The sequence below is a fragment of the Saccharothrix coeruleofusca genome, from assembly GCF_014648515.1.
Classification (GTDB): Bacteria; Actinomycetota; Actinomycetes; order Mycobacteriales; family Pseudonocardiaceae; genus Actinosynnema; species Actinosynnema coeruleofuscum.
The window spans coordinates 145,840-196,943 of record NZ_BMRG01000011.1 but is presented as its reverse complement, the minus strand read 5'-3'; the positions used below and the strand labels follow the sequence as shown (position 1 = coordinate 196,943).

The window sequence follows — 51,104 nt, the reverse complement described above, 5'->3', positions numbered from 1 at the left end:
GGGGGCGGTGGTGGTCCGGCGAAGGACTCCACCGCCATGGCCATGCTGTCGCCCAGCGCCTTGGCCACCTCGTTGTAGCTGGTCCGCACGGCCGCGTCGGTGGCGAGCGCGCCGGTCTCCACGACCATCCGGCCCACCGCGTCCGGGCCGTGCCCCAGCGCGGCGGGCAGCAGCCGCACCGCCCGCAGCTCACCGGTGGCGGTGGCGGTGACCTCCACCAGGCCGCTGGGGTGCCGGGCGGTGCCGGTGACCCGCGCCAGCACCTCGGTCAGCCGGTCCGCGGCGAACCGCCGCGCCTCCAGCGTCATCGGGAACCCCCGAAGGGGTGACCGCCGAAGTCGTCGTCCTCCGGCGCGCCGGGCGGGAAGCCGATCTCGGCCAGCGCCCGCGCGGTCGCCGGGTCCACCACCCGCGCCAGCGAGGCGTGCAGCCGGGCCGCCGCGTCGCGGGACGCCCGGCCCGCCACGCGCACGATCTCCGCGCCCAGCGCGTCCGGGCCCAGGCGCAGCGCGGCCGGGCTGATCCGGATCTCGTGCGGCGGCGCCGCGGGCGCGGTGACCACGGTGACCGCGCGGTCCGGTGAGCTGGCCCGGCCCAGCACCGGACCGGTGCGCGCCAGGTGGTCGGCCACCCGGTGGCCGGTGTCGGCGACCCGCTGGGCCGCCCGCGTCGTCTCGTCCACGTCCTCAGCCCGTCGGTCGGTAGAAGCCCATGAAGCCCATGCCGCTGTTGGTCGTGCGGATCGGGTTGACCTGCACCGGGTCGCCCGCCTCGACCATCTGCCCGTTGCCGATCACCATGGCCACGTGCCCGTCCCACACCACCAGGTCGCCGGGCAGCAGCTGGTCCGGCGGCACGGAGGCGCCCATCGCCTGGGACGACGCGGGTCGGGGGATGTCGAAGCCCGCGCCCGCGTAGGCCCACTGGGTCAGGCCGCTGCAGTCGGTGCCCTGCGGCGGGTTCGCCCCGCCCCACACGTACGGGGTGCCCAGCGCGGACAGCGCCCTGCGCACCGCCTGCGCGGCGATCTCGTTGGGGGCTTCGGCGGAGCTGCCGTCCGGCAGGTTCACGCCCACGCCGGTGCCCGGCTGCGGCGGGATGGCCACGGGCAGCCGGGGACCGGTCGGGCCGCCACCACCGCCGCCTCCGCCTCCTCCTGAGCCGCCGCCTGTGCCGCCGCCACCGCCTCCGCTTCCGTCACCGCCGCCACCACCGATCGACGGCGGGGCGGACGGCGTGGACGTGGTGCCCGTCGCGCTGGAGGTCGACGTGGTGCCGCCGCCCTCCACGCCCAGCGGGTCGCCGACGCCCGCGAAGTCCGGCTTCTCCAGCGCGCGCAGCCGCGCCGCCACGGCGGTCAGCTCGTCGCGGACCCGCTGCAGCTCCTGGGCGGACCGGCCCTCGTACTCGCGCGCCTTCGCGGTCACGTCCGCGGCGACCGCCAGCACCGCGCCCGGCCCGCCGACCAGCGACGCCGCGACCGCCGCCGCCAGTCGGGGCGTGGCCCAGCCGGTGAACTCGTCGATCAACCCCTGCACGGCGGTCCGGCCCGCGCTCACCGCGGCCACCGCGGTCGTCGCCGCGGACTGCGCGGCGGTGGCGTTGCGGCTCAGCGCGGCCACCCCGCCGGAGAACCGCGCCACCCGGTCCTGGAACGCGCCCGCCTTCTCCCCGTACCAGGTGCCCAGCGCGGCGTTGGCCGCGCCGGTGTGCCTGCCGCCGACCTCGGCCAGCGCCGAGGAGGCCCGCCCGAGGGCGTCGGCCGCGCGGGTCGCGCCGCCGGTGTCGCCCTCCAGCCGGGCCAGGTCCTCCTTCATCGGCCGGACCAGCGCCGCGACGAACCCCGAGACGTCCACGCTCACCCCTGGTAGGCGCGGGTGAAGTCGGCGCTGTGCCGCGCCTCCTGCTCGACGTAGGCCGCGCCGGTGCGGGAGACCTCGCCCGCCAGCGCGGACAGCCCGGCCGCCGCGGCGGCCACACCGTCCACTTGGGCCCGCGCCGCCTCCCGGAAGGCCGCGCCGAGGCCGACCTCCTCGCCGATGCGGCCGAAGCTGTCGGCGGGCAGCGCGTCCACCCCGGAGAGGGTGGCCGTGCCGATCGCCGCGACCTCGTCGGCCAGCCCGGAAGCCGTTGTGCCGTAAGCCGACAGCGCCGCCGGGTCGACGCCGAATCCCCGTTCCACCGCTTCCCCCTCAGTAGGACGAACAGGGGAGATCCTGCCCGAATCCACCCGGCTGCGCGGCGTTTTGACGCGGATCCTGCCCCGATGAGCGGTACCCTGCGCGGCGTTCTGAGGTGATCATGTCGTTGTGGGTGTTCTGCGCCATTGGAGAAGAATCGTGGCGTGGCTCGACGACCACGCCCCCCTGACCGCGGCCGTGTTCGGCCCCGCCGAGGAGCACTCGGCCGTCGCGGAACTGGCGGCGGTGACCGGCCTGGAGCCACCGGCGGACCTGCGCGCGTGGTGGTCGGTCTGCGGCGGGACCGAGGACCTGGCCTTCGCCGAGGTGCTGCCGCCCTTCTACACGCCGCTGGGGCCGACCAACGCGCTGCGCTCGTGGCGGCTCAAGCAGGGGTTCTGGCCCGCCGACCCGGTTTCGGAGGCGGGCTCGCCCACGGCGGGCTTCCACCCGAGCTGGCTGCCCATCGCCTTCGACGGCTGCGGTGACGCGCTGGCCGTGGACCTGCGGCCCGGCGCGCTGACCGGGTGCGTGGTCGAGTGGGACCGGGAGAGCCGCAAGATGCTCAAGCCGGAGTGGGCCAGCCTGGTGGAGATGCTCGACCAGGTCGCCACGGCGCTGGAGCACCGCAGCAGGCTCGGCCACTGCGAGCCGCTGATCACCACCGACGGCCGCCTGGGCTGGCGCACCACCTGAAGCGCTTAGCCGGGACCCGGCGGGGTACTCCAGCGGTCCCGGCAGCCAGGAGGCGGATGTGGCCAGCTACGAGTACCACGCGCCGGTCGACGTGCCCGCGCGGCAGCTGTTCGACCTGCTCGCGCAGCCCGAGGCGCTGCCCCAGCACCTGCCCGGCCTGGTCGCCGACGACGCCAGCCTGCGGGTCGACCACGACCGCCGGGTGCTCACCTGGAGCGAGGGCTCGCTCGCGGTCGTCGACGAGGAGGAGGCGGGGCGCAGCCTGATCACCCTGACGGTGAACTCCGATCGGGGCCCGGACACCCAGCGCGAGCTGGAGGAGGCGGTCGCCGCGCTGTCCCACCGGGCCGCCTCGCAGGCCGACGCGACCGAGACCGAGAGCGGCAACGCCTGGTACTGAGCGTGACCCGGATCACTCCGGGCTGAGAACCGTTCCGCCGACGCGCGCGTCTTGCCGGGTGTGAACGAGGAGCGGTTGGTGCGCGCGGTGGCCAAGGGCGACCGCGCCGCCTTCGAGGAGCTCTACCGGCGCACGTCGCCGTGGCTGGCGGTGCGCCTGCGCCGCCGCTGCGCCGACGAGCAGGTCGTCGCCGAGGTCATGCAGGAGACCTACCTGGCCGTCTGGCGCGCGGCGGGCACCTTCGCCGGCGTGGCCGCGAACGGCACCGCCGTCGGCTGGCTGTGGACGATCGCCGCCCGGCGGCTGGTCGACGCCTTCCGCAGACGCGCCCACCACGCCCAGCCGCTGCCGGTGGCCGAAGCCGTCGCGCCCGCCGCCGAGGACGAGGCCCTGGCCCGCTCGCTGGGCGACGACGTGGGCGACGCGCTGCGCGCCCTCGCGCCCGAACTGCGGCAGGTCCTGCAGGCCATGGTGCTGGACGGGCTGACCGTCCGGGAGACCGCGGTGCTGCTCGGCGTGCCCGAGGGAACGGTGAAGACCCGCGCCCGGCGGGCCCGGATCGCGCTGAGGGAGGCACTGACGTGAACCGCGACGAGCACGCGTCCGCCGAGCTGGTCGCCCGCTACGCGGCGGGCGACCCGGACATCCCGCCGGACCGGCTGTGGGCGGTCGAGTCGCACCTGGAGGGCTGCGAGGTGTGCCGGGTGCGGCTGGCCGACGTGGCCCCGCCGCCGGTCGCGGCGCTGAGCGCGGCGGTCTGGGCCGCCCTGGAGCCCGAGCTGACCGCCCCGCCCGCGCGGGTGCGGCACTGGACCCGGCTGGCCACCTGGGCCACGCCGTCGCTGGTGCCGTGGCTGATCATGACGCTGCTGGTGCTGTTCGCGGTGGTGGTGCTGGAACTGGTGCTGCCCAGCGACGCGATGCCGTCGGCGGTCCTGCTGCTCGCGCCGATCGGGCCGGTGCTGGGCGTGGCCGTGGCCTGGTCGCGCGGCCTGGACCCGGCCCACGAGCTGATCGCCTGCACGCCCAGGGCCGGGCTGGAGCTGGTGCTGCGCCGCACCACCGCGGTGCTCGTGGTGGTGCTGCCGGTGCTGCTGCTCACCGGCTGGCTCACCGGTGACTCCGCCGCGTGGTGGCTGCTGCCGTGCCTGGGGCTCACCTCGGCGGCGCTGGCACTGGGCGGCCTGGTCGGCGTGCGCCGCGCGGCGGTGGCCACCTCGGTGCTGTGGGCGCTGCTGGTGGTCGGCCCGGCCGTGGTGCGCAACGCGGTCCCGGTGGTGCTGGTGCCCGCCGCCGGTCCGTGGTGGGCGGCGGTGCTGGTGGCGGGCGCGGTGGTGGTGCTCATGAGGTCGCGGGCGTACGTGCGCGTGGACAACTGGTGATGGAGGGAAGGACTGTGATGGCGCGTGCGACGAGCGCGGCAGAGGTCGCGCCGACGGGGTACGCCTGGCACGTCCGCGCGGAGGGGCTGCGGGTCAAGGCGGGCCGCCGGATGGCGGTCGACGGCCTGGACCTGGGGCTGGGCGTGGGGGTGCACGGCCTGCTCGGGCCCAACGGCGCGGGCAAGACCACGCTGATCAGGTCGCTGGCGACGGTGCTGCGGCCCGCCGGGGGCGTGCTGGAGCTGTTCGGCGAGCGGGTGGCCGGGCGGGCCGACCTGCGCGCGCTGCGCCGCAGGCTGGGCTACCTGCCGCAGGAGTTCGGCTACTACAAGCGGTTCACCGTGCGCGAGTTCGTCGAGTACATGGCCTGGCTCAAGGAGGTGCCCAAGGCCGAGGTGCCCGGCGCGGTGCAGCGCGCGGTCGAGCGGGTCGGGCTGGCCGACCGCGCCGACGACAAGCTCAGGACCCTCTCCGGCGGCATGGTGCGCCGGGCGGGCATCGCCCAGGCCATCGTCAACGACCCCGACCTGCTGCTGCTGGACGAGCCGACCGCCGGGCTGGACCCCGGCCAGCGCGTCCGGTTCCGCGAGCTGCTGCACGAGCTGGGCGCGGACACCTGCGTGCTGGTGTCCACCCACCTGGTCGAGGACGTGGCCGCGGCGTGCGCCGACGTGGTGCTGTTCGAGTCGGGGAAGCTGCTCTTCCAGGGCACCCCCGCCGAGCTGGCCGCCGAGGGCGGCCCCGACGACGTGGGCGACAGCCCCATCGAGCGCGGCTACTCGGCGCTGCTGGCCAGTCGCGGGAAGACCGACGGCGGGAAGGCCGGTGCGTGGTGAGGGCGCTGGGGGTGGAGCTGCGCCGGTCGGCGGCGCCGCTGCTGGGCGTGGTGGTGCTGGTGATCGCCCTGGTGGTGCTGCGCATGGGGCCGCCGAACAGCGGCAGCGTCACCTGGACGCGGCAGTGGGGGATGCTGGCCGAGTGGGTCCGGTTCCCGCTGATGTTCAGCTGGCCGGTGGTGGTGGGGCTGGGCGCGCTGCAGGGCCTGCGGGACCGGCGCTCCGGCGTGGAGGAGCTGTTCGCCTCCACCCCGCGCCCCCGCGCGCACCGGGCGCTGGCGCTGCTGGGCGCGCTCGGCATCGGGGTGGTGACCGCTCAGCTGGTGGTGACCGCGATCGGCGCGGTGCGGGTGGACGGCTACTGGCAGTGGTCGTGGCTGCTGGTGCTGCTGGTCGGGCTGGTGGCGCTGGTGGCCGCCGCGTGGCTGGGCGCCGGGCTGGCCCGGCTGGTGCCGTCCCCGCTGACCCCGCCGGTGCTGGCGGTGGGCGCGCTGGTGCTCGTGGCGACCGCGTTGCGGGTCGGCGATCTCGACGACGACGCGCCCAGCGGGCTGGTGCTGCGGCTGACGCTGCTGCGGCCCAGCACGCCGTCGCCCCGCGACGTCTTCCACGAGCCGGCGGGCTCGTTCACCCTGGCCCAGGGCCTGTTCTACGCCGGGCTGGCGCTGACCGCGTTCCTGCTGCTGGCGGCCCGCAAGTGGTGGCAGGCACTGCTGCCGGTGGTGCTGGCCGCCGCCGTGGCGGTGCCGCTGATGCCCGGCACCCCGGAGGAGGTCCGGGTGGCGTCGGCGGTCGCGATGAGCGAGGTGTGCACCGACAGCGGGCCGCGGGTGTGCCTGACCAGGGCGCACGGGCACGAGCTGGCCGAAGTGGCCGGACCCGCGCAGGAGGCGCTGCGCCAGTTGGCGAAGCTGCCCGATCCGCCGCGGTCGGTGCGGGAGAAACCCGGACCGGTGTGGTCGGCCTCCCGCGAGGCCGAGCCGACCGACGTGGTGTGGATCAACCTCGACGAGCTGAACTACTTCCTGATCAACGAGCCCGCGCGCGGCGAGGAGCTGACCAAGCGGATGGTCGCGGGGGCGGGCACGCGCCCGTGCCACGGCATGGTCAGCCCGGAGGACCCGACGCGCGAGATCGCCGCGCGGACGGTGGCCGGGTCGTGGGTGGCGGGCAGGCTGGTGCCGCTGCTGTCCCCGCAGAGCTGGTACGCGAAGGACGTGGACGCGCTGGTCGGGCCCGCCTGGGAGGCGCTGCGCGCACTGCCCGAGCAGGAGCAGGTGGCGCGGGTGCAGGCGATGCGGGCCGTGCAGGGGGCGTGCAGCGGCGACCCGCTCACCGCCTTGACGAGCGGTGCCCTGTGAAGCGGGCGATCCTGGGAGCGCCGGGTGGCGGCGTCGCACGTCGGGGGACGCCGCCGCCCGGTCCGGTCGGGGGTGCGCGGTGAGGTGGCTGGTGCTGCACGCGCGTTCCCGCCAGGTCCCGACCAGCGCGGCGGTGGCGGTGGTCGGCGTGGCGCTGCTCGGCTGGCTGGCCCAGCCGGGCGGCAGCCCCCGGCTGGCCGCGTTCGCGGTGGCCGTCGCGGTCGCCGCGGTGTCGGTCGGGTTGGGCGGGCACGACCTCCAGCTCGACCGGACCGCCGCGTTCGGCTGGCCGCCGCGCCGGGCCGGGCACCTGCTGGTGGCCGGGGCGGTGCTGACCGGGCTGCTGCTGGCGGTGGGGCTGGTCGCGGACCCGCTGGCCGACCGCGACCTGGTGCTGCGGGACCTGGCGGGCCTGGGCGGCACCGCCGCGCTGGGCGCCGTGGTGTTCGGCGCGCGGGCGGCGTGGGCGCTGCCGGTGGCGTGGACCGGGGTGACCATGGTCGTGCCCACCGGGCAGCAGTGGTACGAGCAGCTGCTGACCTGGCCCGTGCAGCCGCCGGGCACGACCGTCGCCACGGTCGCCGCCCTCACCGCCGCCGGCCTCGGCCTGCTCGCCTACACCGCCCTCGGCTGCCGCCACTGACCGCACCGGCAAGTACTACCCGACCCCTCCCACAGGGCCGTTAACTACTACCCGCCGTCGCGTGGGGTGCGGCGGGTAGTAGTTAACGGCCCCGAAAGGTGGGCCGGGTAGTACTTGCAGGCGTCAGGTGCCGACGGGGTGCCAGACGGTCTTGGACTCCACGAACGCGCGCAGCCTGCCCAGGTCCGGCTCACGCAGGTAGTCCTCCGACGGCCGGGGCCGCAGCACCCGCTTGACCGTCCCCGCCGCCGAGCGCTCCAGCTCCGCCCGCAGCGCCTCCGGCGCGCCGGTCAGGTCCAGCGCGTTGACGTCGGCGTGCGAGGCCAGCCACGGGGCGATCTCCTCGGTGCGGCCGGTGAGCACGTTGACCACGCCACCGGGCACGTCCGAGGTGGCCAGCACCTCGGACAGGGTCACCGCGGGCAGCGGCCGGTCCGCCGAGGCCACCACGACCGCGGTGTTGCCCGTGGCCACCACCGGGGCGACCGCGCTGACCAGCCCCAGTAGCGACGACTGCTGCGGCGCCAGCACCGCCACCACACCGGTCGGCTCCGGCACCGAGAACGAGAAGTACGGCCCCGCCACCGGGTTCGCCGCGCCCAGCACCGTGGCCACCTTGTCGGTCCACCCCGCGTACCAGACCCACCGGTCCACGGCCGCGTCCACCAGCTGCTGCGCCTTCTTCAGCGCCACGCCCTCGGCGGCGGCCACCTCGGCGGCGAACTGCTCGCGGCGGCCCTCCAGCACCTCGGCCACCCGGTAGAGCACCTGCCCCCGGTTGTACGCGGTCGCCCCCGACCAGCCGGGGAACGCCTTGCGCGCCGCCGCCACCGCGTCGCGGGCGTCCTTGCGGGAGCCCTGCGCCGCGTTGGCCAGGAAAGCGCCCTTGGCGTCGGAGACCGGGTAGCTGCGCCCGGACTCCGAGCGCGGGAACGCGCCGCCGATGTAGAGCTTGTAGGTCTTCGCCACGCCGATCCGGTTCTCAGACATCGAGGTAGGCCTCCAGCCCCGTGCGACCGCCCTCGCGGCCGAAGCCCGACTCCTGGTAGCCGCCGAACGGGGCGGTGGGGTCGAAGCGGTTGAACGTGTTGGCCCACACCACGCCCGCGCGCATCTTCTGCGCGGCCCACAGGATGCGCGAGCCCTTCTCGGTCCACACGCCCGCCGACAACCCGTACGGGGTGTTGTTGGCCTTGGCCACGGCCTCGTCCGGGGTGCGGAAGGTCAGCACCGACAGCACCGGCCCGAAGATCTCCTCGCGGGCGATCCGCATCGCCTGCGACACGTTGGAGAACACCGTGGGCGCGAAGTAGAAACCCTTGTCCGGCAACGGGCACGAGCTGGTCCACCGCTGCGCGCCCTCGGCCTCGCCGGACGCGGTCAGCTCCTGGATCCTCGCCAGCTGCTCGGCGGAGTTGATCGCGCCGACGTCGGTGTTCTTGTCCAGCGGGTCGCCCACGCGCAGCGTCGAGACGCGGGTGCGCAGCTTGTCCAGCAGCTCCTCGGCCACCGACTCCTGCACCAGCAGGCGCGAACCCGCGCAGCAGACGTGGCCCTGGTTGAAGAAGATGCCGTTGACGATGCCCTCGACGGCCTGGTCCAGCGGCGCGTCGTCGAACACGATGTTGGCCGCCTTGCCGCCCAGCTCCAGGGTCAGCTTCTTGCCGGTGCCCGCGAGCTGGCGCTGGATGAGCTTGCCCACCTCGGTGGACCCGGTGAACGCCACCTTGTCCACGTCCGGGTGCGCCACCACGGCCGCGCCCACGTCACCCGCGCCCGGCAGGATGTTGACCACGCCCGGCGGCAGCTCCGCCTGCTGGATGATCTCGGCCAGCACCAGCGCGGTCAGCGGGGTCGTCTCGGCGGGCTTGAGCACCACGGTGTTGCCGCAGGCCAGCGCGGGCGCGATCTTCCACGCGGCCATCAGCAGCGGGAAGTTCCACGGGATCACCTGGCCCGCCACGCCCAGCGGGCGCGGGTCCGGGCCGTAGCCCGCGTAGCCGAGCTTGTCCGCCCAGCCCGCGTGGTAGAAGAAGTGCGCGGCGGCCGTGGGCACGTCCACGTCCCGCGACTCCTTGATCGGCTTGCCGTTGTCCAGCGACTCCAGCACGGCCAGCTCGCGCCCGCGCTCCTGGATCAGCCGCGCGATGCGGAAGATGTACTTGGCGCGCTCCGCGCCGGGCATCCTGCCCCACACCCGGTCGTAGGCGCGGCGGGCGGCCTTGACGGCCCGGTCCACGTCGGCGGGCGCGGCGGTGCTGACCTCGGCGAGCACTTCCCCGGTGCCGGGGTTGACGCTCTTGAGCGGCTCACCGCCGCCCTCGACGAACTCGCCGTCGACGAACATCCGGTAGTTCGGCTTGAGGTTCGCGATGTCCCGCGACTCGGGCGCGGGCGCGTATTCCCACATGTGTCAGTCCACCGTCACGTAATCGGGGCCGCTGTAGTGGCCCGCCAACTGGGTGCGCCGCTGCATCAGCAGGTCGTTGAGCAGCGTGGAGGCGCCGAACCGGAACAGGTGGGGGTTGAGCCACTCCGGGCCCGCCACCTCGTGCACCGCCACCAGGTGCTTGATCGCGTCCTTGGTGCTGCGGATGCCGCCCGCGGGCTTGACGCCCCGGCGCTCGCCGGTCGCGGTGTGCCAGTCGCGCACCGCCTGCAGCATCACCTGCGTGACCGGCAGCGTCGCGGCGGGCGAGACCTTGCCCGTGGAGGTCTTGATGAAGTCGCCACCCGCCAGCAGCGCCAGCCACGAGGCGCGCCGCACGTTGTCGTAGGTGGCCAGCTCGCCGGTCTCCAGGATCACCTTCAGGTGCGCGTCCCCGCAGGCGTGCTTGATCTGCACGATCTCGTCGAACACCTGCCCGTAGCGGCCGGACAGGAACGCGCCCCGGTCGATCACCATGTCGATCTCGGTCGCGCCGGACTCGACGGCGAACGCGGTGTCCTCCAGCTTGACCTTCAACGTCGAGCGGCCGGACGGGAAAGCGGTGGCGACGCTGGCGATCTGGATGCCGGTGCCGTCCAGCTCCTGCTTCGCGGTGGCGACCATGTCCGGGTAGACGCACACGGCGGCCACGCGCGGCACGTCCGGGTTGTCCGGGTCGGGCCTGCGCGCCTTCGCGCACAGCGAGCGCACCTTGCCCGCCGTGTCCGCGCCTTCCAGCGTGGTGAGGTCGACCATGCCGATGGCGGCGTCGATGGCCCACAGCTTGCTGGCCTTCTTGATGCTGCGCGTCCCCAACCCGGCGGCGCGCTGCTCCACGCCCACCTGGTCCACGCCGGGCAGTCCGTGCAGGAACCGCCGCAGCGACGCGTCGTCGCGGACGGCGTCCGCGAGCGACGGCGGCAGCGACGGCGATGTCGAGGGTGCAGCCATGCCGCCGAGTCTAAGCGGAGTGGGACGCCCGTCCTAAGTCAGCGGGTTCGCGCAGGTCAGGCGTAGATCGAGAGGTGTTCGACGAGCTTGCGTCCACCCGATCGCGGCCATCGGATCAGGGAGCGACGCTCCGCATGAACCGAAGATGTCTCCTGTTTAACCGAAGCATCAACGGCCTCGTGCCAGCGAACGTGAACGGCGTCTGCTGGACTCCCCGGGTCGAGCCGACAGGGGGAAGAATGTTGTTGATCAAAAGAGCGCTCCGCGCGCTGGCCGTGGCCGCCCTCGCGGCCCTCGCGCTGACCGCTCCGGCGGCGGCCGAACCGGACGAGGTCACCGCGCTGAGCGGGTTCGAAGTCATCAACTTCGCACCGGGGGCCAACGGCAAGTGCCTGGACGTGTGGGACGCCGGACGCGGCCCGCAGATCCAGATGTGGGGGTGCAACGGCTGGAGCAACCAGGACTGGACCATCGACACCGGCCCGAACGGCGGCGCGCGGCTGCGACCGCTCTCGGACCTGTCGAAGTGCCTGGACAGCTACCGGGGCCGGGGCAACCAGGTGGTCCAGCACCCCTGCGACAACACCCGCACGCAGGAGTTCACCAGGGTCGCGGTGGGCAGCACCGGCGGTATCGCGCTGCGGTCGTTCAGCAACGGCCTGTGCCTGGACATCTACGACCACGGCCGCGGCGACGTGGTCATGATGTGGGACTGCCACTACGGCGACAACCAGCGCTGGTACTGGCGCGGCGACCTGTAGCCGTCAGTCCTCCAGCTCCGGGCGCTGCTCGCCCTTGAGCTTCTTCCGCTTGGGGCGGCGCACCTCGACCCCGGCCATCATCGCCACCCCGGTGATCCGCACCACCGGGCCACCGGGGATGGTCGGGGTCTTGTGCGTCCGGTCCTCGAAGGCGCCCATGATCCCCACGCCGTCGACGCGCACGGTGACGTCCTCGGGGACGAAGATCTCCACGCCGCCCCAGAAGGCGAACACCGTGATCGTGGTCTCGGCCTGGGCGAACCGGGCGTTGGACAGGTCGAGCTGGACCCCGCCCATGATCGCGACGGCGGTGTGCGTGGCCGGGACGACCCACTCGCCGCGCCGGTCCACCCCCGACCAGAAGGCGAAGGACACGCTGGAACCGGGAGTGCCGCCGATGCGGTCGGAGGGCAGGTTCTGCGGCATCGCGGCGGGCAGGTTCGCGGGCACCCCGAGGTCGGCGGTCAACGGGGCCAGCTCGCCGTAGGTCTTGGCCGCGTACACCGCCGCCAGGCGCTCGTCCAGCTCGTGCAGGTCGAGCCTGCCCTCCCCGTGCGCCTTCTGGAGCACCTGCGCGACCTTCTCGCGGTCGGCGTCCGAGGCGCGCATCTGACGGGGGTCCGGGACCAGCTCATCGCTCACCCGAGTGAGTCTAGGAGCAAACGGGTGGTTGAACAGCGACTTCGCGCGACTCGCTCAGCGGACGAGCGCCGCCCAGGTGATCTTGGGGAAGTGGAGGACGGGGCCGTCGGGGTTCTTGGAGTCGCGGACGGCGATGCCGGTGGGGGTGTGGGCGATCTCGACGCAGTTCGCCTGGCTGCTGCTGTAGCTGCTCTTGCGCCAGGAGAGGGGGGTGACGTCCATGGGGCGCGCTCCTCGCATCACGTCAACTCGCCGGCGAGCTTGGCGATCAGCCCCACTGACTCCTCAGCTGACAGCGCCAAGTCGCGCAGCCTCTGCCATGCGAGCTTAGCGTTTTGCAGGTGCGTTTCCTCCTCCAGGAATGTGCTCGTGCTGCGGCTCTCCACGTAGACGAGACCGGGCTGGTCGTTGAACTCCAGCCGGAGGAACGGCCCCTCCAGGCCGGGGTGGGCGGTGCTGTCGAAGGGCACCACTTGGATCAGGACGTTCGGACGGGCCGCGAGCGACACCAGGTGTTGGAGCTGGGCGCGCATCATGGCGGGGTTACCCAGCGGACGGCGTAGCACGGTCTCATCGATCAGCAGGTTGACCCAGATGCGGCCGAGGATGGCTTGTCTGCCCATGCGAATGGCGACCAGGGATTCCAGTTCGCCTTCCGACAACTGCTCGTTGCCGCCTCGGATGATCGTTCGGGCGTAGTCGGAAGTTTGTGCGAGCCCAGGTATCAGCAGCGGCTCGTAGTTGTAGAGCGCGGACGCCTGGGCCTCCAGCTCGATCAGGTCGCGCCAGTGGCCGGGCAGCTTGCCGTGGATGGTGTGCCAGTTCCGGTTCTCCCCGGCCCGGACCAGCGCCACCAGCTCCCGACGCAATTCCGGCGGAGTCTGGAGGTAGCCGAGGATGGCGGCGACCTCGTCGGCGTACAGGCCGCGCCGCCCGGTCTCCATCCGGCTGATCTTGCTCTCCGACACACCGATGGCCCTGGCCACGTCGGCGCAGCTCAGCTTGCGCGCCGTGCGCAGCGTCCGCAGTTCCGCCGACACCCGGCGCTGCCGGAACGACGCCCCCTTGTTGGTCATGAAACCGACTGTCCCGCCTTGCCGGGCGGGCAAGAAAGCATCATCACCCGATGGAGCGCGTTGCGTGCCGCGAAGGCAAGACACGACCGTGTGCCCATGCGATCTTGGAAGATCAGCGGCGTCTACGCGACGTGGGTGATGACCGTCGAACTGCTTCCGCCCGACCTGGACGAGGACGACCCGCCGCCCGAGCCTTGTCCGGAACCGAACTTCGACGCCCTGGCCGGGCACTTCCGCACCCTGGTCGAGATGGCCGAGGCGTTGAAGCGACTGGAGCTCACCTGACGGCCGCCTTCCGCGCGGCGCCCGCACCCACCGCACATACTCTTCCGCTATGGACGTCCTCGTTGTCGATCACCCACTGGCCAGGGCCCGGCTGACCACCATGCGCGACGCCCGCACGGACAACGCGGCGTTCCGCGCCGCGCTGCACGAGCTGACCGTCATGCTGGTCTACGAAGCCACCCGCGGCGCGGAGGTCGCGGAGGAGCGCGTGCACACGCCGGTGGCGCGCACGACGGGGTACCGGCTGGCCAACCCGCCGCTGCTGGTGCCGGTGCTGCGGGCCGGCCTGGGCATGGCCGACCAGGCGCACAAGCTCATCCCGGACGCGCAGATGGGGTTCGTGGGGCTGGCGCGCGACGAGGAGACGCTCAAACCCACCCCTTACATGGAGTCGCTGCCGGAGAGCCTGTCGGGCAGGCCGGTGTTCGTGCTGGACCCGATGCTGGCCACGGGCGGCTCCATGGCCTACACGATCCGGTTGCTCACCGACCGGGGCGCGACCGACGTGACGGCGATCTGCGCGCTGGCCGCGCCGGAGGGCATCAAGCACCTGAGCGACTCGGGCCTGCCGGTGCGGCTGGTGACCGCCAGCGTTGACGAGCGGTTGAACGACTCCGGGTTCATCGTCCCCGGCCTCGGCGACGCGGGCGACCGCCAGTACGGGGCAGTCTGAACGGCTCGACCGGGGGAGCCGTTGGACAGCGTCCAACGGCTCCCCGCGCCATTAGAGCGTGTTCAGCCACGCGATCCGGTCGGATTCGAACCGGAAGGTCGGGTCAAGAAGCACTACGTACTGACCGGAAGGGGTTCCTTTCGGGGCGTCGAAGCACACGTCAGCAGTCATAATGCCACCTGGAGCCAACTGGCCTGACTGCAGAATATTCTTACTGCCGGTGAACGTGTTTGAAAAAATGGCCCCGTCGGGTCCCTGCAACTTCCAATCAAGACCTCCGCTGAAATTGCTGGGCTGGCCGGACTGGTTGTTGTACGTGACTGTTGTGCAGAGCGTGTCGACAAGAGTGCTGTCACCGCGAACGAGCTGAGTCGTCGTGATCCTCACCCCATCGGCATCCACCGTCTCGCCCGCCTTCGCTGCCACGTCGTCCTCCGTCGCTCCGGGGAACGCTGGTTGCGCGGTGGGTGCGGGGTCTCCTGGAGACGCCACGGTCGGCTTGTCGTCATCGCCATTAGCTGTGATGGCAAAGATCGCCACTATGGCCAAGAGCGCCAACGGCAGGATGAAGCGCTTCTTCTTGTACCAGGGGCGCTGCGCCTTGCGGTACGCCTTGTCGGCTCGGGCTTGTGCCCTCGCGTCGCGCGGGTTGTCGAATGCGGGTGACGGGCCCTGTGGTTGAGACATGAGGCTCACCCCGAATTGGGCGTGTCGAATGAGTTGGGCTGGTAGCGTACCTCCGGTTCAGGAGCACCGCAGTACATGACTTGCGGTAACGCCGCAGTTCTGCCGGGTGACCGAACAAAAGAGTGCATTCGGTGACAAAGCGCTTACCGTCCGATTCATCCCTGCCGAATTCCGATCACTCATCGGGCATTGGTCAGGACAACTCGGCGGCGTGGTCGGCCGCCCACTGGGCCAGCGTGCGCCCCTGGTGGCCGGTCACCCGCTCGAACACCGGCGACACCGAGGGCGGCTCCTGCGCGTGCTCGGACTGGTAGCCCATCAGGTACTCGGCGATGTCCCACGGCAGGCCCGCGTCGCGGATCAGCGCCGCCCTGGCCTGGCCGTAGGTCAGGGTTTCGAAGCCGATCTCCCGCCCCAGGCCGCGTCCGATGGCGGCGGCCTGCTCGCGGTGGGTCAGCGCCTCCGGGCCGGTCAGGAAGTACGCCTGTCCGGCGTGGTCGGGGGAGCGCAGCGCCAGCACGGCCACCTCGGCGATGTCCGCTTCGTGGATGGGCACGCCGATCGCGTCGGGGTAGGCGGCGCGGACCACGTTCGCGGACTTGATCGACGACGCCCACACGAGCTTGTTGGCCATGAACTCCCCTGGGCGCAGGTGGGTCCACTCCGCGCCGGACTGCTCGATCGCCTTCTCCACGGCTTCGTGCGTCTCGTAGCTGCCCGGCCGCCGCACGGCGACCGCGCTGGAGGACAGGAACACGACGCGCGGAACCCGTTCGGCGAGCGCCGCGGCGTGCTCGGCGACGGCCTCGGAGTCCAGGGCCGCCAGCAGGAACACGGCCGTGACGTCGTCCAGGGGCAGTTCGGCGGGCTTGGTCAGGTCGCCGCCGACCACCTCCACGCCGGTGGGGAAAGTGGCACGCGACGGGTTGCGGGTCAGCGCCCGCACCGGTTCCCCCAGCGCGGCCAACTGCTCGACCACGCACCGCCCGACGGTTCCGGTCGCACCGGTCACCAGGATCATGAGCCCTCCCTCGCTCGGATCGAGCCGCCGAAGCTAGCCATCACCGCCGCCGCGCGCACATGGAAACGTTTGCAGCGCCACGGCGGCGGTCGGGCGGTATGCCCGGATTCGCTCGTTCGGCTGTAGCTGTGGTCTAGACCTCTGTTCTACCTTCTGGTCTGGACCAAATTCGCACCACGTGGAGGAGCATTGGCCATCAAGAAGTGGGTGATCCCAGCGCTCCTCGCCACCGCGCTGGCAGCGTCCCTCGCGCCGCAGGCCCAGGCGCACGCGACGCCGAAGCGCGTGGTCGGCTACTACACCCAGTGGAGCGGCTACGACCGGAACTTCCTGGTCAGCGACCTGGTCAAGAACGGAACCGCCGCCAAGCTGACACACCTCAACTACGCTTTCAGCTTCCTGGACGAACAGGGCAAGTGCGTCAGCAGCGACCCGTGGGCCGACTACCAGCGGCCGTTCACCGCCGAGCAGAGCGTCAGTGGCAAGGCGGACGAGCCCGGCCAACCCCTGGCGGGCAACCTCAACCAGCTCAAGCAGCTCAAGGCCAAGTACCCGAAGCTGCGGGTCAACATCTCCCTCGGCGGCTGGACCGGGTCGAAGTACTTCTCCAACGCCGCGCTGACCCCCGCCTCGCGCGCCGCGCACGTGAAGTCCTGCCTGGACATGTGGATCAGGGGCGATCTGCCCGGTCTGCCGCCCGGCGCGGCCAAGGGCGTCTTCGACGGCATCGACCTCGACTGGGAGTGGCCCGCCAGCGAGGGCAACGCGGGCAACGTGGTGCGCCCCGAGGACAAGCGGAACTTCACCCAACTCCTGACCGAGTACCGCAAGCAGTTGCTGGGGTTGACCTTGCGCACCGGCCGGTCCTACGACCTGACAGCCTTCCTGCCCGCCGCGCCCGCGCAGGTCGACCGCGGCTTCGAGGTGCCGAAGGTGTTCGCGCTGCTGACCTTCGCCACCATCCAGGGCTACGACTACCACGGCTCGTGGGACGCGCTGACCAACCAGCAGTCGAGCATCCGCACCCCGGCCGGCGACCCGACCAGCCCCGCCTACAGCTCGCAGGTGGCCATCGACCACTACCTGTCCAAGGGTGCGCCGCGCGCCAAGGTCGTGATGGGCGTCCCGTTCTACAGCCGGGGCTGGACCGGCGTGCGCAACGAGAACAACGGCTTGTTCCAGCCCAACGCCGGGCCCGCCCCCGCCACCTACGAAGCGGGGTACGAGGACTACCGCGTTCTCAAGGGCCAACTCGACAAGTTCACCGTGCACCGCGATCCCAAGGCCGGGCACGCGTGGTTGTTCGACGGCACCACCTTCTGGACGTGGGACGACCCGGTGGAGATGAAGCGCAAGGGGCGCTACGCGGCCGAACGCGGTCTCGGCGGCGCCATGATCTGGTCGCTGGACGGCGACACCGCCGACGGCGAGCTGATCACCGCGCTGCGCAGCGGACTGTCCTGACAGGACAGTTCACGGAGTCCGGGGAGGGTCCTACGCGGCGGCCGACCTCCCCGGACTCTGTTGAATCACCCCGGCTGCGCCGGGGGCTCGGCAGCGCCGAGTCATGCTCGCCAACCGTCGGCCTGGGCTCGCAGGGCGCGTTCGAACACGGGGGCGATTTCCAAGCCGGCGGGGAGGTTTCCGTTGAGCTCCAAGCTGACCAGGCCGTGCACCAGGCCCCACATGGCCAGCGCGATCTGCTCCGGTGCCACGTCCTCGGCGTACGCGCCGCTCTCCACCGCCCGTCGCGCGGCGGCCACGGCGGGTCGGAACGCGCAGGCGGCCAGCGCGTCGGTCTGCTCGGACGGCTTGAAGTCCGGCACCACCTTGCTGAACATCACCAGGTAGAACTGCGGGTCGGCGAGCGCGCCGCAGCGGTAGGCCAGGCCGATCCGGACCAGGTCCTCCACCGGGTCGTCGGTGTGCGCAACGGCCTCCAGCCGTTCGGCGAAACGGCGGAAAGCCTCTTGGTACAACGCGTCCAGCAGCGCGGGCTTGCCGCCGAACAGCGAGTAGACGGCGGTGGTCGAGGTGTTGACATCGGCTGCCAGCCTGCGCAAGCTCAGTGCGCTGGGGCCCTCGGTGGACAGCAGTTCGCCCGCGCGGTCCAGCAGTCGAACCCGGAGGGCGTCGTCGTGGGTTTTCGGTCGCGGCACCGGAACATCGTATCGGGACACCGTTATAAAACTCGTCCTGGCGAGCGTGGTACCAAATTGGTACCTTCGAGGTCATGGCGATGACCCTGCGTCTGAGCGACGAGGAGAACCGGCGGCTGGACGAGCTCGCCGCCGCCGAGGGCCGGTCGAAGCAGGAAGTCGTGCGGCTGGCGCTGGCCGACCGGTGGGCCAGGCTCCAGAAGGAGGAGCAGCTCTCCGAGGTGCTCGGACGGGTGCTGCCCAAGTACCGGGGCCTGCTCGACCGCATGGGGTCGGCGTGAGCACGGGCTGACTGTCGGCCCGGTGTGATCAACTGGTGTCGTGGTCAACTACCTCGACGCAGGCGACCTGCTCGTGCTGGCGACCGCTGTCACGGGCGGCGATCTCGTCGTGCGCGACTTAGGTCTCCTCGACTCCGCCGCGCACCGCCCCAGGGCGACGGTGCTCGGGGTCGAGGCGTACGACACGCTGTGGCTCAAGGCTTCCGCCCTGCTCGACTCCATCGTGCGCACCCGTCCCCTGGCCGAGGGAAACTGGCGGCTGGGCTGGGTGGCCGCCGTGACCCTGTGCGACATCAACGGCTGGTGGGTCGACGCCGAGGACGACCAGGCGCTGGAGCTGGTCCGCGCCCTGGGCCGCGAGCAGGTCGACGTGGCGGGCACGGCCGCGCAGTTGGAGGCGTGGGCCGTGCCGAAGGAAGAGCATCCGGACGCCTGAACCGGGTTGACCTGGAGTGCACTCCAGCTCCTACCGTCGAGGGGTGACATTCTCGATCGCCCAAGCGGCCGAGCACAGCGGGTTGTCCATCGACACGCTGCGCTACTACGAACGGATCGGGCTGGTCGACCCTCCCGCTCGGGACGCGGGGGGACGGCGCAGCTACACCGAGGAGGACCTGAGCTGGCTGGTCTTCCTGACCCGGCTGCGCACCACCGGGATGCCCATCCGGATGATGCGCGAGTTCGCCCAGCTGAGGCGCCTGGGCTCGCCGACGGCGGGCAGGCGCAAGCAGATCCTGCTGGAGCACCGCGCGTCCGTGCGGGAGCGCATCGCCGAGCTGCAGTCCTGCCTGGACGTGCTGGAGTACAAGATCTCGCACTACAGCCAGCTGGAACACACCTTCGTGGAGGGGATCACCGCGTGACGAACCTGGGGGAGCTTTCGGTCGGGCCGCAGGGCCTGGGGTGCATGGGCATGAGCCAGTCCTACGGCGTCGGCGACGAGCGCGAGTCGATCGCGACCATCCACCGCGCCCTGGAACTGGGTGTGACGCTGCTGGACACCGCCGACGTCTACGGCGCGGGCGCGAACGAGGAGCTGGTCGGCCGGGCCATCGCCGACCGGCGGGACTCGGTGGTGCTGGCCACGAAGTTCGGCCTCGGCAGCGGCACGCGGGTGGTGCGCGGGGACGCGGAGTACGTGCGGTCGGCGTGCGAGGCGTCGTTGCGCAGGCTCGGCGTCGACCACATCGACCTGTACTACCAGCACCGGGTCGACCCGGAGGTGCCCGTCGAGGAGACCGTCGGCGCGATGGCGTCGCTGGTCGAGCAGGGCAAGGTCCGCTACCTGGGGCTGTCCGAGGCGGGCGCGGACACAATCCGGCGGGCGCACGCGGTGCACCCGATCACGGCGGTGCAGAGCGAGTGGTCGCTGTGGACGCGCGACATCGAGGAGTCGGTCGCGCCGACGTGCGCCGAGCTGGGCATCGGCGTGGTGCCGTTCTCGCCGCTGGGACGGGGCTTCCTCACCGGCCGGGTCACCTCGGTGGACGAGCTGGCCGAGGACGACATGCGGCGCAACCTGCCCCGGTTCGCCGAGGGCAACTTCGACCGCAACCTGGCGATCGTGGCGGCGCTGCGGGAGCTGGCCGAGCGGCGAGGCGTGACCGCCGGGCAGCTGGCGCTGGCCTGGGTGCACCACCGAGGCCCGAACGTGGTGCCGATCCCCGGCACCAAGCGGGTGAAGTACCTGGAGGAGAACGTCGCCGCCGCGTCGCTGTCGCTGACCCCCGAGGAGCTGCGGGCGATCGAGGCCGCGGCCCCCACCGCCGCAGGCGACCGCTACCCCGCCGAGCACATGCGCCTCCTCGACCGCTGACCCCACCCCCGCGAGTCGAACGCTCAGCACCCCTGAGTTCAACGCTCAGAACGGCCACGCCCGCCCCCGGTGTCACCCACCTACGGGCGTGTCGGCCGTGTCGCCCCCGCGAGTCGAACGCCCAGACACCCCGAATTCAACATTCACGCACCCCGACTCGCGCTTTCGCGGCCTCGACCCGCGCTTTTCGCGCCCCAGCCCGCGCCCGCGCGCCCGCTTCCGTGCCTCGGGTAGTAGTTACCGGCCTCCCCAACTCCGCCGGGTAGTACTTGCCGACGCACCAGGGGGGGCGCGCGCGGAGCGCGCGCAGCGGGGTGCCCGCGAGCGCCATCCTTGGCGACCTGCCGCGCGGCGAGCGCCGCTTTGCTGGATAACCCAACCCGAACGACGAACTCAGGGGTCCTGAGCGTTCGACTCGCGGTACCTGAGCGTTCGACTCGCGGGGGAGGGGTCAGGGGGAGAGGGTGGCGGCGAGGTCGTGGCACGCCTGGTGGTCCACCCGGCCGACCAGTTCCAGCACCGGGGCCACGGGGCGCCACCCCAGGCCGCCGGTGATGTCCCGGATGGCCTTCACCGCGCCTTCCACCCCTTGGTTCCCGTGCACGTACGCCGCGAACGGCCTGCCACGGGTAGCGTCGAGGCACGGGTAGTACACGGTGTCGAAGAAGTGCTTCAACGCCCCGCTGATGTACCCGATGTTGGCGGGAGTTCCCAGCAGGTAGCCGTCCGCCTCCAGCACGTCGGCCGCCCCGGCCGACAAGGCTGGCCGCCGCACCACCTCCACGCCGCCGATCTCGGGGTCGGTGGCGCCGGACAGCGCCGCTTCGAGGGCCTCCTGGAGCGCCGGTGACGGGGTGTGGTGGACGATGAGCAGCCGGGGCATGGAACCAGTGTGGCCCCCGCGCGTCTTCAGGAGTGACCAGGAGGGAGTCATGGACACTCGCAGCATTGCCACCGTCCAGCGCAACCGGCGGATGATCTGGGGAGGTGGCGTCGGCATCAGCCTCGGTCTCATCGGCCTGCCGCTGGTGCTCATCGGCGTGTGGCCGGGCGTGGACCACAGCCCGTGGGACGCCAACACGATGATCCTGGCCACCGGCGTGGCCCTGTGCGCGGCGAGCTACATCTCCGGCCGCATCGCGGTGGTCGCCGCGACCAACGGCCGGGTGAGCCCGCCGACCAGGCGGCCGTACCTGGTGGCGGGCATCTCGCTGGCGATCGCCGTGCTCAGCCTGCTGCTCGTGCTCAGCTGAGCAGCTCGACCACCCGCGCGCGCAGCGCGGCCAGCCGCTCGACGCCGCGGGCGCGGGCCGGGGCGAGGTCGTCGGCGGAGGCCACGGGTTCCACGACCTCCAGGTACGCCTTCAACTTCGGCTCGGTCCCGGACGGGCGCACCACCACGCGCACGCCTTCGGCGGTCAGCCGCACCACGTCGGCCTCGGGGAGCAGGTCTTCGAACGCGAAGCCCTCCGGCGGCGACTGGCGCAGCCGCGCCATCAGCGCGCCGATCCGGCTCAGGTCGGTGAACCGCAGCGAGACCTGGTCGGTCAGGTGCAGGCCGTGCTCGACGGCGAGCTGGTCCAGCGCGTCGAGCAGGTTTCGCCCGGACGCTTTGAGCGTGGCGGCCAGGTCGCACGCGGCGACGGCGGCGGAGATGCCGTCCTTGTCGTTGACGTGCTCGGGGTCGACGCAGTGCCCGAGCGCCTCCTCGTAGGCGTAGACCAGGCCCTCGCCCGCGCGGACCAGCCACTTGAAGCCGGTCAGCGTCTCGGCGTACCGCGCGCCGCGCGCCCGCGCGATCGACCGCAGCAGCGACGACGACACGATCGTGGTGGCCACCAGCGGGTCGGGTGACTCCGTGGTGGACAGCACGAGCGATCCGAGCAGCACGCCGGTCTCGTCGCCGCGCAGCATCCGCCACGACCCGTCGCGCTCCTTGACGCCCAGGGCGCACCGGTCGGCGTCCGGGTCCAGTGCGATGGCCAGGTCGGCGTCGACCTCGGCGGCCAGCGCCAGCAGCCGGTCGGCGGCGCCGGGTTCCTCGGGGTTGGGGAACGCCACGGTCGGGAAGTCCGGGTCCGGCGCGGCCTGCTCGCGCACCACCCGCACGTCGGTGAAGCCCGCGCGGCGCAGCGCCTCCACGGCCGTCTGCCCGCCGACGCCGTGCATCGGGGTCAGCGCCACGCGCAGGTCGCGGGCGGTGCCGCGGGGCAGCGACGCGACCCGCCGCAGGTACTCGTCGACGTCCTCCTCGCTGACCTGCCGGTAGTCCTCGGAGGTCGGCACGGACACGGCCGGGGGCACGCGCGTGATCGCGGCTTCGATCTGGCGGTCCTCCGGCGGCACGATCTGCGCGCCGCCGCGCAGGTAGAGCTTGTAGCCGTTGTCGGCGGGCGGGTTGTGCGAGGCGGTGATCTGCACACCCGCCACCGCGTCGTGCGCGCGCACCAGGGACGCCAGGATCGGCGTCGGCAGGGGTCGGGGCAGCAGCTTCACGGTGAACCCGGCCGCCGCGAGCACCCCGGCGGCGGCGCGGGCGAAGTCCTCCGACCCGTGCCGCGCGTCCCGGCCGACGAAGACCAGGCCGCCCGCGTCGCCCCGGTCGGCCAGCCACGAGGCGAGGCCGGCGGTGGTGCGCACGACCACCGCGCGGTTCATCCCGTTGGGCCCGGCGCGCACCGGCCCGCGCAGCCCGGCCGTGCCGAAGGTCAGCGGCCCGGCCATCCGGTCGGCCAGCTCGGCCAGCGCCTCCGGGGCGCCGCCCATCGCCGAGGCCAGCACCCGCTGCAGCTCGTCGCGGGTGGTGGTGTCCGGGTCGTCGGCGATCCAGCGGAACGCGGCGTCGCGCAGGGCGGGGGCCAGGCTCATGCGCGGGTCACCAGCTCCCGCAGCAGCGCGCCCATGCGGCTGGCCGCGGCCTGGCCCGCCTCCAGCACCTCCTGGTGGTTGAGCGGTTCGCCGGTGATGCCCGCCGCCAGGTTGGTGACCAGGGACAGGCCGAAGACCTCGACGCCCTCGGCGCGGGCGGCGATGGCCTCGTGCACGGTGGACATGCCGACCAGGTCCGCGCCCAGGGTGCGCAGCATCCGGATCTCGGCGGGCGTCTCGAAGTGCGGGCCGGGCAGGCCCGCGTAGACGCCTTCCTCCAGGCTCGGGTCGATCTGCTGGGCGAGCTGCCGCAGGCGCGGTGAGTACAGGTCGGTCAGGTCCACGAACCGCGCGCCGACCAGCGGCGAGGCGGCGGTGAGGTTGAGGTGGTCGCTGATCAGCACCGGCTGGCCCACCGCCATGCCCTGGCGCAGCCCGCCCGCGGCGTTGGTGAGCACCACGGTCCGCGCGCCCGCCGCGGCGGCGGTGCGCACGCCGTGCACCACCTTGGCCACGCCCTTGCCCTCGTAGCCGTGGGTGCGGCCGAGCATGACCAGCACGTGCTTGTCGCCGACGGGCACGGAGCGGATGGTGCCGCCGTGGCCGACCGCGGTGGGCGGCTCGAAGCCGGGCAGGTCGCCCATGGCCACCTCGGCGCTGGGCTCGCCGATCAGGTCGGCGGCGGGCCGCCACCCGGACCCCAGGACCACGGCGATGTCGTGCCGGTCGACGCCGGTGCGCTCGGCGAGGGCCTTGGCGGCTTCGGTGGCGAGGGCTTCGGGGGTGCTGTTCTCACTGATGGCGGTCACGGCGGGGAGCCTAACCCGCAGCTCGGGGAGGGGCCGCCCGCAGCTCGGGAAGGCGGCCGCCCGCAGCGAGGTCAGCCCGCGACCGAGAAGGTCCGGGCGATGGCGTTGAACAGCTTGTTCCGCCCCGTCTCCTCCTGCTCGGTGGGGAAGACCACCTCCACCACCCACAGGTCGTCGCCGCGCGGCAGCACCCGCGAGTACCGGGAGCGCCGCAGGTCGGTGTCGCCGTCCTCGGGGGAGCTGGCCCGCTCGGCGGTCCGGTAGCTGAACTGCACGGCGGGTTCCGGCCCGCCGGGGATCAGCGGGTCGGTGGGTTCCAGCGCTTCGGCGAAGTACTGCCCGCGCGCCCACCGCGAGCGCACCACCTCGACGTAGTCCTCGATGGTGAACCGGGGGTAGAAGGCGGGGAACCGCTGCACCGCCACCTCGTACCCGCCGGTGGGGTCGACCAGGTGCACCACGGTGCTCGGGGGCAGCCCCTGGTTGGCGCGCTGCTCCAGGAAGTTCGTCCAGTCGGCGCCGACCTCGATGGTGAACTCCGCGCCCTGCTCGCCGTTCTTGGTGGTCGCGGACAGGGTGGTGGGGCGCAGCGAGGACTCGGTGATGGCGGGCCGGGGCACCGTGCCCTCGGCGGGCGGCGGCGGCAGCAGCGGCGCTCCGGCGGCGGTCCTGGTCAGCGCGAAGCCCGCGCCGCCACCGGCGGTGAACAGCAGCAGCGCCAGCGCGGTCAGCAGCGCGGTCGCCAGCGGCCCCCGGCGGCGCGGGGGCGTCGACCGGGTGGGGGTGGGGGACAGCGCGAACGGCAGCGGGCCGGGGTCGTCGGCCAGCGGGGTGTCGCCGGGGATCACCGGCTTGGGCGTGACCAGCGGCGGCCGGACGACCTCGACCACCGGGCGGGTCTCGTCCTCCCGGTCGACGGGGAACGCGCCCAGCTCCGGCAGCAGCGGGCGGACCAGCCTGCGCACCTCGGCCAGCGGCATCCGCTCGGCGGGGTCCTTGGTCATCAGCCCGGCCACCACGGGGGCCAGCTCGCCGGCGGCCTCGGCGGGCGGCACGTCGCCGTGCACGACCTGGTTGATCGTCTGGAGCAGGTTGGCGCCCTCGTAGGGGTCCTGGCCGGTCATCGCGGCGAACAGGGTCGCGCCCAGGCTCCACAGGTCGGCGGCGGGGGAGACGTCGTCGCCGGCGGCCACCTCGGGGGCGATGAACGCGGGCGTGCCCAGCGCGATGCCGCGGCTGGTCAGCGTCGCCTCGGCGCCGTTGCGGGCGATGCCGAAATCGGTCAGCTTCACCCGTCCGTCGTCAGCGATCAGCACGTTGCCGGGCTTGACATCACGGTGCGTGATGCCTGCCCGGTGGGCCGCCTCCAGCCCGGCGGCCACCGCGTCGGCCACCGCGGCGCCCTGCTGGGTGGTCAGCGGGCCGTGGCGGCGGATCACCTCGGCGAGGCTGGCCGAGGGCACCAGCTCCATCACCACGTACGGCTCGCCGTCCAGCTGCACCACGTCGTAGAGGGTGACCAGGTTGGGGTGGGCGAGCTGGGCGGCCGAGCGCGCCTCGCGCAGCGTCCGCTCCCGCAGCAGGTCCGCCTCGTGGTCGGGCATCCCAGGGGGGCGCAGCACCTCCTTGACCGCGATGTCGCGGCGCAGCACTTCGTCGTGCGCCGCCCAAACGGTCCCCATGGAACCGCGACCCAACACGTGCCGTAGCCGGTAGCGGCCCGCGATCAGGCGCTCTGTCTCCACGGCGGCATTCTTCCCGAAGGCCACCCGTCGGTGATCGGTAACGTGGAGCCCGCAACTGCATCGTTAACGGCGGGCAAACTCACATAGCCGCCGTACTACTACTGGGTAACACTGCTGAGCATGATGGAGCCGTCAGGCGAGCTGGCGCTAGCGGCGGAGTTCCCCACGCCGGACCGGGAGCAGTGGCTCGACCTGGTCCACGGCGTGCTCCGCAAGTCCGGCGCGGACTTCGAGTCCCTGGTCACCACCACCTACGACGGCATCCGCGTGCGGCCGCTCTACACCGCCGAGGACACCGCCCCGCCCAGCGGCTTCCCCGGTCTGGCGCCGTTCGTGCGCGGCTCCCGCCCGCAGGGCACGGCGGGCGGCTGGGACGTCCGGCAGCGGCACGCGGTCGCCGACCGCGAGGCGGTCGCGGCCGACCTGGACAACGGCGTCACCTCGCTGTGGCTGGAGATCGGCCAGGACCGCGTCCCGGTCGACCGGCTGGAGGACCTGCTCGCCGAGGTCTACCTCGACCTGGCCCCGGTGGTGGTGGACGCGGGCGCGGAGTTCGCCGCCGCCGGTCGCGAGATGCTGCGCGTGTGGCGGCAGCGCTCGGTGCCCGCGGGCGAGGTCCGGGGCAACCTCGGCGCGGACCCGCTGTCGGTGCTGGCCCGCACGAACCAGGACGCCGACCTGGCCGCGCTGGTGGACCTGGTCGACCGCGCCCGCGAGTTCCCCGAGCTGAAGGCGGTCGTCGTGGACGGCCTGCCCTACCACGAGGCGGGCGGCTCCGACGCGCAGGAGCTGGGCGCCTCGCTGGCCGCCGGGGTGGCCTACCTGCGGGTGCTCACCGAGGCGGGGGTGCCCGCCGCGCGGGCCTCGCGGCTGCTGGAGTTCCGCCTGGCCGCCACCGCCGACCAGTTCCTGACCACCGCCAAGTTCCGCGCGGCGCGGCGGCTGTGGGCCCGCGTCACCGAGGTCTGCGGCGCGCCCGCCCCGCAGGCGCAGCACGCGGTCACCTCGCCCGCGATGATGACCCGCCGCGACCCGTGGGTGAACATGCTGCGCACCACGCTGGCCTGCTTCGGCGCGGGCACCGGCGGCGCGGACGCGGTGACCGTGCTGCCCTTCGACGACGCGATCGGCCTGCCCGACGACTTCTCCCGGCGCATCGCCCGCAACACCCAGTCGGTGCTGCTGGAGGAGGCGCGGCTGGCCGGCGTGATCGACCCGGCGGGCGGCTCCTGGTACGTGGAGAAGCTGACCGACGAGCTGGCGCGCGCCTCGTGGGCGTGGTTCCAGGAGATCGAGGCGGCGGGCGGGCTGCTCGCGGCGCTGCGCTCCGGTCTGGTCGCCGACCGGCTGGCCGCCACCTGGCAGCGGCGCGCCGCCAACCTGGCCGACCGGACTGATCCGATCACCGGGGTCAGCGAGTTCCCGGACCCGGCCGAGCGGCCGGTGGTCCGCGCGCCCGCCCCCGAGCGGCCCGGCGGCGGCCTGCCGCGCGTGCGCTACGCCCAGGCGTACGAGGCGCTGCGCGACCGCGCGGACGCCGCCCCCGAGCGCCCCAAGGTCTTCCTGGCCACGCTCGGCCCGGTCGCCAGGCACACCGCGCGGGCCTCGTTCGCGGCCAACCTGTTCCAGGCGGGCGGCATCGAGACGCCGCAGGCCGGGGCGACCGCGACGGTCGAGGACGTGGTGGCGCGGTTCCGGGAGAGCGGGGCGCGGATCGCCTGCCTGTGCGGCAGCGAGTCCAGCTACGCCGAGCTCGCCGCGCCGGTCGCCGCCGCGCTGCGCGAGGCCGGAGCGCAGCGCGTCCTGCTGGCGGGCCAGGACTCCGGCGCCGGATCGGCCGCCGACGTCGACGAGTACGTGTTCACCGGCTGCCCGGCGCTGCGCGTGCTGGAGCACACCTTCGAGTTCCTCGGAGTTCCGCGATGATCCCCAACTTCGCCGAGATCGAGCTCGGGGAGCCGACCGAGACCAGCGCCGACCGGTGGCAGGAGGCACTGCAGGAGGCCACCGGCAAGGGCGCGGACGCGCTGGCGTGGGAGACCCCCGAGGGCATCGGGGTCAAGCCCCTCTACACCGGGGCCGACCTGGCGGGCCTGGACTTCCTGGGCACCTACCCCGGCATCGCGCCGTTCCTGCGCGGCCCGTACCCGACGATGTACGTCAACCAGCCGTGGACCATCCGGCAGTACGCGGGCTTCTCCACCGCCGAGGAGTCCAACGCCTTCTACCGGCGCAACCTGGCCGCCGGGCAGAAGGGCCTGTCGGTCGCGTTCGACCTGGCCACCCACCGGGGCTACGACTCCGACCACCCGAGGGTGGCGGGCGACGTGGGCATGGCGGGCGTGGCCATCGACTCGATCTACGACATGCGCCAGCTGTTCGACGGCATCCCGCTGGACCGGATGAGCGTGTCGATGACCATGAACGGCGCGGTGCTGCCGATCCTGGCGCTGTACGTGGTGGCGGCCGAGGAGCAGGGGGTGGCCCCGGAGCAGCTGGCCGGGACCATCCAGAACGACATCCTCAAGGAGTTCATGGTCCGCAACACCTACATCTACCCGCCGCAGCCGTCGATGCGGATCATCTCCGACATCTTCGCCTACACCTCGCGGGAGATGCCGAAGTTCAACTCCATCTCCATCTCCGGCTACCACATGCAGGAGGCGGGCGCGACCGCCGACCTGGAGCTGGCCTACACGCTGGCCGACGGCGTGGAGTACCTGCGGGCCGGGCGCGACGCGGGCCTGGACGTGGACGCCTTCGCGCCGAGGCTGTCGTTCTTCTGGGCCGTGGGCATGAACTTCTTCACCGAGGTCGCCAAGCTGCGCGCGGCCCGGCTGCTGTGGGCCAAGCTGGTCAAGGGCTTCGGCCCGCGCAACCCCAAGTCGCTGTCGCTGCGCACGCACAGCCAGACCTCCGGCTGGTCGCTGACCGCGCAGGACGTGTTCAACAACGTCACGCGCACCTGCGTGGAGGCGATGGCGGCCACGCAGGGGCACACGCAGTCGTTGCACACCAACGCCTTGGACGAGGCGCTGGCGCTGCCCACGGACTTCTCCGCGCGCATCGCGCGCAACACGCAGCTGCTGCTCCAGCAGGAGTCCGGCACCACGCGGGTGATCGACCCGTGGGGCGGCAGCGCGTTCGTGGAGCGGCTGACCCACGACCTGGCGCGCCGGGCGTGGGCGCACATCACCGAGGTCGAGGCCGCGGGCGGGATGGCCAAGGCGATCGACGCGGGCATCCCCAAGCTGCGCATCGAGGAGGCCGCCGCGCGCACGCAGGCGCGCATCGACTCCGGCCGCCAGCCGGTGATCGGCGTGAACAAGTACCGGGTCGAGATCGACGAGCGGATCGAGGTGCTCAAGGTCGACAACGCCGGGGTGCGCGCGCAGCAGCTGGCGAAGCTGGCCCGGCTGCGCGCGGAGCGCGACCAGTCCGCTGTGGACGCCGCGCTGACCGCGCTGACCAACGCGGCCGGTGGTGACGGGAACCTGCTGGAGCTGGCGATCGACGCGGCCCGCGCCAAGGCCACCGTCGGGGAGATCTCCGAAGCGCTGGGCCGGGTCTGGGGCAGGCACTCGGCGCAGATCCGCACCATCACCGGCGTCTACCGGCAGGAGGCGGGGGCCGTGCCCGACGTGGAGGCGACGCGCGCCGCGGTCGAGGAGTTCGCCGCGCTGGAGGGCCGCCGCCCGCGCATCCTGGTCGCCAAGATGGGCCAGGACGGCCACGACCGGGGCCAGAAGGTGATCGCCACCGCCTTCGCCGACCTCGGCTTCGACGTCGACGTCGGCCCGCTGTTCCAGACCCCGGACGAGGTGGCCCGCCAGGCCGTCGAGGCCGACGTGCACGTGGTCGGGGTGTCCTCGCTGGCCGCCGGGCACCTGACCCTGGTGCCCGCGCTGCGCTCGGCGCTGGCCGGGCTGGGCCGCGAGGACATCATGATCGTGGTCGGCGGGGTGATCCCGCCGCAGGACTTCGACGCGCTGCGCGAGGCGGGCGCGGCGGCGATCTTCCCGCCCGGCACGGTCATCGCCGACGCCGCGGGCGCGCTGCTGCGCGAGCTCGCCGAACAGCTGGGGCACGGGCAGCTGGGGCACGGGCAGTCGGGGCAGGGGCAGCTCGGGCATGCCTAGGCCGGTGGTCGACGTCGGCGCGTACGCCGAGGGCGTGCTCGCGGGCGACCGGGGCACGCTGGCGCGCGCCATCACGCTGGTCGAGTCGACCCGCGCGGACCACCGGGCGCTGGCCCAGGAGCTGCTGCTGCGGCTGCTGCCGCACACCGGAGGCGCGCACCGGCTGGGCATCACCGGCGTGCCCGGCGTGGGCAAGTCGACGTTCATCGACGGGTTCGGCTCGATGCTGACCGGGCGCGGCCACCGCGTCGCGGTGCTGGCGGTGGACCCGTCGTCCACCCGCACCGGCGGCAGCATCCTGGGCGACAAGACCAGGATGGCGCGGCTGGCGGTGGACCCGGCCGCGTTCATCCGGCCGTCGCCGACCTCGGGCACGCTCGGCGGCGTGGCCAGGGCCACCCGCGAGACGATCCTGCTGGTCGAGGCCGCGGGCTACGACGTGGTGCTGGTGGAGACCGTCGGCGTCGGCCAGTCCGAGGTCGCGGTGGCCAACATGACCGACTGCTCGCTGCTGCTGACCCTGGCCCGCACCGGCGACCAGCTCCAGGGCATCAAGAAGGGCGTGCTGGAGCTGGCCGACGTGATCGCGGTGAACAAGGCCGACGGCCCGTTCGAGGCCGACGCCCGCAAGGCCGCGCGCGAGCTGGCGGGCGCGCTGCGGCTGCTGCGCGCGCCCGGCGCGTCGTGGACGCCGCCGGTGCTCACCTGCAGCGGGCTGACCGGCGCGGGCCTGGACCAGGTGTGGGAGCGGGTGCTGGCGCACCGCGAGACCCTGGAGCGGGCGGGCGAGCTGGCCGAGCGGCGGCGCGGGCAGCAGGTCGAGTGGACCTGGGCGATGGTCGACGAGCGGGTGCTGGCGCGGGTGCGGGAGGCGGTCGAGGACCTGGCCCCGGAGCTGGAGCGGCAGGTGCGCGACGGCGAGCTGACCGCCACGCTGGCCGCCGAGCGCATTCTGGCGGCGTTCGCGGCCGGAAAGCGTGAAGCTGTTTCAGACGACAGTTGACGGTGGTATCCCAGCGTGGCGATGACTACGCTAGGCGACCATGTGGCGATCTCTGCTCGCGGTGTGCCTGCTCGCCCTGGCAGGCGCTTTCAGCGTGACCGGGGCGGCGAGCGCGACCGCTCCGCAGGGCGACCACGTGGTCGTCGCCGCGCAGCCGACGGAGACGCCGACCCCGACGGGGACCGGTCCGGAGCTCGACCCGCCGCAGCAGGACAACGCCGAGGCCGAGCCGAGCGCCCGGCAGAAGATGTGGCTGGGCGGCACCGCGCTGGTGCTGTTCGCCCTGGTCTTCTGGCGCAACAAGCGCAAGTGGGCCAAGTGGCGGGCGGGCAAGGGCTGAATTCCCCTAGAACGGGTGTATCCCAGCTTCTGGGAGCGCCTCATCGTTATATGGTCCCAGTGTAGGGACGTCTGCGCAGACTTGATCGGTCTGGCCGAAGTTCGCACACCGCTTGTCGTTCCCGTGCGACCGGCCGCCGGTTGACCCGCGTCAGGTGCGTCCTGCCCGCGGGCGGTGATGCAGGATGGAACGCAAATGAGTACCGACTTCAAGATGAGCACGCGCTCGACCGTCGAGCGGTACTCGACCGCGCTGGTGGACCTGTCCCGCAGCATCCACGCGGAGCCCGAGCTGGCGTTCGCGGAGCACCGCAGCGCGGCCAAGGTGTCCGGCCTGCTGGAGGCCGAGGGCTTCGAGGTCGAGCGCGGCGTCGCGGGCCTGGACACCGCGTTCACCGCCACCTACGGCTCCGGCGAGCTGGTGCTGGGCCTGTGCGCCGAGTACGACGCGCTGCCCGAGGTCGGGCACGCCTGCGGGCACAACGTCATCGCCGCGGCCGCCACCGGGGCCGCGCTGGCGCTGCGCGAGGTGGCCGACGCGCTCGGCATCACCGTCCGGGTGATCGGCACCCCCGCCGAGGAGGTCGGCGGCGGCAAGGTGCTGCTGCTGGAGCGCGGCGTGTTCGACGGCGTCGCGCTGTCGATGATGGTGCACCCCGCCCCGTACGAGGCCATCGCGGCGCGCTCGCTGGCGCTGGCCGACCTGGAGGTCCGCTACACCGGCAAGCCGTCGCACGCCGCCGCGGCCCCGCACCGCGGGGTCAACGCGGGCGACGCGCTCACCGTGGCCCAGGTCGCCATCGGCCTGGCCCGCCAGCACCTGGAGCCCGGCCAGATGGTCAGCGGCATCGTGACCAAGGGCGGCGCGGCGCCGAACATCATCCCGGCCAGCACCTCCGCCGTGTTCGACCTGCGCGCCGACGACCTGGACTCGCTGCGCAGGCTGGAGCAGCGGGTCGACGACTGCTTCCACGCCGGGGCGCTGGCCACCGGCTGCTCCTACGAGGTCGTCCGGGTGTCGCCCCCCTACGCGGAGCTGACCCCCGACCAGTGGCTGGCGGAGGCCTACCGGCGTGCCGCGGTCGAGCTGGGCCGACGACCGCTGAGCCCCGAGGAGGAGCTCCGCGAGAAGATCGGCAGCACCGACATGGGCAACATCACCCGTGCGCTGCCCGCCATCCACCCGACCATCGCCATCGACTGCGGAGACGCGGTGAACCACCAACACGAGTTCGCGACAGCCTGTGCGTCGGCCTCGGCCGACCGAGCGGTGCTCGACGGAGCGCTCGCCCTCGCCTGGACGACCATCGCCGCGGCGACGGACGACCGGCAGCGCGAGCGGCTCCTGGGCGCAGTGGCAGGTGCGTCGTGACGGTCCTCGACTCGCGTCCCGAGCTGCCGAGTGAGGAGGACCCCGAGGTGCTGTTGTCCGAGCGGGGGGTGAGCATTGCCCCTGTGCGCGATCTCGGGGAGGGGCGGGGCCCGTCGTGGCTCGACGACTGGCTGGCGGCCAACGCCACCGAGGTCGTGGCCTGGCGGCGGCACATCCACGCCCACCCCGAGCTGTCCCGCAAGGAGCACCGCACCACCGAGCTGATCGAGCAGGTGCTGCGCTCCGCGGGCCTCAAGCCCAGGCTGCTGCCCGGCGGCACCGGGCTGGTCTGCGACGTGGGCAGCGGCCCGCGCTGCGTGGCGCTGCGCGCGGACATCGACGCGCTGCCGCTGACCGAGAGCACCGGCGCGTCGTACGCGTCGACCGTGGAGGGCGTCTCGCACGCCTGCGGGCACGACGCGCACACCACCGTGCTGCTGGGCGCGGCGCTGGCCCTGGCCTCGGCCACCGAGCTGCCCGGCCGGGTCAGGCTGGTGTTCCAGCCCGCCGAGGAGGTCATGCCCGGCGGCGCGCTGGACGTGCTGGCGGCGGGCGGGCTCGACGGCGTGGAGCGGATCTTCGGGCTGCACTGCGACCCCCGGCTGGAGGTCGGGCGGGTGGGCACCAGGATCGGCCCCATCACCTCCGCCTCGGACATGCTGGAGCTGCGGCTGACCTCGCCGGGCGGGCACACCTCCCGGCCGCACCTGACCGCCGACCTGGTGCACGCGCTGGGCACGGTGATCACCGGGCTGCCGTCGCTGCTGTCCAGGCGGGTGGACCCGAGGTCGGGCACGGTGCTGGTGTGGGGCGCGGTGCACGCGGGCGAGGCGCCCAACGCGGTGCCGCAGGACGGCGTGCTGCGCGGCACCCTGCGCACCGGCGACCGGGACATCTGGGCCGAGCTGGAACCGCTGATCAAGGAGCTGACCGCGGCGCTGCTGGCGCCCACCGGGGTCGGGTTCGACCTGCACCACCGGCGCGGCGTGCCCCCGGTGGTCAACGACCGCGAGAGCACCGTGCTGCTGCGGGCGGGCATCGAGGCCGCGCTCGGCGAGGACGCGCTGGCCGGGACCGAGCAGTCCTCCGGCGGCGAGGACTTCGGCTGGTACCTGGAGCACGTGCCCGGCTCGTTCGCCCGGCTGGGCGTGTGGGACGGCGTGGAGCGGCAGCGCGACCTGCACCAGCCCGGTTTCGACCTGGACGAGCGGGCCCTGCTGGTGGGCGTGCGGGTGATGGTCCACGCCGCCCTGGCCGCCCTCGCCTGACGCCTGCAAGTACTACCCGACCCGCCGCGACGGGCCGTTGACTACTACCCGGCCTCATGTCCTCTTGGCACGGGTAGTAGTTATGCGCTCAACGGGGCGCGTCGGGTAGTACTTGCCGACGCGGTCAGGAGACGGGGTCGGTGATGCGGGGGCGGGCCTCGGGGGCGGACGAGCGGACCGCGTCCGCCGACTGGTCGTTCGGCTCGCCCTGCGAGGCGCGCTCGGCCTCCACCCGCGCGGTGTAGACCGACACCTCGTGCTCCACCCTGGCCTCGTCCCAGCCGTGCACCCCGGCCATCAGCCGCGCCACCGGCAGCGCGCACTCCACGCCCCGGTGCGGGTACTCGATGGAGATCCGGGTCCGCCTGGTCAGCACGTCCTCCAGGTGCAGCGCGCCCTCGTGCGAGGCCGCGTAGACGACCTCCGCCTGCAGGTAGTCCGGCGCGGCCGGGACCGGCTTGAGCAGCTCGGGGTTGTCCGTGGACAGCTCCAGCACCTCGTGCACCAGCGAGCCGTAGCGGTCCAGCAGGTGCCGCACCCGGTAGGGGTGCAGCCCGTACGCGCCCGCCAGCTGGTCGGCCTGGTTGACCAGCGCGTGGTAGCCGTCCGCGCCGACCAGCGGCACCTTGTCGGTGATCGACGGCTGGATGCGGCCGGGCACGTCCACCGCCGCGGCGTCCACCGCGTCCGCGCCCATGACCCGGTAGGTGGTGTACTTGCCGCCCGCGATGGCCACCAGCCCCGGCGCCACCCGCGCCACGGCGTGCTCCCGCGACAGCTTCGAGGTCGACTCGCTCTCACCGGCCAGCAGCGGGCGCAGCCCGGCGTAGACGCCCTCGATGTCGTCGTGCGTCAGCGGCGTGGCCAGCACCGAGTTGACGTGGTCGAGGATGTAGTCGATGTCCTTCTCGGTGGCCGCCGGGTGGGCCAGGTCGAGGTTCCAGTCGGTGTCGGTGGTGCCCACGATCCAGTGGTTGCGCCAGGGGATGACGAACAGCACCGACTTCTCGGTGCGCAGGATCAGGCCCGACTCGGAGACGATCCGGTCGCGCGGCACCACGATGTGCACGCCCTTGCTGGCCCGCACCCGGAACCGGCCCCGGCTGCCGGACAGCCGCTGCAGCTCGTCGGTCCACACGCCAGTGGCGTTGATCACGGCGTGCGCCCGCACGTCGGTCTCCCGCCCGTCCTCCACGTCGCGCACGCGCACGCCGGAGACCCGGTCGGCCTCCCGCAGGAAGCCGACGACCTGGGTGGAGGTGCGCACCACCGCGCCGTAGTGGGCGGCCGTGCGGCCCACCATCATGGTGTGGCGGGCGTCGTCGGCCTGGGCGTCGTAGTACCGGATGCCGCCGATGAGCGCGTCCCGCTTGAGCGCGGGCACCATGCGCAGCGCGCCCGCCCTGGTCAGGTGCTTCTGGCCGGGCACCGACCGGGCGCCGCCCATGGTGTCGTAGAGCAGCAGGCCCGCCGCGGTGTACGGGCGCTCCCACACCCGGTGCGCCAGCGGGTACAGGAAGCTGACCGGCTTGACCAGGTGCGGAGCGATCCTGGTGAGCATCAGCTCGCGCTCCCGCAGCGCCTCGCGGACCAGCCCGAACTCCAGCTGCTCCAGGTAGCGCAGGCCGCCGTGGAACAGCTTGCTGGACCGGCTGGACGTGCCGGAGGCCAGGTCGCGGGCCTCCACCAGGGCCACCCGCAGGCCGCGGGTGGCCGCGTCCAGGGCGGCCCCGACCCCGACCACACCACCACCGATGATCACCAGGTCGAACGTGTCCGCGCCGAGCCGCTGCCAGGCCAGTTCCCGCTCGGCTGGGCCGAGGCGACCGGTGGCGGCGGGGTGAGCCGGCTTGCGCGTGACCAAGGGGAACGCCTCCTCGCGTGCCGCGAAAATGTCCGACCAGGACTGACCAGATCACGTTACCCGCTGGTACGCCACTGTAGACAAACGATCAGCGGGCGAACTAGCTTCACGGCACAGTGTGGGGTGGGCAGCGCCGCCGAACCCGTGACGAGCGCCACCACCTGCTTAGGCGAGGAGGTCGGCGAGTGAGCAGTGCCTCGATCTTCGTGTGGGAGACCCTCGGCACGGCGATCCTGATCCTGATGGGCGCGGGCGTCGTGGCCAACGTGGTCCTCAAGGACACGCTGGGCAGCGGCGGCGGCTGGTTGTTGATCAACTTCGGCTGGGGTTTCGCGGTGTTCGCGGGCGCCAGCATCGCCGCGCCCAGCGGCGCGCACCTCAACCCGGCGGTGACCCTGGGCCTGGCCGTCGCGGGCAAGACCGAGTGGGCGCAGGTGCCGGTGTACTTCGCCGCCCAGCTGCTCGGCGCGTTCCTGGGCGCGGTGCTGGCCTGGCTGACCTACAAGCTCCAGTTCGACGCCCACGACGACCCGGCGGGCACCCGCGGCATCTTCTGCACCGCGCCCACCGTGCCCGGTCGCGGCTGGAACGTGCTCACCGAGGTCATCGGCACGTTCGTGCTGGTCGCGTGGGTCCTGCTGAGCCCGGCCGCCAAGGCCGCCGCGGACGGCGTGCCGCAGCTGGGCAACTCCGCGCTCGGCTACGCGGGCGTGGCCTTCGTCGTCATCGGCATCGGCAACTCGCTGGGCGGCCCCACCGGCTACGCCATCAACCCGGCGCGCGACCTCGGCCCGCGCATCGCCTACGCGATCCTGCCCATCAGGGGCAAGGGCAGCGCGGAATGGGGGTACTCGTGGGTCCCGGTGGTCGGCCCGCTCCTCGGCGCCGCCCTCGCCGGCCTGCTCTACCTGGCCCTCCCGGTCTGAAAGGACGTCCCGCACGATGACCAAGTACGTGGCCGCGATCGACCAGGGCACCACGTCGACCCGCTGCATGATCTTCGACCACTCCGGGCGCGTGGTCTCGGTCGATCAGAAGGAGCACGAGCAGATCTTCCCCAAGGCCGGGTGGGTCGAGCACGACGCGACCGAGATCTGGGCCAACACCCGCCAGGTCGCCGCGGGCGCGCTGGCCAAGGCCGACCTGACCGCCGCCGACATCGCCGCGGTCGGCATCACCAACCAGCGCGAGACCGCGCTGGTGTGGGACCGCACCACCGGGCAGCCGATCTACAACGCGATCGTGTGGCAGGACACCCGCACCGACCGCATCTGCCAGGAGCTGGCCGCCCTGGGCGGCGGCCAGGAGCGCTACCGAGCCAAGACCGGCCTGCCGCTGGCCACCTACTTCTCCGGCCCCAAGGTGCGCTGGATCCTCGACAACGTCGAGGGCGCGCGGGAGAAGGCCGAGGCGGGCGAGCTGCTGTTCGGCAACATGGACACCTGGGTGCTGTGGAACATGACCGGCGGGGTGAACGGCGGCCTGCACATCACCGACCCGACCAACGCCTCCCGCACCCTGCTGATGGACCTGGACACGCTGGACTGGGACGCCGACATCGCGGCCGACATGGGCATCCCGCTGTCCATGCTGCCCGAGATCCGCTCCTCCTCCGAGGTCTACGGCAAGGTGCGCGAGCGCGGCGCGCTCGCGGGCGTGCCCATCGCGGGCGACCTGGGCGACCAGCAGGCGGCCACGTTCGGCCAGGCGTGCCTGTCGCCGGGCGAGGCCAAGAACACCTACGGCACCGGCAACTTCCTGCTGCTCAACACCGGCACCGAGAAGGTGATGAGCGACAACGGCCTGCTCACCACGGTCTGCTACAAGATCGGCGACAAGGCCCCGGTGTACGCGCTGGAGGGCTCCATCGCGGTCACCGGCTCGCTGGTGCAGTGGCTGCGCGACAACCTCGGCATGATCAAGGACGCGGCCGAGATCGAGGAGCACGCGCGCACCGTGGAGGACAACGGCGGCGCGTACTTCGTGCCCGCGTTCTCCGGCCTGTTCGCGCCGTACTGGCGCTCCGACGCGCGCGGCGCCATCGTCGGCCTGACCCGGTTCGTCAACAAGGGCCACCTGGCCCGCGCGGTGCTGGAGGCCACGGCGTTCCAGTCCCGCGAGGTCATCGACGCGATGAACGCCGACTCGGGCGTGCCGCTGAAGTCGCTCAAGGTCGACGGCGGCATGGTGGTCAACGAGCTGCTGATGCAGTTCCAGGCCGACATCCTGGGCGTGCCGGTGATCCGGCCGGTGGTCAACGAGACCACCGCGCTGGGCGCGGCCTACGCGGCGGGCCTGGCCGTCGGGTTCTGGCAGGGCGAGGACGACATCCGGCAGAACTGGGCCCAGGACAAGCAGTGGGACCCGCGGCTGGACGAGGCGGTGCGCGAGAAGCAGTACCGCAACTGGAAGAAGGCCGTGACCAGGACCTTCGACTGGGTCGAGGACGACGACTGAGCCGAGGACCGGGCCGGGACCGGCGCGGCCACGCCCACCGGCGTGGCCGCGCCGCCCGCGTCAGTCCAGGTCGTCGTGCCGCATCAGCTGGCGGCCCGCCTCGGTGATCGAGCCGGTCAGCGACGGGTAGACGGAGAACGTGGTGGCCAGGTCCTCCACGGTGAGCTGGTTCTGCACCGCCATCGCGATGGACAGGATCAGCTCGCTGGCGTTGGGCGCGACCACCACGCCGCCGATCACCACGCCGGTGGCCGGGCGGCAGAACAGCTTCACGAAACCGCGCCGCAGGCCCTCCATCTTGGCCCTCGGGTTGGTGGTCAGCGGCAGCATGATGGTGCGCGCGGGCACCTCGCCGGAGTCGATGGCCTGCTGGCTGATGCCGACGCTGGCGATCTCCGGGTTGGTGAACACGTTCGCCGCGACCGTCTTGAGCTTGATCGGGCTCACGCCCTCGCCCAGCGCGTGCCACATGGCGATGCGGCCCTGCATCGCGGCCACCGACGCCAGCAGCAGCACGCCGGTGCAGTCGCCCGCCGCGTAGACGCCGGAGATGTTGGTCCGCGACACCCGGTCGACCGGGATGTAGCCGCCGCGGCCCAGCTCGATGCCGATCTTGTCCAGGCCGATGTCGCTGGTGTTGGGCACGCTGCCCACGGTCATCAGGGCGTGGCTGGCCTCGATCGTGCGGCCGTCCTCCAGGTGGATCAGCACGCCGTCGCCGACGTTCTCCACCCGGTCCGCGCGGGCGTGCTTGACCACCGACGTGCCGCGCTCGGCGAACACGTCCTCCAGCACCACGGCGGCGTCCGCGTCCTCGTGCGGCAGCACCCGGTCCCGGCTGGAGACCATCGTCACCTTCACGCCCAGCTCGGTGTAGGCGGAGGCGAACTCCACACCGGTGACGCCGGAGCCGATCACCGCCAGGTGCTCGGGCAGCTCGGGCAGGTCGTAGATCTGCCGCCAGGTCAGCACGCGCTTGCCGTCGGGCTCCGCGCCGGGCAGCACGCGCGGCGTCGCGCCGGTGGCGATGAGCACCACGTCGGCGGGCAGCACCTCCTTGGTGCCGTCCTCGGCCAGCGCGACCACCTGGTGCTGGGCCAGGCCGCGCGCGTCGTCGCAGAACTTCGCGGTGCCCTTGATGATGCGCACGCCCTCGCGCTGCAGGCGGGCGCGGATGTCGGCGGACTGCGCCAGCGCCAGGCCCTTCACCCGGCCGTGGACCACCGGCAGCGACACCTCGGCGGCCACGCCGTCCATGCGGATGCCCAGCTCACCGGCGTTGCGGAAGGCCGAGCGGCCCCCGGCGGAGGCGATGAAGGTCTTCGAGGGCACGCAGTCGTAGAGCACGCACGCCCCGCCCAGGCCCTCGCGCTCCACCACGGTCACGTCGGCACCGTGCTGGGCCGCTACCAGTGCCGCCTCGTAACCTGCGGGGCCACCGCCCATGATGACGATGCGGGTCACGACACGTCCTCCTCCAGTTCGACAGGCAGGCACAACCGTACGCGGTCGGGTGTCGGGGCGTGTCGTCCGGTCTTCTGGTTCCTCCCGGTGATCGCGGGGTCGCTAGGCTGTCGTCGTGCCGCTCTATGCCGCGTACGGGTCCAACATGGACCCGAACCAGATGATGGAGCGAGCCCCGTACTCCCCGATGGCCGGGACCGGGTGGCTCGCCGGATGGCGTCTGACGTTCGGTGGCGAGGACCTCGGCTGGGAGGGCGCGCTCGCCACCATCGTCGAGGACCCCGACTCGCAGGTGTTCTGCGTGCTCTACGACGTGAGCCCGCGCGACGAGGCCACCCTCGACCGCTGGGAGGGGGCGCTGGGCCTGTACCGGAAGATCCGGCTGCGGGTGCAGACCCTGGAGGGCTCGGTCGTGGCCTGGCTGTACGTCCTGGACGCCTACGAGGGCGGCCTGCCCTCGGCGCGCTACCTCGGCGTGGTCGCCGACGCCGCCGAGGCGGCGGGCGCCCCGGACGACTACGTCGCCGACCTGCGCACCCGCCCCTGCCGAGGCATCGGCTCCTAAACCCCGCGAGTCGAACGCTCAGGTACCGCGAGTCGAACGTCCAGGACCCCCGAGTTCGTCACCCAGGCGCCGGAACAGCCGGGTCGGGTCGCGGAGGTCCGAGACGTCGGCCCGGATCACCGTCCACCCGCGCCTGCGCAGGTCCTCGTCCCGCACCCGATCCTCGGCCTGCTTGCCGACGTGGGCCGCGTAGCCGTCGTACTCCAGCGCCACCCGGCGGTCCGGCCAGGCGAAGTCCAGCCGCCAGACCAGTCGCCCGTCCAGGTCCCGCACCGGGTGCTGCGCCTCGGGCACCGGGAAGCCCGCTTCGACCACCTTGAGCAGCAGGCCGCTCTCGGGCGGCGACTCCGGCAGGCCGGTCGCCAGGTCCAGCAGGAACGCGCCCCGGCGTCGTCCGCGCGGGTCGGGGCGACGCGCGATGCGCACCGCGAGGTCGGCCTTGGCCTCGGCCCGCTGGTCCGGGCGCAGGAACGACAGGGCCTGGTCCGCGCAGGCCAGAGCGGTGTGCCGGACCGCGCGGCAGAGCAGGTCGCCGATCGCGTGCTCCAGCGTCACGCAGGGCAGGCCGTCGAGTTCGACCACATCGGCGGGGTCGAGGTTCTGGTAGTGGACCGCCAGGTCCGGTCGCGGCCGCAGCTTGCGGTCGTAGCCCAGGAACAGGTGGACGCGTTCGGTCTCGGCCGCCGTGCAGCCGTGCAGCCAGGCCGAGGTGTGGCCCGCGAGCACCGCGCCGCGTCCGGCGGCCAGCAGCGCCGCCGCCGCGCGGGTGCGGAAGTCGGCCATCCTCGCCCGCGCGACCACGACGGTGCGCGAGTAGCTGACGAGGCTGCCCTCCGCGATGGCGCGGCGCAGTTCCAGCGTGCCGAGGTGGGCGATCAGGTCGGTGCGGGCGTGGGCGCCGTGGAGTCCTTCGGGAATCTCGATCATGTACTACTCGATCGCCGAGCCCGGAAATCCGGTCATGGTTCACCCGAAGGTGGAAACCGCCGAACCTGAGCGTTGAACTCAGGGGTTCTGGGCGTTCGACTCGCGGAAGAGCTCGTCGAGGTGGTGGGTGAGGCGGCGGAGGTCGACGGGGGAGACGGTGCTCCACGGCTGCTGGCCCGGCGCGGCCCGGCGCATCTGCACGTAGCGCCCCTTGGGCGTGTCGAAGAACGCCACCACGCGCTCCGGCCGCACCCGCTTGCCCCACTTGTCCCGCGCCGCCACGCCGAACTGCCCCCGGTGCCCGGCGTCGCGGAACATCTCCGCCAGCGTCCGCGCGTCCTCCGCCCGCACGCCGCGCCCGCGCAGGGCGGTCTCCAGCTCCTCCGGCGTCGACGCCCCGGCCGCCGCGGCGTCCAGGTCCGGGCTGGGCAGCGTCACCGAGTGCCCGGCCCCCGGTCCCAGCGGCGGCAGCACCGACAGCGCCTCGCGCGGCAGCCCCTCGCCGGAGGCGGGCCGCAGCGTGAGCTGGTCGCCGTCCAGCACGGCCAGCACGCCCGAGCGCCCCTTGGCCGCGGCCAGCACGCGCACGCTGCGGCCCAGCCACAACCTGCCGTCCACCTCCTGCTGCGGCCGGTTGAGCAGGTGCAGCAGGTCCTCCAGCGCCGGGTCCAGCGACACCGGCCTGCCGAGGCCGCGCCGCTCCAGGTCCGCCCACACGCGCCGCACCAGCTCGGCGCGCTCGCCGTGGGTCTTGCCCGGCGAGGGCACCTTGAGCACCAGCGGCATGGTCTCCAGCCGCAGGTGCTCCCAGAGCACGTCGAACTCCAACGCCGAGATGGTCACCGGTTCGCGCAGGTCGGGCGCGTCCGGGTCGAGGCCGAACAACGTCATCAGAAGGGCCGGCTCTCCCCGATCACCGGTGGCGAGATCATCCCGCCGATGCCGTAGATGTCGTCGGTCTCGCGCAGGTAGTCGGCCGCGTCGTGGAAGGTGTCCTCTTCCTCCTCCGCCGACCGCGCGCCCATCCCGCCGAACGGGTCGAACGCGGGCTGCTGCGGCGCGGCCTGCACGGTCCGCTTGTGCACGGTGTCGCCGCCCGACTGGGCCGCGCCGGGCAGCGCGCCGGACGCGCCGCCGGGGGCGACCGCCGCGGTGTGCTGGGCGTTGGCGCTGGTCGCGATGGCGCCGAACTCGGCCGAGCTGATCGACGTGGTGCCGCTGCTGTGCCCCGCCGCCGCGGCCGATTGGCCGTTCTGAGCGGACGCGGCGGTGTGCTCGGACGCGGCGGCGCGCTCGGACTCCGACTCGGCCCTGCGCCGGTCCTGCGCGCCCCGCCCGCCGATCACGCCGGGCGCGAACGTGCTGCCGCCGCTGCCACCGCCGCCGGACGGCGTGGGCGCGCCGTTCGCGGTCCGGGTCGTGGCCCCGCCCTGCGCCGGGCCCGCCGCCGACGTGCCCGTCGAGGGTCCGCCGGACGAGGGCCGGCCCACCACGGAACCCCCTGCGGGCGGTCGCGGTGCGGGCACCACGCCACGACCGCGCCCACCCCGGCCACCACCGCGGCCCCACCGGCCGCCGTGCCCGCCGCGCGGGCCGCCGTAGAAGCCGAAACCGGGTGCGCCGCCCGCGCCGGGCGCCTCGTTGCGCACCACCTCGGTGGCGTTGACCACCAGCTGCGGCGGCTGGTGGAACTGGCCGAGGGTGCTGGTGTTCGTGGTCGTGCTGGAGGCGTAGGTCGCCATGACCTCGCGGGCGCGCTGCTCGGCGGCGTTGTGCGCCTTCTCCTGCAGCTCGTAGTCGGTCTGCCCGCCCACCAGGTGGGTCAGCGCGCTGATGAAGGTGCCGGGGTCCTCGGCGGTCACCTTCACCGGCGGCGGCATGTCGGCGCGGGCCTTGGCGATGAAGTCGGCCTGGAGCTCGGCGGACACCCGCATGACGTCGGCTCCCGCGCGGGCGTCGTCGGCCCACGCGGCCAGGGGGCTGATGCCCGCGCGCGCCTGGTCGGCCGCGCTGCCCTCCCAGTGCGCCCCGGAGCGGGCCACGCCCGCGTGCAGCTCGGCGTTGATCTCGGTCAGCGCGGCGGCGATCCCCTCCCAGCGCTCCACGGAGGCGTGCGACGCCTGTGGACCAGGGCCGGAGTTGATCTTCTGGTAGAGCTCTTCGTGGCTGTACCCGCTCCAGCGGTGTCCATCGGGCATGAAGTTCCCCTTGCCTGCCGCGGCCTCAGCAGCCGCCCTGCTGCTCCATCAACCCGGTGTTGTCGTCCTCGATGGCGTGGTACTGCCGCTCGACCAGGGTCAACGCGTCCATCGCCGCCTTGAGCTGCTGCTGGTAGCTCTGCAGCGCGCCCAGCGCCGAGTCACCCGACTCGAACGAGCGCTCGTTGAACTTCTCCGCGGCCTCGGTGCTGACCGGGTCGCCCGCCCACGGACGCACGCGGACCTCGTTGATCGCCAGCTCGATCTGCTTGTCCAGCTTCGTCAGCGCGCCGGAGAACGCGGTCTTGAGGCTGGGGATCGCGGTGGGATCCACGTTCAGCGTGTGCGACACGGGCGGTGAACCCGCGTCGGCACCCCAACCGTGGTCTTCCGACGGCATGGGTCGACCTCCCGACTCTCATCAGCGCACGGTCACTGTAGCCGGCCGATCCGACAGCGGGGAGTGCTTGGACGCTACTTCCCCCGTGCGGGTCAGCCCCGCTGCAGCAAACTGGCCACCGCCGCCTCAGCCGCGCGCTGCGCGCCCTGGCACAGCGCGTCCTGGCCGAGGGCGGTCCGGTTGCCGCCGTCGCGGAACATCACGTCCAGGAACTGCCCGTCCGCCACGTCGACCTCCACGTTGCACACCTCGTCCAGCTGGGGGGTGCGCACGATCAGCGCCGGAAAACCCATGATCCGGGTCAACCTGGCGTCGACCTGGGCGTCCTCGGTCAGCCACACCCGCGCTCCCTCCACTACGACGAGGGCCAGCCGCACCACGTTCCCGCTGATGTTGCTGCGGATCGTGCACGCCTTCGCGTTGCCGAAGGTGGTCTCCAGGTACGGGCTGGGCGGGTTGTCCAGGCTCAGCTCGGCGCGCTGCTCGGGGGTGAGCACCGCGCACGGGTCGACGTCGTCCAGGCGCACGTCGCGGGGTCTGGGCGGCAGCGCAGGCGCGGTCGTGGTGGTCGCCGCGAGCGGTTCCTCGACGGGGCCGTCGGCGTTCCTGGCGGCGGGCGCGGGCGTGCACGAGACCAGCGCCAGCGCGCAGAGCGCGGAGACGATCAGGCGGGTGGCCCTCATGCGCGCCTACCGTAGCCGCGTCCACACGCCCGGCCGAGCGCCGGGGGAGAACCCGCACCGGCCCGCCACCCGCCGCCCGGCCTCGTCGGTCGGGGCGCAGGTGATGGCGGGCAGCTCCAGGAAGCCGAAGCCGAACCGCAGCACCGCCGACGTGGCGTGGGTGGCGATGCCCCTGCCCCGGTGGTCGGGGGTGGTCCAGCAGGTCAGCTCGCCGGTCATGGCCAGCGCGACCTCGCCGACCGCGGTGCCGGTGAGCTGCTCGCACACCGCCCACGTGCACCGCTCGTCGTCGGCCCACTCGCGGTCGCGCTCGGCGATGTGCGCCGAGGCCGCCGCCATGTCCGCGACCAGGCCGCCGCCGACCAGGGCGACCCGGTCGTCCACGCGGTCGTCGGCGCGCAGCTGCCGGAGGTAGAACTCGCCCGCGTTGATCTCGACCGGTTCCATGCCCCCCGACGCTAGCGCCCCCGGCCCCGGAACACCCAAAGCGGTGAACGCCCGGCTCGTCCCACCGGACGCCCGGTTCGCGTGATCGGGTGAGCCGAGCTCAATACAGCACACCGAGGGTGGACAGGTGGGGGCGGTGGGCGGAGGCGGGGCGGCCGTCGGGGGCGGTGGTCAGCTCGACGAGCCAGTCGGCGTCCTCGGCGTCGTCCTCGCCCGCCAGGAGGTCCTTGTGCACGTGGCAGGGGGCCCAGCCCTCGGCGGCGAGCCGGTCGGCCAGCGCTTCGGCCTCGTCGCGGTCGTGCAGGACCAGCAGGACCGGGACGGGGGCGGGCGCGTCGCCGGTGGGCGCGGGGTCGTCCAGCAGGCCGCGGGTGGTCAGCGCCTCGTGCAGGGCGGGGTAGTCGGGGACGTGCACGCCGTCGATGCCGACGGAGCGCGCCGCGGCGGCGTTGTCCGGGTCGTCGTCGCAGAACAGCGTCCTGGACGGGGAGTGCTGCAGGACGCGCAGCGCGCGGCGGAACGCCTCGGGGGCGGGCTTGGCCACGCCGATGCGGCTGGACGAGACCACCGCGTCCACCTCGCGGTCCAGGCCCAGCGCGCGCAGGTCCTCGGGCAGCCTGCTGGTGGCGTTGGTCAGCAGCGCCACCCGGCACCGCCGCCGCACCCGCCGGACCAGCTCCAGCACCTCGGGCACCACGGTGCCCGGCCGGGTCCACGCGGCCACCGCCGCCTCGGCGGTGGCGCGGGGGAGGCCGTCGGCCGCCAGCCGGTCGCGGATCGCCTCCCGCCACCGCTCGTCGGGCACCTCGCCGACCAGCGCGGGACCGGCCAGCTCGAACGCCACCCGCGCCAGCGCGCCGCGCGGCAGCCCGTGCGCGTCCTCGACCGGGTCGTCCGGCCCGTGCCGCCGCAGCACCCCGTCCAGGTCGAGCAGCAGCAGCGTCGGCGCGCTCACCGCCGCCTGCCCATCCCGCCGAGCAGCAGCACCGCGACGGGGATGAGCAGCAGCACCTGCGGAATCCGCACCAGCGCCCACAACCCGACGCACGCCAGCACCACCAGGGGCACCACCACGCGCGGGTCCGGGCGGAACGACCGCCGCACCGGCGGCTGCGCCGTCGACAGCGGCGCGACCTGCTGGAACCGGGGACGCGGCGGGGGCAGGTCGGCGAACAGGGCCATCAGCTCACCGCGCGTCCTGGCGGTGCTCACGCGGGCCGAGCGCTCGCCGTACTCCTCGACGTCCAGCCTGCCCTCGCCCAGGTGCTCGCCGAGCAGCTCCAGCGCCTGCGCGCGCTCGGCGTCGCCGATCCGGATGTCCCGCTCATCCACGCGGCCGGGCTCAATCCTTGATCTCGCAGAGCACGGTGCCCTGCGTGACGGGCGCGCCCGGCTCGGCCGCCAGGCCGGTCACCACGCCCGCCTTGTGCGCGGTCACCGGGTTCTCCATCTTCATGGCCTCCAGCACGACGATCAGCTCGCCCGCCTCGACCCGCTGCCCCTCCTCGACGGCCACCTTGACGATGGTGCCCTGCATCGGCGCGGACACCGCGTCGCCGGAGGCCGCCGCGCCGCCCTTGCCGCCGCCGCGCTTGCGCGGCTTGGCCTTCGCGCCCGAGGCCCGGCCGCCGCCGGTGGCGGGCGCGAGGTCGCCGGGCAGCGACACCTCCAGCCGCCTGCCGCCGACCTCGACCACCACGGTCCGCCTCGGCTGCTCCTCCTCGGCCTCGGCCGGGTCGGTGAACGGGGGCACGGTGTTGTCGAACTCGGTCTCGATCCACCGGGTGTGCACGCTGAAGCCGCTCTCGTCGCCGACGAACGCCGGGTCGCGCACGACCAGCCGGTGGAACGGCAGCACGGTGGCCATGCCCTCCACGACCATCTCGTCCAGCGCCCGCCGGGCCCGCTCCAGCGCCTGGGCGCGGTCTTCACCGGTGACGACGAGCTTGGCCAGCAGCGAGTCGAACTGGCCGCCGATGACGGTGCCGCTCTCCACGCCCGCGTCCACCCGGACGCCGGGGCCGGACGGCGCGACGAACGAGGTGACCGTGCCGGGGGCGGGCAGGAAGTTGCGGCCCGCGTCCTCGCCGTTGATGCGGAACTCGATGGAGTGACCGCGCGGCGTGGGGTCCTCGGTGAACCGCAGCGGCTCACCGGCCGCGATCCGGAACTGCTCGCGCACCAGGTCGACGCCCGCGGTCTCCTCGCTGACCGGGTGCTCCACCTGCAGCCGGGTGTTGACCTCCAGGAACGAGATGGTGCCGTCCAGCGCGACCAGGTACTCGACGGTGCCCGCGCCGTGGTAGCCGGCCTCCTTGCAGATCGCCCGCGCGGAGGAGTGGATGGTGGCGCGCTGCTCGTCGGTCAGGAACGGCGCCGGGGCCTCCTCGACCAGCTTCTGGTGGCGGCGCTGCAACGAGCAGTCGCGGGTGCCCACGACCACGACGTTGCCGTGCTGGTCGGCCAGCACCTGGGCCTCGACGTGCCGCGGCTTGTCCAGGTAGCGCTCGACGAAGCACTCGCCCCGGCCGAACGCGGCCACCGCCTCGCGCACCGCGCTGTCGTACAGCTCGGGGATCTCCTCCAGCGTGCGGGCCACCTTCAGGCCGCGCCCGCCGCCGCCGAACGCGGCCTTGATGGCCACCGGCAGGCCGTGCTCCCTGGCGAAGGCCACGACCTCGTCCGGGCCGGACACCGGGTCCTTGGTGCCGGGCACCAGCGGCGCGCCCGCGCGCAGCGCGATGTGCCGGGCGGTGACCTTGTCGCCGAGGGCGCGGATGGCGTGCGGGGTCGGCCCGATCCAGGTCAGGCCCGCGTCCAGGACGGCCTGCGCGAAATCGGCGTTCTCGGACAGGAAGCCGTAGCCGGGGTGCACCGAGTCCGCGCCCGACCGCTTGGCCACGTCCAGCAGCTTGTCCACCGACAGGTAGCTCTCGCCGGGCGTGCTGCCGCCCAGGGCGAACGCCTCGTCGGCGAGCCGGACGAACGGGGCGTCCCGGTCGGGGTCGGCGTAGACCGCCACGCTGGCCAGCCCCGCGTCCCGGCAGGCCCGGATGACCCGGACGGCGATCTCGCCGCGGTTGGCGACGAGGACCTTGCGCAGCGACACGACGTCCTACCTCCTGGCAGCGCTGGTGGTGGCGATGGGGCGAGTTTAGTGACCCCCTGGTGCGCATCAACCGAGAGACAGCTCACGTGCGAGTGCGAGAATCCGCCCGTGACACGACCTCCCGCCACCGTGTTGAGCACAGCCTGCGCGGCCGTCGCGATCACCGTCGCGGGGGTGCTCTACGCCTGGTCCACCCGCCCCGCCGCCCTCTCGGACGCGGACCTCTCGCCGCCGAGGGACGAGCTGATGTGCGGCACCACCGCGTGCCGCTCGGTGGCCGAGGCGGTGGTGGTCGGCGACGAGGTGGAGGTGCTGGCGGGCCAGGGCTCCGGCTACACCCGCACCAGCGGCACCTCCGGCCGGTACATCTTCGAGCTGGCCGTCGCCCAGTCCGGCGCCGAGCTCAACGACGAGTCGCTGAGCTGCGTGGACGCCGAGACCAGCGTCTGCCTGGTGCGCGGCAAGGCGGGCACCGAGGAGCTGGGCGAGGTGCTGGTGCGCCGCGGCGCGGTGTGGACCAAGGCCCCCAGGCCCTACGTCTCCAGCGGCGGCCACCTCGGCCTGCACGACGTGGACGGCGACGGCGTGGTCGACGTGGTGGCGGTGCAGCGGGCCTGCCCGGCGGGCCAGGAGTGCCTGCGGCGGTTCGCGCAGGTGTTCACCCTGGCGGGTGAGACGGGGGAGCTGGGCTGCACGGCCATCGTCGCGGAGCCCGAAGCCCTGCCGGGGTGGCCGATCGTGCGGCCGCCCCAGGCAGGGCTTCGTCCGTGCGGTTAGCGGGGGGTCAGGCGGGCAGCGGCTCCCGGACCGGGCCGCCGTCGAGCAGCGGCGGGGCGCTGGGCGCGTTGAGCACCTCGTCGTCGATCAGGCCCTCGCCGCGGGCGACCAGCACCGGCACGGTGATCTGGCCCGCCACGTTGGTGGCGGTGCGGACCATGTCCAGGATCGGGTCGATCGCGTAGACCACGGCCACGCCGGTGGCGATGACCTCCGGCGGCATGTTCACCGCGCCCAGGGTCAGCGTCAGCATGGTGAACCAGCCCGTGGTGCCCGCGGTGGCCAGCGCGCCGAACACCGCGACCGCGACGATCGCCACGTACTGCCACACGCCCAGCTGCACGCCGAACAGGTTGGCGATGAACACCGTGGCGATGGCCGGGTAGACCGCGGCGCAGCCGTCCATCTTGGTGGTGGTGCCCAGCGGCACGGCGAAGCTGGCGTAGTCCGAGTCCACGCCCAGGTTGGCGGCGGTCTGCCTGCTCAGCGGCAGCGTCGCGCCCGAGGAGCGGGACACGAAGGCGAACTGGATCGCGGTCCACGCCTTGGCGAAGAACACGCGGGGGCTGACCTGGCCGACGAACCGCAGCAGGACCGGGTAGACCACGAACAGCACCAGCAGCGTGCCCCCGTAGACCGCCGCGATCAGCGAGAACAGCGGGCGGACGAACGAGTTGCCGTAGGTGGCGAACGCGGTGCCGATCAGGCCGAACACGCCGATCGGGGCGAGCAGCACGATCCAGCCGACGATCTTCTGGATCAGGTCGAACGCCGAGCGGGTGAGGTTGACGAAGGGCGCGGCCTTCTCGCCCAGCGCGTACGCGGCGAAGCCGACCAGCAGCGAGATGAACACGACCTGGAGCACCTCGCCCTCGGTGAAGGCGGTGAACAGGTTCGACGGCACCAGCGAGTCCAGCAGCGCGCCCCACGAGCCGGTGGCGCGGGCGGACAGCCGCTCGACGGTGGCCTCGCTCGGCGTCACCTGCACGCCCTTGCCCGGCCCGAAGACCAGCGCGATGGCCAGGCCGATGAGGACCGCGACCAGCGAGGTGGCGGCGAACCACAGCAGCGTCTTGCCGCCCAGCCGGGCGGCGGTGCGGGAGCCGCCGAGCTTGCGCAGGCTGGTGATGCCCACCACGATCGCGGTGAACACCAGGGGGATGACGGTGAGCTGGAGCAGGCTGGTGAACACGTCACCGACCTTGTCCAGGGTGGTGACCAGCCAGGACTGGTCGGTGGCCTGGGCCAGGTAGCCCGCGAGGGCGCCCAGGACCAGCGCGGCCAGGACGGTCGCGCCGAAGACCTTCGGCTTGGTGTAACTGCGGACGAACGACACTGCGGTGCTCCGGTGGGGTGCGCAGGGGGACGGGGGGTCGAGGGCGGATCAGCCCCGACAGCCCGTGTTCGTCCTGCGCCCGAAGTCGATGTGACGGCGGCGCGTCAGCAGTTCGTTCATCGCACCTCCCAACGCCGGGGGCTGCCAGGGAGCTTCCCGAACGCGGGCAGGTGTGACAACCGCTACCAGATGTCGGACACGGTGACGCCGACCTGGCGCAGCAGGCGGCGGGTCAGCGGCAGGCTGATGCCGATGACGCTGGACGGGTCGCCGTCGATGCCGTCCACGAACCACCCGCCCAGGCCGTCGAGGGTGAACGCGCCCGCGACGCCCAGCGGCTCGCCGGTGGCCAGGTACGCCTCCAGCTCGTCCTCGGTCGGGGTGCCGAAGCGGACCGAGGTGGCCTCGTGCGCGGCGGCGCGGTCGGCGACCTGGCCGTCCTTGAGGCGCAGCACGGCGTGCCCGGTGAGCAGGGTGCCGGTGGTGCCCGCCATGCGCTGCCAGCGCTCCCTGGCCACCTCGACGGTGCCGGGCTTGCCCTGCAGCCTGCCGTCGGCGGTGAGCAGCATCGAGTCGCAGCCGACCACCACGGCGTCCCGCTCGTCGCCCGCGACGGCCTCGGCCTTGGCCACGGCCAGCGCGGTCACCAGCTCGGCGGGGGAGGGGTCGACCAGCGCGGCGGCCACCGCGTCCTCGTCCACACCGGACACCCGGACCACGGGTTCCACCCCGGCGGCGCGGAGCACGGCCAGGCGGGCGGGGGACGCGGAAGCCAGCACGAATCGCACCCGCCAACCCTAACCAACGCGGTCCCGGCCAACGCGGTGCGTAGAACTACCGATGCGGCCGGGGCCGGGCGGCGGGCACCCTCGTGGTGTGCAGCGTTGGGCCCTGGTGGTCCGCCGGACCGACCTGGCGGCGGGTCGGCGGCGGTGGTGGTGGTTCGCCGCGCCCGCGGTCGTCGTCGCGGCCGTGGTGCCGCTGGTGGTCGCGACCGACCCGGTGGGCTACGGCGTGGTGTTCTGGCCGTTCGCGGGGGCCGACGAGCAGGTCGAG

57 protein-coding genes are annotated in these 51,104 nt (G+C 73.2%); 27 read left to right on the top strand and 30 right to left on the bottom strand.

All coding sequences use genetic code 11. From position 1 onward, the window contains the following. From IEZ00_RS24770 to IEZ00_RS24755, 4 genes are all read right to left on the bottom strand, one after another. Positions 1–308 (bottom strand): YbaB/EbfC family nucleoid-associated protein (locus tag IEZ00_RS24770; RefSeq protein ID WP_189225717.1); only part of this gene is annotated, 308 nt, incomplete at its 3' end. Beyond that, a complete protein-coding gene (locus tag IEZ00_RS24765; RefSeq protein WP_189225716.1) occupies positions 305–682 on the bottom strand; it encodes a hypothetical protein in 378 nt (125 codons plus the stop codon). The genes IEZ00_RS24770 and IEZ00_RS24765, both read right to left, overlap by 4 nt. 4 nt (positions 683–686) lie before the next feature. Next, entirely contained in the window at positions 687–1,862 is a 1,176-nt protein-coding gene (locus IEZ00_RS24760) for a C40 family peptidase (RefSeq protein WP_373293192.1), read from the bottom strand. After that, positions 1,859–2,182 carry a hypothetical protein gene (locus IEZ00_RS24755; protein WP_189225715.1) on the bottom strand — a complete coding sequence of 108 codons (324 nt, stop codon included), beginning with the start codon at positions 2,180–2,182 and terminating at the stop codon, positions 1,859–1,861. Before IEZ00_RS24755 ends, IEZ00_RS24760 begins: the two co-directional genes overlap by 4 nt. Before the next feature lie 157 nt (positions 2,183–2,339). On the opposite strand from IEZ00_RS24755, the gene IEZ00_RS24750 reads away from it, so the two are divergent. The 7 genes from IEZ00_RS24750 to IEZ00_RS24720 all read left to right on the top strand — a co-directional run bounded on the left by IEZ00_RS24750 (position 2,340) and on the right by IEZ00_RS24720 (position 7,498). Then, entirely contained in the window at positions 2,340–2,876 is a 537-nt protein-coding gene (locus IEZ00_RS24750) for an SMI1/KNR4 family protein (RefSeq protein WP_189225714.1), read from the top strand. 58 nt (positions 2,877–2,934) lie between these two features. Continuing rightward, the gene (locus IEZ00_RS24745) at positions 2,935–3,276 is read left to right on the top strand and encodes an SRPBCC family protein (protein WP_189225713.1); all 342 of its coding nucleotides are present in this window, start codon (positions 2,935–2,937) and stop codon (positions 3,274–3,276) included. A 78-nt stretch (positions 3,277–3,354) separates the two neighbouring features. Beyond that, entirely contained in the window at positions 3,355–3,861 is a 507-nt protein-coding gene (locus IEZ00_RS24740) for an RNA polymerase sigma factor (protein ID WP_229796047.1), read from the top strand. Further along, positions 3,858–4,658 (top strand): cupin domain-containing protein, encoded by an 801-nt coding sequence (locus tag IEZ00_RS24735; RefSeq protein ID WP_189225711.1) that lies wholly within the window; start codon positions 3,858–3,860, stop codon positions 4,656–4,658. The genes IEZ00_RS24740 and IEZ00_RS24735 overlap by 4 nt, the downstream gene beginning before the upstream one ends. 17 nt (positions 4,659–4,675) lie before the next feature. Continuing rightward, on the top strand, positions 4,676–5,494 hold the full coding sequence (locus IEZ00_RS24730; RefSeq protein ID WP_189225710.1) for an ATP-binding cassette domain-containing protein: 819 nt from the start codon (positions 4,676–4,678) through the stop codon (positions 5,492–5,494). Next, a complete protein-coding gene (locus tag IEZ00_RS24725) occupies positions 5,488–6,855 on the top strand; it encodes a hypothetical protein (protein WP_189225709.1) in 1,368 nt (455 codons plus the stop codon). Before IEZ00_RS24730 ends, IEZ00_RS24725 begins: the two co-directional genes overlap by 7 nt. 91 nt (positions 6,856–6,946) lie before the next feature. Next, positions 6,947–7,498: a hypothetical protein gene (locus IEZ00_RS24720; RefSeq protein ID WP_189225708.1), complete on the top strand. Its 552-nt coding sequence runs from the start codon at positions 6,947–6,949 to the stop codon at positions 7,496–7,498. Positions 7,499–7,621: 123 nt separating this feature from the next. Here IEZ00_RS24720 and IEZ00_RS24715 read toward each other — a convergent pair whose 3' ends face one another. From IEZ00_RS24715 to deoC, 3 genes are read right to left on the bottom strand one after another with little or no spacing between them, the layout of a single operon-like run. Next, positions 7,622–8,488 carry an aldehyde dehydrogenase family protein gene (locus IEZ00_RS24715; protein WP_189225707.1) on the bottom strand — a complete coding sequence of 289 codons (867 nt, stop codon included), beginning with the start codon at positions 8,486–8,488 and terminating at the stop codon, positions 7,622–7,624. Next, entirely contained in the window at positions 8,481–9,908 is a 1,428-nt protein-coding gene (locus IEZ00_RS24710; RefSeq protein WP_189225706.1) for an aldehyde dehydrogenase family protein, read from the bottom strand. The genes IEZ00_RS24715 and IEZ00_RS24710 overlap by 8 nt, the downstream gene beginning before the upstream one ends. 3 nt (positions 9,909–9,911) lie before the next feature. Next, entirely contained in the window at positions 9,912–10,877 is a 966-nt protein-coding gene (deoC, locus tag IEZ00_RS24705; RefSeq protein WP_189225705.1) for a deoxyribose-phosphate aldolase, read from the bottom strand. Positions 10,878–11,116: 239 nt separating this feature from the next. On the opposite strand from deoC, the gene IEZ00_RS24700 reads away from it, so the two are divergent. After that, entirely contained in the window at positions 11,117–11,638 is a 522-nt protein-coding gene (locus IEZ00_RS24700) for an RICIN domain-containing protein (RefSeq protein WP_189225704.1), read from the top strand. Between the two features lie 3 nt (positions 11,639–11,641). Here IEZ00_RS24700 and IEZ00_RS24695 read toward each other — a convergent pair whose 3' ends face one another. From IEZ00_RS24695 to IEZ00_RS24685, 3 genes are read right to left on the bottom strand one after another with little or no spacing between them, the layout of a single operon-like run. After that, on the bottom strand, positions 11,642–12,280 hold the full coding sequence (locus tag IEZ00_RS24695) for a DUF1707 SHOCT-like domain-containing protein (protein WP_229796046.1): 639 nt from the start codon (positions 12,278–12,280) through the stop codon (positions 11,642–11,644). A 54-nt stretch (positions 12,281–12,334) separates the two neighbouring features. Continuing rightward, positions 12,335–12,502 (bottom strand): DUF397 domain-containing protein, encoded by a 168-nt coding sequence (locus IEZ00_RS24690; protein WP_189225703.1) that lies wholly within the window; start codon positions 12,500–12,502, stop codon positions 12,335–12,337. A gap of 17 nt (positions 12,503–12,519) precedes the next feature. Further along, a complete protein-coding gene (locus tag IEZ00_RS24685; protein ID WP_189225702.1) occupies positions 12,520–13,356 on the bottom strand; it encodes a helix-turn-helix domain-containing protein in 837 nt (278 codons plus the stop codon). A 96-nt stretch (positions 13,357–13,452) separates the two neighbouring features. On the opposite strand from IEZ00_RS24685, the gene IEZ00_RS24680 reads away from it, so the two are divergent. Beyond that, on the top strand, positions 13,453–13,641 hold the full coding sequence (locus IEZ00_RS24680) for a hypothetical protein (RefSeq protein ID WP_189225701.1): 189 nt from the start codon (positions 13,453–13,455) through the stop codon (positions 13,639–13,641). A gap of 49 nt (positions 13,642–13,690) precedes the next feature. After that, positions 13,691–14,314: a uracil phosphoribosyltransferase gene (gene upp / locus IEZ00_RS24675; RefSeq protein WP_189225700.1), complete on the top strand. Its 624-nt coding sequence runs from the start codon at positions 13,691–13,693 to the stop codon at positions 14,312–14,314. A 51-nt stretch (positions 14,315–14,365) separates the two neighbouring features. Here the strand turns inward: upp and IEZ00_RS24670 are convergent, their stop codons facing one another. After that, positions 14,366–15,001 (bottom strand): DUF4352 domain-containing protein, encoded by a 636-nt coding sequence (locus IEZ00_RS24670; protein ID WP_189225699.1) that lies wholly within the window; start codon positions 14,999–15,001, stop codon positions 14,366–14,368. Between the two features lie 193 nt (positions 15,002–15,194). After that, positions 15,195–16,022: an SDR family oxidoreductase gene (locus tag IEZ00_RS24665; RefSeq protein ID WP_189225698.1), complete on the bottom strand. Its 828-nt coding sequence runs from the start codon at positions 16,020–16,022 to the stop codon at positions 15,195–15,197. Between the two features lie 189 nt (positions 16,023–16,211). Here IEZ00_RS24665 and IEZ00_RS24660 point away from each other — a divergent pair, with 189 nt between their 5' ends. After that, positions 16,212–17,486, top strand: a complete 1,275-nt coding sequence (locus tag IEZ00_RS24660; protein WP_189225697.1) for a glycoside hydrolase family 18 protein — start codon at positions 16,212–16,214, stop codon at positions 17,484–17,486. Positions 17,487–17,587: 101 nt separating this feature from the next. Here IEZ00_RS24660 and IEZ00_RS24655 read toward each other — a convergent pair whose 3' ends face one another. Further along, positions 17,588–18,181, bottom strand: coding sequence for a TetR/AcrR family transcriptional regulator (locus tag IEZ00_RS24655; protein ID WP_189225696.1), 594 nt, complete (start codon positions 18,179–18,181; stop codon positions 17,588–17,590). An 80-nt stretch (positions 18,182–18,261) separates the two neighbouring features. Here IEZ00_RS24655 and IEZ00_RS24650 point away from each other — a divergent pair, with 80 nt between their 5' ends. From IEZ00_RS24650 to IEZ00_RS24635, 4 genes are read left to right on the top strand one after another with little or no spacing between them, the layout of a single operon-like run. Further along, positions 18,262–18,462: a type II toxin-antitoxin system VapB family antitoxin gene (locus IEZ00_RS24650; RefSeq protein WP_229796045.1), complete on the top strand. Its 201-nt coding sequence runs from the start codon at positions 18,262–18,264 to the stop codon at positions 18,460–18,462. Between the two features lie 40 nt (positions 18,463–18,502). Continuing rightward, positions 18,503–18,898 (top strand): type II toxin-antitoxin system death-on-curing family toxin, encoded by a 396-nt coding sequence (locus IEZ00_RS24645; RefSeq protein WP_189225694.1) that lies wholly within the window; start codon positions 18,503–18,505, stop codon positions 18,896–18,898. A 43-nt stretch (positions 18,899–18,941) separates the two neighbouring features. After that, positions 18,942–19,325 (top strand): MerR family transcriptional regulator, encoded by a 384-nt coding sequence (locus IEZ00_RS24640; protein ID WP_189225693.1) that lies wholly within the window; start codon positions 18,942–18,944, stop codon positions 19,323–19,325. Positions 19,326–19,369: 44 nt separating this feature from the next. After that, positions 19,370–20,278 carry an aldo/keto reductase gene (locus tag IEZ00_RS24635; protein WP_189225746.1) on the top strand — a complete coding sequence of 303 codons (909 nt, stop codon included), beginning with the start codon at positions 19,370–19,372 and terminating at the stop codon, positions 20,276–20,278. 451 nt (positions 20,279–20,729) lie between these two features. Here the strand turns inward: IEZ00_RS24635 and IEZ00_RS24630 are convergent, their stop codons facing one another. Then, positions 20,730–21,161 (bottom strand): flavodoxin family protein, encoded by a 432-nt coding sequence (locus tag IEZ00_RS24630; protein WP_189225692.1) that lies wholly within the window; start codon positions 21,159–21,161, stop codon positions 20,730–20,732. A 49-nt stretch (positions 21,162–21,210) separates the two neighbouring features. Between IEZ00_RS24630 and IEZ00_RS24625 the strand changes: the two genes are divergently transcribed. Next, on the top strand, positions 21,211–21,531 hold the full coding sequence (locus tag IEZ00_RS24625; protein ID WP_189225691.1) for a hypothetical protein: 321 nt from the start codon (positions 21,211–21,213) through the stop codon (positions 21,529–21,531). On the opposite strand, the gene IEZ00_RS24620 is transcribed toward IEZ00_RS24625, so the two are convergent. From IEZ00_RS24620 to IEZ00_RS24610, 3 genes are all read right to left on the bottom strand, one after another. Further along, the gene (locus IEZ00_RS24620) at positions 21,524–23,146 is read right to left on the bottom strand and encodes a phospho-sugar mutase (protein ID WP_189225690.1); all 1,623 of its coding nucleotides are present in this window, start codon (positions 23,144–23,146) and stop codon (positions 21,524–21,526) included. The genes IEZ00_RS24625 and IEZ00_RS24620 overlap by 8 nt on opposite strands. Continuing rightward, complete coding sequence (locus IEZ00_RS24615) at positions 23,143–23,955, bottom strand: purine-nucleoside phosphorylase (protein ID WP_189225689.1); 813 nt, start codon at positions 23,953–23,955, stop codon at positions 23,143–23,145. The genes IEZ00_RS24620 and IEZ00_RS24615 overlap by 4 nt, the downstream gene beginning before the upstream one ends. Positions 23,956–24,026: 71 nt before the next feature. Next, positions 24,027–25,700: a serine/threonine-protein kinase gene (locus IEZ00_RS24610; protein WP_189225688.1), complete on the bottom strand. Its 1,674-nt coding sequence runs from the start codon at positions 25,698–25,700 to the stop codon at positions 24,027–24,029. A 120-nt stretch (positions 25,701–25,820) separates the two neighbouring features. On the opposite strand from IEZ00_RS24610, the gene IEZ00_RS24605 reads away from it, so the two are divergent. The 6 genes from IEZ00_RS24605 to IEZ00_RS24580 all read left to right on the top strand — a co-directional run bounded on the left by IEZ00_RS24605 (position 25,821) and on the right by IEZ00_RS24580 (position 33,821). Continuing rightward, positions 25,821–27,626 carry a methylmalonyl-CoA mutase family protein gene (locus IEZ00_RS24605; RefSeq protein WP_229796044.1) on the top strand — a complete coding sequence of 602 codons (1,806 nt, stop codon included), beginning with the start codon at positions 25,821–25,823 and terminating at the stop codon, positions 27,624–27,626. Then, positions 27,623–29,839 carry a methylmalonyl-CoA mutase gene (scpA, locus tag IEZ00_RS24600; protein WP_189225687.1) on the top strand — a complete coding sequence of 739 codons (2,217 nt, stop codon included), beginning with the start codon at positions 27,623–27,625 and terminating at the stop codon, positions 29,837–29,839. The genes IEZ00_RS24605 and scpA overlap by 4 nt, the downstream gene beginning before the upstream one ends. Then, the gene (gene meaB, locus IEZ00_RS24595) at positions 29,832–30,842 is read left to right on the top strand and encodes a methylmalonyl Co-A mutase-associated GTPase MeaB (protein ID WP_189225686.1); all 1,011 of its coding nucleotides are present in this window, start codon (positions 29,832–29,834) and stop codon (positions 30,840–30,842) included. The genes scpA and meaB overlap by 8 nt, the downstream gene beginning before the upstream one ends. Positions 30,843–30,882: 40 nt before the next feature. Then, a complete protein-coding gene (locus tag IEZ00_RS24590; RefSeq protein ID WP_189225685.1) occupies positions 30,883–31,182 on the top strand; it encodes a hypothetical protein in 300 nt (99 codons plus the stop codon). A 195-nt stretch (positions 31,183–31,377) separates the two neighbouring features. Continuing rightward, the gene (locus tag IEZ00_RS24585) at positions 31,378–32,553 is read left to right on the top strand and encodes a M20 family metallopeptidase (protein ID WP_189225684.1); all 1,176 of its coding nucleotides are present in this window, start codon (positions 31,378–31,380) and stop codon (positions 32,551–32,553) included. Then, positions 32,550–33,821 (top strand): M20 family metallopeptidase, encoded by a 1,272-nt coding sequence (locus IEZ00_RS24580; RefSeq protein WP_189225683.1) that lies wholly within the window; start codon positions 32,550–32,552, stop codon positions 33,819–33,821. Before IEZ00_RS24585 ends, IEZ00_RS24580 begins: the two co-directional genes overlap by 4 nt. A gap of 124 nt (positions 33,822–33,945) precedes the next feature. Here the strand turns inward: IEZ00_RS24580 and IEZ00_RS24575 are convergent, their stop codons facing one another. Beyond that, the gene (locus IEZ00_RS24575; protein WP_189225682.1) at positions 33,946–35,685 is read right to left on the bottom strand and encodes a glycerol-3-phosphate dehydrogenase/oxidase; all 1,740 of its coding nucleotides are present in this window, start codon (positions 35,683–35,685) and stop codon (positions 33,946–33,948) included. 185 nt (positions 35,686–35,870) lie between these two features. Between IEZ00_RS24575 and IEZ00_RS24570 the strand changes: the two genes are divergently transcribed. Both IEZ00_RS24570 and glpK read left to right on the top strand, forming a co-directional pair. Further along, positions 35,871–36,611: an MIP/aquaporin family protein gene (locus IEZ00_RS24570; RefSeq protein ID WP_189225681.1), complete on the top strand. Its 741-nt coding sequence runs from the start codon at positions 35,871–35,873 to the stop codon at positions 36,609–36,611. Positions 36,612–36,627: 16 nt separating this feature from the next. Then, entirely contained in the window at positions 36,628–38,142 is a 1,515-nt protein-coding gene (glpK, locus tag IEZ00_RS24565) for a glycerol kinase GlpK (protein WP_189225680.1), read from the top strand. A gap of 60 nt (positions 38,143–38,202) precedes the next feature. Here glpK and IEZ00_RS24560 read toward each other — a convergent pair whose 3' ends face one another. Continuing rightward, positions 38,203–39,606, bottom strand: coding sequence for an NAD(P)H-quinone dehydrogenase (locus tag IEZ00_RS24560; protein ID WP_189225679.1), 1,404 nt, complete (start codon positions 39,604–39,606; stop codon positions 38,203–38,205). Positions 39,607–39,721: 115 nt separating this feature from the next. Between IEZ00_RS24560 and IEZ00_RS24555 the strand changes: the two genes are divergently transcribed. Beyond that, positions 39,722–40,171 carry a gamma-glutamylcyclotransferase family protein gene (locus IEZ00_RS24555; RefSeq protein WP_189225678.1) on the top strand — a complete coding sequence of 150 codons (450 nt, stop codon included), beginning with the start codon at positions 39,722–39,724 and terminating at the stop codon, positions 40,169–40,171. An 18-nt stretch (positions 40,172–40,189) separates the two neighbouring features. Here IEZ00_RS24555 and IEZ00_RS24550 read toward each other — a convergent pair whose 3' ends face one another. The 9 genes from IEZ00_RS24550 to IEZ00_RS24510 all read right to left on the bottom strand — a co-directional run bounded on the left by IEZ00_RS24550 (position 40,190) and on the right by IEZ00_RS24510 (position 47,935). Further along, the gene (locus IEZ00_RS24550; RefSeq protein ID WP_189225677.1) at positions 40,190–41,098 is read right to left on the bottom strand and encodes a DUF559 domain-containing protein; all 909 of its coding nucleotides are present in this window, start codon (positions 41,096–41,098) and stop codon (positions 40,190–40,192) included. Between the two features lie 78 nt (positions 41,099–41,176). Further along, positions 41,177–41,989, bottom strand: coding sequence for an ESX secretion-associated protein EspG (locus IEZ00_RS24545; RefSeq protein WP_189225676.1), 813 nt, complete (start codon positions 41,987–41,989; stop codon positions 41,177–41,179). Next, entirely contained in the window at positions 41,989–43,296 is a 1,308-nt protein-coding gene (locus IEZ00_RS24540) for a PPE domain-containing protein (protein ID WP_189225675.1), read from the bottom strand. The genes IEZ00_RS24545 and IEZ00_RS24540 overlap by 1 nt, the downstream gene beginning before the upstream one ends. Before the next feature lie 25 nt (positions 43,297–43,321). Next, the gene (locus IEZ00_RS24535; protein WP_229796043.1) at positions 43,322–43,630 is read right to left on the bottom strand and encodes a transcriptional regulator; all 309 of its coding nucleotides are present in this window, start codon (positions 43,628–43,630) and stop codon (positions 43,322–43,324) included. Positions 43,631–43,788: 158 nt separating this feature from the next. Beyond that, the gene (locus IEZ00_RS24530; RefSeq protein WP_189225673.1) at positions 43,789–44,379 is read right to left on the bottom strand and encodes a DUF3558 domain-containing protein; all 591 of its coding nucleotides are present in this window, start codon (positions 44,377–44,379) and stop codon (positions 43,789–43,791) included. A 6-nt stretch (positions 44,380–44,385) separates the two neighbouring features. Beyond that, positions 44,386–44,826, bottom strand: a complete 441-nt coding sequence (locus tag IEZ00_RS24525; protein ID WP_189225672.1) for a GNAT family N-acetyltransferase — start codon at positions 44,824–44,826, stop codon at positions 44,386–44,388. A gap of 100 nt (positions 44,827–44,926) precedes the next feature. After that, positions 44,927–45,781 carry an HAD-IA family hydrolase gene (locus tag IEZ00_RS24520; protein ID WP_189225671.1) on the bottom strand — a complete coding sequence of 285 codons (855 nt, stop codon included), beginning with the start codon at positions 45,779–45,781 and terminating at the stop codon, positions 44,927–44,929. Continuing rightward, positions 45,778–46,158 (bottom strand): DUF1707 SHOCT-like domain-containing protein, encoded by a 381-nt coding sequence (locus IEZ00_RS24515; RefSeq protein WP_189225670.1) that lies wholly within the window; start codon positions 46,156–46,158, stop codon positions 45,778–45,780. Before IEZ00_RS24515 ends, IEZ00_RS24520 begins: the two co-directional genes overlap by 4 nt. A 10-nt stretch (positions 46,159–46,168) precedes the next feature. Beyond that, positions 46,169–47,935 (bottom strand): acetyl/propionyl/methylcrotonyl-CoA carboxylase subunit alpha, encoded by a 1,767-nt coding sequence (locus tag IEZ00_RS24510; protein ID WP_189225669.1) that lies wholly within the window; start codon positions 47,933–47,935, stop codon positions 46,169–46,171. A gap of 108 nt (positions 47,936–48,043) precedes the next feature. Here IEZ00_RS24510 and IEZ00_RS24505 point away from each other — a divergent pair, with 108 nt between their 5' ends. Continuing rightward, complete coding sequence (locus tag IEZ00_RS24505) at positions 48,044–48,712, top strand: hypothetical protein (protein WP_189225668.1); 669 nt, start codon at positions 48,044–48,046, stop codon at positions 48,710–48,712. A 7-nt stretch (positions 48,713–48,719) separates the two neighbouring features. Here the strand turns inward: IEZ00_RS24505 and IEZ00_RS24500 are convergent, their stop codons facing one another. After that, positions 48,720–50,048: a dicarboxylate/amino acid:cation symporter gene (locus IEZ00_RS24500; RefSeq protein ID WP_189225667.1), complete on the bottom strand. Its 1,329-nt coding sequence runs from the start codon at positions 50,046–50,048 to the stop codon at positions 48,720–48,722. 182 nt (positions 50,049–50,230) lie between these two features. After that, positions 50,231–50,836, bottom strand: a complete 606-nt coding sequence (locus IEZ00_RS24495; RefSeq protein ID WP_189225666.1) for a Maf family protein — start codon at positions 50,834–50,836, stop codon at positions 50,231–50,233. A gap of 88 nt (positions 50,837–50,924) precedes the next feature. Here IEZ00_RS24495 and IEZ00_RS24490 point away from each other — a divergent pair. Further along, positions 50,925–51,104: hypothetical protein (locus IEZ00_RS24490; RefSeq protein WP_189225665.1), on the top strand; the 180-nt coding region annotated here is incomplete at its 3' end.

Coding starts and splice junctions, on each gene's coding strand:
- IEZ00_RS24730 (WP_189225710.1), top strand. CDS start 4,676: ATGGCGCGTGCGACGAGCGCGGCAGAGGTCGCGCCGACGGGGTACGCC.
- IEZ00_RS24715 (WP_189225707.1), bottom strand. CDS start 8,488: ATGTCTGAGAACCGGATCGGCGTGGCGAAGACCTACAAGCTCTACATC.
- IEZ00_RS24710 (WP_189225706.1), bottom strand. CDS start 9,908: ATGTGGGAATACGCGCCCGCGCCCGAGTCGCGGGACATCGCGAACCTC.
- deoC (WP_189225705.1), bottom strand. CDS start 10,877: ATGGCTGCACCCTCGACATCGCCGTCGCTGCCGCCGTCGCTCGCGGAC.
- IEZ00_RS24700 (WP_189225704.1), top strand. CDS start 11,117: ATGTTGTTGATCAAAAGAGCGCTCCGCGCGCTGGCCGTGGCCGCCCTC.
- IEZ00_RS24690 (WP_189225703.1), bottom strand. CDS start 12,502: ATGGACGTCACCCCCCTCTCCTGGCGCAAGAGCAGCTACAGCAGCAGC.
- IEZ00_RS24685 (WP_189225702.1), bottom strand. CDS start 13,356: ATGACCAACAAGGGGGCGTCGTTCCGGCAGCGCCGGGTGTCGGCGGAA.
- IEZ00_RS24680 (WP_189225701.1), top strand. CDS start 13,453: ATGCGATCTTGGAAGATCAGCGGCGTCTACGCGACGTGGGTGATGACC.
- upp (WP_189225700.1), top strand. CDS start 13,691: ATGGACGTCCTCGTTGTCGATCACCCACTGGCCAGGGCCCGGCTGACC.
- IEZ00_RS24670 (WP_189225699.1), bottom strand. CDS start 15,001: ATGTCTCAACCACAGGGCCCGTCACCCGCATTCGACAACCCGCGCGAC.
- IEZ00_RS24665 (WP_189225698.1), bottom strand. CDS start 16,022: ATGATCCTGGTGACCGGTGCGACCGGAACCGTCGGGCGGTGCGTGGTC.
- IEZ00_RS24650 (WP_229796045.1), top strand. CDS start 18,262: ATGACCCTGCGTCTGAGCGACGAGGAGAACCGGCGGCTGGACGAGCTC.
- IEZ00_RS24635 (WP_189225746.1), top strand. CDS start 19,370: ATGGGCATGAGCCAGTCCTACGGCGTCGGCGACGAGCGCGAGTCGATC.
- IEZ00_RS24630 (WP_189225692.1), bottom strand. CDS start 21,161: ATGCCCCGGCTGCTCATCGTCCACCACACCCCGTCACCGGCGCTCCAG.
- IEZ00_RS24625 (WP_189225691.1), top strand. CDS start 21,211: ATGGACACTCGCAGCATTGCCACCGTCCAGCGCAACCGGCGGATGATC.
- IEZ00_RS24620 (WP_189225690.1), bottom strand. CDS start 23,146: ATGAGCCTGGCCCCCGCCCTGCGCGACGCCGCGTTCCGCTGGATCGCC.
- IEZ00_RS24605 (WP_229796044.1), top strand. CDS start 25,821: ATGATGGAGCCGTCAGGCGAGCTGGCGCTAGCGGCGGAGTTCCCCACG.
- scpA (WP_189225687.1), top strand. CDS start 27,623: ATGATCCCCAACTTCGCCGAGATCGAGCTCGGGGAGCCGACCGAGACC.
- meaB (WP_189225686.1), top strand. CDS start 29,832: ATGCCTAGGCCGGTGGTCGACGTCGGCGCGTACGCCGAGGGCGTGCTC.
- IEZ00_RS24590 (WP_189225685.1), top strand. CDS start 30,883: ATGTGGCGATCTCTGCTCGCGGTGTGCCTGCTCGCCCTGGCAGGCGCT.
- IEZ00_RS24585 (WP_189225684.1), top strand. CDS start 31,378: ATGAGTACCGACTTCAAGATGAGCACGCGCTCGACCGTCGAGCGGTAC.
- glpK (WP_189225680.1), top strand. CDS start 36,628: ATGACCAAGTACGTGGCCGCGATCGACCAGGGCACCACGTCGACCCGC.
- IEZ00_RS24550 (WP_189225677.1), bottom strand. CDS start 41,098: ATGATCGAGATTCCCGAAGGACTCCACGGCGCCCACGCCCGCACCGAC.
- IEZ00_RS24545 (WP_189225676.1), bottom strand. CDS start 41,989: ATGACGTTGTTCGGCCTCGACCCGGACGCGCCCGACCTGCGCGAACCG.
- IEZ00_RS24540 (WP_189225675.1), bottom strand. CDS start 43,296: ATGCCCGATGGACACCGCTGGAGCGGGTACAGCCACGAAGAGCTCTAC.
- IEZ00_RS24530 (WP_189225673.1), bottom strand. CDS start 44,379: ATGAGGGCCACCCGCCTGATCGTCTCCGCGCTCTGCGCGCTGGCGCTG.
- IEZ00_RS24525 (WP_189225672.1), bottom strand. CDS start 44,826: ATGGAACCGGTCGAGATCAACGCGGGCGAGTTCTACCTCCGGCAGCTG.